Raw genomic sequence first — 56,649 nt, 5'->3', positions numbered from 1 at the left:
ATTATAACGAAGGTGATCAGGATGGGGATGAGTCGGATTGCTTTGCGTTGGTCTTTCGCATCGAATCACCTTTTATTGGAAGCCTATGCGCTTGGTGCACGAGCCGGTCGAGGATTGCGTCGGCGAGCGTGGGGTCTTGCAACCACGCATGCCAATGTTCAAGAAGCAACTGCGAGGTGATGATTGTCGAGCGTGAGCCCACGCGATCGTCGATCACTTCGAGCAGGTCGTTGCGCGCGCCCTGATCGAGTTCCTGCAGTCCCCAGTCGTCCAGCAATAGCACGTCAATCTTGGCGAGCTGAGCGAGACGGCGTGTGAAGCTGCCGTCGCCATGGGCGATGCGTAATTCTTCGAACAGGCGCGCGGCGCGCACGTATAACGCGGAGAACCCTTGGCGGCACGCCTGCTGCGCAAAGGCACACGCGATCCAGGTTTTACCGGCGCCGGTCGGTCCACTCAGGATGATGTTCTGGGCGTTGCGGATCCAGTCGCAACTAGCGAGCGTGGCAACGACTCGCTGGTCCAAGCCGCGGCTTTGCCGGACGTCGATGTCCTCGATACAGGCTTGTGGGTTCTTCAGCCTGGCGGCCTTCATCAGGCGTTCAAGACGGCGCGTGTCGCGCCAAGCCGGTTCGCGTTCGACGACCATGCCGAACCGGTCCTCGAACGACAGGCTGGTGCTAGCGGTCAGTGCAGCTTGTTCCTCGAAGGCGCGCGCCATGCCGTCGAGTTTCAGGTGCCGGAGTTGCGAGAGGGTTTGCTGCATCAACATGGTGACCTCCTTCGGGTCAGTGATAATAGTCAGGCCCACGCACGTTCTCGTGTTCGGGGGATTGCCATTCGGTGAGTTCGATCGGAAGCGATACTTGGCGGTCCAATCCGGACTTGAGGATCGATAGGACAGAGCGACGCGTGGGCGAGCCGACCACGAGGGCGCGCTGACAGGCCGCTTCAAGGCGCTCGCGCCCGTATTTGCGGGCCAGCGCTAGCAGCCCCAGACAAGCCCGGTAGCACATTTCGGGATGCGGGCGGTTGGTCAGCAGGTGCCGGACGATTGCCTCGGCGCCGGGGCCAATGGATGCGCCCCAGTTCAGCAGGCGCCCGGGAGTCCACTCCAGGTGAGCGCGGTGAGCGACGGGCATGTGCTCGGGCAACGTCGTGTGTTTGTTGGTAAGCGTCAGCGGATCCCGTCTTGAATCGCGGCATTCCGAATGTGAAGGTGGTGCTTTCGTGAGAACGAGGGCAATGCGGTGGAAGACGAGAACATTAAGGCTGCAACGGCGATGGGCGCACGTCGCCCACGGCAAGGGGAAGCGTTCTGGGGCGAAATGGTTACCGCCTGGAAGGCGAGTGGTGTCGGCGCTCGGCGATTTTGCCGGGAACAGGGTTTGGCGGTAAGCACCTTCAGCCTGTGGCGCAAGAAGCTTTCGACCCACATCAAAGAGATTAAGCCGCCGCTCGCAGTTACTGCGGATGCGGCATTCATCGTTTCCAATCTGGATGGTGAACTGGATCCCTCAAGACCGCCTGTTGCAACGCAAGCGGCTGATGTGTCGCCGTCGCGTGACGGGGTGACGCTATCGCTCGCTGGCGTTCGTATCGAACTGAGCGGCGTTCACGCCGAGCGCATCGTGCGATTTGTGCTTGGACAGCTCGGAGGTGGCCGGTGCTGATTGCCTCGGACGTTCGCGCTTACATTTGTCGCGACCCGGTAGACATGCGCAAGGCGATCGATGGGCTGTCTTATCTCGTCGAGCCGCTACTTGCCCAGAAGCCCGCATCGGGCAACCTCTTCGTCTTCGTGGCGCGCGACCGCTCCAAAGTGAAGATTCTTTATTGGGACCGGACCGGCTTCGCGCTTTGGTATAAACGTCTCGAAAGAGGCCGTTTCCCGTCACCCTCGTTACTTGCTCAGCGCGGCTTCACGCTCGCCGAGCTCAACGCATGGCTCGAAGGCATCGAGATTCCGGCGCGAGAGCCGCACCGCACCGTGGCAGTCACGCGCGTGACGTGAGGTGCTCCAGCGCAGCGCCGAGCTTGTAAACGTGGCTTAAGTTAGGCATCATGGAGCACATGCCACCCAACGCCGTCACTGTCGCGGATCTTCCCGTCGAGCCCGATGCGCTGCAAGCGTTCGCGCTCGAACAGAACCGGCTTGCACGGGTGTTGTGGGAGCAGTTGGAAATCCTCCAGCATCAGATTGCGCAGTTGAACCTTGCGCGCTTTGGCGTGAGCTCCGAGCGCTTGGCGGGCCAAGCCGAGCTGTTTGACGCCGCCACGGATATCCCGGCACCGCCAGCAGTCGACGCCGTTCCTGTAGAGAGTCACACCCGTAAAGGGCGTCCTGCACTGCCCAAGGATCTGCCACGCACACGCATCGAATACGATCTGAGCGACGAACAGAAGTTGGCGTTCGATACGCTCGAACGCATTGGCGAAGAGCGCAGCGAGACGCTGCATTACGAGCCGTCCAAGCTCACCGTCATTGAGCACATCCGCTTCAAATACGTGGCGAAGAAGGACGGCGAATCGACCATCGTGACCGCAAGCGCTCAGCCCTCGCGGTTGCCCAAGAGCAATGCAAGCGCCAGCCTGCTCGCCAACGTCCTGGTCAACACCTATGTCGATCATTTGCCGTTGAATCGTCAGGAAATGCGCTACGCGCGCCGGGGCGTGTACTTACCACGCGCCACGTTGTGCGAATGGAAGCTGGCATCTGCTGAGCTACTCTCGGTACTGCTGCCTAGCTTGCGCGCTCACCAGTTGAAGGCGCCGCGCATGCACGTGGACGACACGACGCTACCTCTACTTGAGCGAGGGCACCCATCAACGCGCACAGCACGATTATGGGGTTATCTGGGCGCGGGCCAGCGCAACGAGAACGGCGTCTGGATCGACCATCCGCCGGCAGTCGTGTTCGAGTTCGCCGAGTCGCGTGCAGGAGCACATCCGCTGCTGTACCTAAACGAATACAAAGGGTATCTGCAGGCCGACGCGTATAGCGGCCATGGTGCGCTATACGAGCGAGGCGATATTATCGAGGTTGGATGTTGGGCGCATTGCCGTCGACGGTTCTTCGAAATTGCTAAGGATCAGAAGGAGCCGGGGCTCGCGGCGCAAGCCCTTCAGTGGATCGCCAAGCTATATGCGATTGAATCGCGGGTCAAAGACCAGGCACCAGACATCAAGCTGGCGGCACGGCGAACCGAAGCCTTGCCGGTGCTTGCACAGTTTCTTCGGTGGCTCAAGGCGAACAGCATTGGTTTGCTCCCACGAGCGCCGCTTGCCAAGGCATTTGGTTATGCGTTGCGGCATTGGGAGGCGCTGATCCGCTATACGGAGAACGGCGTCCTATTGCCAGACAACAATGCTCTAGAACGCCAGATCAGGCCTATTGCCGTCGGACGGGCGAATTGGATGTTCGCGGGTTCTCCACGAGGTGCGCGTGCGGCGGCAACGATGTATTCCCTCATCGGGACGGCTCGCCTCAACGGTATCGAGCCCTACGCGTGGCTGGAACGAACGCTTGAACAACTGCCGTCGTATCCCGTCAATCGCGTGCATGAACTGTTGCCGCTCGCCCGTTAAAACACCTCTACACCATGGACATTCTCGACTCGCTTCGGCGGGCGCCCAGCGCCGAGCTATATCGCCTCTATCTAGCTATCGGCAAAATGCTCGATGACCCCCGACGTATTCTCGAAATACGTCAACGCCTGCATCTGGGGATGGCCGTGAACTACATCGGCGATAACCCGCTTGGGCCGCCAGCGCAAGGCACCATAGTTGAACTCCGCCAGACACAGGCCGTGGTTCAGGACAGCGCAACTCGACGCCGTTGGGGCGTGCTCTATGCGGCGATCATCCCTGAAACGTCAAGTGCTCAGCCTCACGTCGAACCGACACCGCCGCCGAGAACGCAGCGTGAAGAATTCTTCATCGGTGACACAGTTAGCTTCACCGACAAGCACCTAAGCGAGCGCGTCGGAGTCGTCATGAGGCTGAATGCCAAGACCGCATCGGTCGCCGTTAATGACACCGATGGCCATTGGCGCGTTTCGTACTCTTTACTGCGAAAGATCGTCGACATTTAGCCGCGCAAAACCGCCCTAACGGGTTCCGCTGACAGATACGTTTGTTGCGCAGATGGCTGCGGGCATGAGCCGCTACCCGTCTGCCACCGTGAAGGATCTCAACGCCGAAACGGGTCAAGCGGGCATAGACTGGCTGGCGCACGAGACTGTGCGGGGCGCTGTAGTAGTGGTGATCGACCTCAACATGGTAGTCAATGTTGACGACGCATCGCACGAAGGTCGCGATCTCGTAGCGCTGGGCGGGTAACGGCCGCAACGCCGGTTGGTAGAGCCGCTCGAACCATTCGCAGCGATTACCCTGAAGCTTCTTGAAGGGGCGTTGGTTGAGATCAGCAATGAGACCAGCGATCGCGCGGTTCAACTCGGTCAAACTAAAGAAGCGGTGGTTGCGCAGACGAGCAAGGACCCATCTCTGGACCACTTGAACTGCTACCTCGGCCTTCGCTTTATCACGCGGCTTTCTTGGCCGTGCTGGGAGCATCGCTGTCGCGTAGTGGTTCACGAATTCCTGCGCCGCGCGGCCAAGGCCCGGTTCGTATCGGTCAGGTCGCGCAATCAGTGCGCGCGGATTATCTGGGACCAGCAGACTCGGAGCTCCGCCGTAGAATTCCATGGCGCCGATAAGCCCGCCGATCCAATCGTGCGTGCCCTCCGAACGCGTCGCACAGGCATACGTATAGTTCGATGCGCCGAGTACAGCGACAAACACGTGCGCACGAAACGCAACGCCACCGCGCCCGTCGAGGATCGGCATGGTGTGCCCGGCAAAGTCGGCAAACGGCTTCTCGCCGGCGCGGTGTTGCTGGCGCATCGAACGTTTGAGCGTCTGCGCCCAGTCGCGGTAGCGCTGGCAGAACTGGGTGTAGCGGTAGGTGCGCTCGCCGAGGTGCGCCTCAACGTACTCCTCCCACAATAGTTGCAGCGTCACGTTTGCGCGCCGCAACTCGCGATGAACCAGCGCGTAGTCCAGGTCGACACGCCGGGCCTGCGAATTCTGATCGGCCGGCAGGCTCAGCTTGGCCTCGAGTTCATCGTCAGCCAGCGGTTCGACGCTCGCCCAGTCCAGATCGGCCGCGCTTGCACGCGCTGCATACGCCGATACCGCTCCCACGCTGATACCCGCGGCCCGGCTGATCTGGCGGTGCGACAAGCCGCACACCCACTTCAGCCGCAGGACTTCTTTCAATTTGCGCATGCTCATCCGATGTGCCGGCATTACCTGTCCCCTATAAAAGAGACAAGGCTAACGCCCGTCGTTGATGTCATGCGCAACACCACCGCCAGACCGAAATAGCGTTCCCGTTTCGGTCCGGTGATCACTCATTCCGGGAGCGTGATCACCTGTTTCGGCAAGATGATCAGTCGTTTCGGAAACGGGTGATCAGCGATCACCATCAACCGAAATGTCTGATCACCTTCCTCCGGATTCACTGATCACGTTCAACCGGAATCCGTGGTCACGTCCGCCGAAATACGCAATTTACTGTAAAGTGCATTAGAAGAGGGCGAACTCAAGAAGTCATTGTGCCAGTGACGAAACAAAATGTTGGGGAGCGCCTTGCTTTGGCATTTGTTGTCTAAAGTCCACGGTTCGACCCCGCCTGGGTAGTTAGTAACTTGCATGTCTTCAGCCGCTCGCCGACGCGCTTGTCCAACTGTTGCCACCCGGAACTCTTGCGCGCACGGCAACCCTCCTTAGACCAACACCAACCTCAGTTCTCGAGCCATCAAGCGGCGTCGGGTGGGGGACGTAGATTTGAATCTTATACACGGGCTCGAAAAGAAAAAAGGGTAGCGCAACGGTACTGGGTTCCCACGGCGGACTCGATAGTTTCATGTGTTTCTCTACGCTGCCGACTCGCACGCCCACGGTAACATCCAAGTTTTGGCCGTACGCACCACCCGTTATAAGTAGATCAAACGGTCCTTTCATTGGTGTTGAGACCGCGATCTCGATCACGCCCCCGTTGCTCCACGAACCCCACGACTCAGCGGGACATAATCCGTCGATATATTCGACAAAAGCTGGAAATTCACTGCTAGTGAAGTCAAGCCCGTCTTCAAAGGTGCTCAGTCGATCGATATTTGCGTCCGGTAACAGAACAAGTTCACGCGGCACGCGCTTGTGTGCGATTTGCGCATCCCCGATCGTCTCAACTTTCCGGTGGTTCAACTTGCCCAGAAACGTCTGAATGCCGCTTTGAACGAACGACTCACGCCATGCGCCAAGACAGTATTCCTCCGAAAACAGGGTGCCGATAACTCGCTGCTCTTCGCGGATCTGATCGATCAGCATCTGGTCGCCGCCGAGGATTGCCGCGATTTTTTCGCGGGCCTCCGCAACACTTTCCACGGCACCCGCGATGTCGTAGCCGACCATCCGTGCAACCAGGGTGTCCTTGAAGAGGATGACCGGGGTCCCGACTTCCGCCCCTTCAACGGGCGTGTAGTGAACATGACGTGGCTCGCGGGAGTGGTAATACATGACTGCACATTGTTGGAGCAATTCAACAAACTCGCCGTCGGAAACGAATCCCCGGACATGCGAGTCGTTGACAACCTCCTTTTGCCCCCCAACGATTACATGCGGAAAATCACCAAAGTCCCGCTTGAAATCTTCATACACACGCTTGTAGTAAGGGTCCGACATTATATTCGGACACACAAACATGATCTGTTTTGAATTGCCTGTCCATGTGTCTTTGTGCCGGCTGAAATTCATCGGCATTGCGACAGGGAGAAACACATCGCGGTCGGCGATTAATTTCGATTCAATTTCGGCAAGTTGTTCGTACCCCGAAGCAAACCAGAACCGTTCCCGAATTGCGTAGATCGATTCAAAAATTTCCTTTCCATCATAATGACTCAATAAATCAGTGTAGGTGTTTGTTCCCTCAAGACCAAACGCGCGAAGCAGCACAGCGCCTTCGAATTTTCGAAGCGACTCTCGCAACGAAATTGGAAATGGCATCGTGAAAAGAGTACCAAAGTACTCATTCATGTTGGCAACGTTTTTATCGGACCACTCCGATGTATGCAGATCTGCGGAATTGAGTTCACGCAGAACCTCGCCGGGAATCGTTAGCGACGTGTCGTACGAGTAATCGACCGATCCGCTTCGAAACCATGCCTCCGTAGGAATGATTTTGGGGATGAACACTTCGTATCCCATTGCACGCAGTATTGGGACCTCGGTTTTCATGAGGGTTCGGTGGTTCAAAAGCCAAAGTACCCGTTTCGCGCGTGTGGTCATTTAGTCTCAAACTTATTGGTAGGTCGTCTATCCCCGCCCCCATGGGGTGGTCAGATCTGACAGAGTTGCTTTAGATCGCCCCGTCGTGTAGCACGTTATGATTTCCGCGATCCATGCTCATATCTACCTTTGGGGAACGGACCCCGCGTGTACCCACGGCGAGGTCGACTGGCCGGCTAATCACATTGGAAGCGTGCGATCAGACGGCCTTCTAGATCGGGCTTGTCCGCGACAGCCATGCTTTCTTTAGCAATCAAGGTTCAGTTACGGCGAATTTCCCTTTATCCGGCGCTTCGCCGTGCGTTGCAACAAACTAACCCATCACCCGAAGTGACGACACAGTTTCCTTGGCGCTTAGCAATTGCTCACTCGCCCCCCATCGCTTCATTAAACCAACAAAATATGCTTTGGCGGTCACGATTGGCCGCGCCCTCTGAGAGGCAACGCTTTCTTCGACCAGTTGCTTGGCGTAATTTTCAGCTGAGTACGTGAGGGAAGCCCATCGCTGCGCTCGCTCACCCATGGCGATGCGTGCCTCGGGTGCTGAATAAAGCGCCTCAAGCGCTGTCCGGACATTAGTTATCTCATCATCATTCGCAATCCTCGCCACGCAATCTTCCGGAATTTCTGTATAAAAACCTGTGTCGGTAACAATCGTCGCTTTGCCGTAAAGCATGGCTTCGATCGCCGATGCTGATGCCGCCTCCAGACTCGGCCAACGCAAGCAACTCACGATATCAGCCTGTCCGATTGCATGCGCCAAAACGAATGCGTCCGCCTCACCGGAGATCACCAAATTCACGTTCAGACAATTAGCGAGCGCGGTAAGTTCAAACGCCATGTCTGGACTAATATGCCCAACCAATCGATACACGACGTTTTGCCGAAGCCGCGGGCTACTTGCAATGGCCTGGATCACATTGGCGACGCGCTTGTTTCGATTGATGTGCCCGATCGTCAGCAATTTCACCCGGCCATACTTGTTCGGCTCGTAACTCGATGCCACGCCAAGGGCACCGGGCGCATCGTAGGCAAGAGGAACAACCCGCACGGAGCCCGCGCAAGACTCAGCAATCCGGCGCGTGCCCCAATGACTGTGGGTAATAACGCTTAGCGCGAGGGATCCGATCCATTCTGTCAGCGGCGCATTATCCTTCGCATACTCAATAAACGTTTCGCTGCTTGAGAACTTGAAGAACCGCTGAGCCACTTCATCGCCATACCAGCGCTTCAGAATGGCGTCTGCATTCTCCATGTTTTTCTTCGCCCATTCATAGAATAAGTGACCCACGAAGAAATCATGCAGGCATACAACGCCCGGCAAGCGTGCAAGCCAAGCGACCCCACCCTCATGATAGTGATAATTATCACCAATTTGATAGACAGCCACGTCACATGCGGCAGCTGCTTCCAATACCCGCCGCTCATCGTTCCAGGCAATTATCTTTGCGCCGAAATCGTGCGAGAGACTGTGGAGCTCCAGCTCACGTTCAGTGCGCACGATCACCACTTCGTGCTGCTGTGCAATTAGCGCATGGCTCACGAGAGCAGCCATTCTTCCAATCGCAGACGCCCTAACCGTTGGTGTGAAGATAAGCAGTTTCATTGCAGGAGAGTTTCCACCGTCTTCGCCCAGGTAATCCCTAGGCTGTTCAACAATTCACGTGCACCGTCGCCGTACCTGCGTGTAAGGGCTGTGTCTGCAAACACCGCGTTCATGGCATCGGCAAGCGATTCCGGGGACGGCTCGGCCACCCAGCCTGTCTCGCGCGGCTTGACAAGCCCAAGCACGCCGCCGCTATCCGAAGCGGTAATGAGTGCCTTGCCAGCCGTCGCAGCTTCCATCGTCACGTAGGCGAGTGCGTCTTCATCGTAAGGCAGATAGGCGACAGCCGCTGCTTTCTTCAGATAGTTCGCATAGGTTTCTCGCGGCAAGAATCTGAGATCCAATTTGACCCGGTCGCCAAGTCCAAGTCGCTCCACCCTTACTCTCAACGAATCGCCGTCAGCCGGGCTGTCAGGTGGCCCAGCGATGATCAGCTTTACATTTGGATCGGTTTGCGTCATTGCGTCCAGCAGGAGATGTTGACGCTTCATCTGATTGATGCGGCCGCCCGCAAAAATATAGTCGCCGGCTTGACCATCGAGAAATAATTCAGGGTCGTTCGTTGGCGGGACCAAGACTGTGGCATCGAAACCGTTGTATTTCTTGAGCCTTTGCCGCGTTACTTCGGAGATAGTGAATACACGCTTGCTTTCTGCAAACGCTTCATTATCAGCATTGGCGATCAAGGTCCGAATATCTTCGCCCTGCTTTCCGAGGGGAAGATTCGTCTGTCCTACATCGTATAAATCATAGGACTGCCGATATTGATGCACCAACCACATTGTCTTGTTCGGGTGGCGAATGTAGAACGCAGGAAATTTCAACGCGATGACGTGATCGACGTTCCAAAGTTCCAACGCGCGGACCATCAGCATTTGTGATGGAATCTGTGTAGCCGGTTCCCACTGAAAGGGAATGCGCAAAATCTCGGAACCGTGTCCCGCAATAACAAGTTGCTTTTGTAGATTAAGTGCGAGTTCCTCTGCTCCGCCCCACAAGAAAGGCGCCATATTATTGACGATCAGAACTTTCACGCGATCAACCTCTTCAGTACGTGTGCCCACGAGATATTGATCTCGCTCAACCGTTCCAGTGCATTCGCGCCCATTCTTCGGGCCAATGGTCGGTCGAGATACAGCTTGTCCATCGCCTCGGCCAAGGACCGTGCTGTGGGCTCAACAACGAACCCATTTATGCCATCCTGTACCAATTCAAGGACGCCGCCAGAGTCGGTCGTTGTAATAATCGCTTTCGACGCGTGACTCGCTTCTACGCTTGGATAGCCGTAAGAGTCTTCGTCTTCAGGCAGGTAGGCCGTTGCGAGACAATCGGCGAAGTGTTCAACCTTTTCCTCATCGGTAATCCAGCGGTAATCAAGGCTCACGCGATCTTCAACGCCCAATTCCGCTATCCGTCGCTCGAGTTCGCCGGGGTATGCCGGGCTGGAGCTGGAGCCGCAAAGACGCAGCCGAACCGGCGACCTTGTAAATTCCATCGCGTCGACTAGCAAGTGCTGTCGCTTATGATGCTCGAGACGGCAGATACACACTATTTCGTCGTTATATTCGCGACAGTGAAATTGCTCTGATTCGAAAACAGGAGGATAAAGCACCTCGCTGTCGACACCGTTGTATTGCCTGAGCCGGTCTGAAACCACACGCGAGTTGGTAAAAATTTGCTTCGCCTCGCGCAACGCCGTCGTGTCCGCCTCGTGCAATGCCGTTCGAATTGCCCGATGCTTTTCATCGTCCGGGCATCCCCGATACAGTTCGTTGTCCCACAGATCGTAGAAAGCTCGAATGTGATGGATGAACCAAAGTATCTTGTGCGGATGCTGGATCAGGTGTGCCTGCGGCCGGAAACAAATGACCCGATCGGCCGCCGACAAATCGATCCAGCGGAATGCGGTCATTTGCTGAAAAAGGAGGTCCGGCACGTCGACCTGAGGCAGATAAATACGCTCCACCTCGTGTCCCTCTTTCTCCAGCATTGCCTGCAGCCATTCGACTATGTTTCGCGCGCCACCATAGATGAACGGGACGAACGTCGAGACTAATGCGATCCTCATGCTTGACGCAACGCCTGCTTGAGACTTTCGGCAACGCGCTCTACATCCGCCTTCGTCAGCGCCTGATGCGTTGGCAAGTTAATTCCTCGCTGGGCCCAAAGATCGGCGACCGGGTAGGCGGTATCTTCACGATATGGCGGCAATACATGCATCGGATAAAACACGGGACGGGTTTCAATTCCGCCCTCGTCCAGCAGGCGCATTACCGCGTCACGGCGCGCTGCCTCGCCTTCGCGAAGAAAAATGGTGTACATCCAGTAGACCTGCTTCACCGAGTCCACTTCCTTCGGCAAAACAATCTGATCCTCCAAGTCGGCGAGAGCCTCGGCGTACCAACCGGCCAATCTCGCACGGTCACCAAGCGAGTTCTCGACCGTCTCCATTTGCGCAAGCCCGATCGCCGCTTCAATGTTCGTCATGCGGTAGTTGTAGCCCACAACAGGGAACCAGTAGCGCCGGCTCAAATCCATACCTTGTCCACGAAACAGGCGTAGTTTCTGCGCAAGCGCGTCGTCATTCGTTGTCACCATTCCGCCTTCACCGGTCGTGACGATTTTGTTGCCGAAGAAACTGAATATTGCACAAGCGCTCATCGAGCCGACCTTAACACCGCGCACTTCGGCACCGTGAGCTTCCGCCGCATCCTCAACCACCCACAAGCCATTGCGGCGCGCGATGGAGTTGATCGTCTCCATCTCTGCCGGATGCCCATACAAATGAACCGGAATGATGCCCTTCGTCTTCGGCGTGATTTTTCGTTCGATTTCTGCTGGGTCAATGTTCATGGACGGTGCCTGCACGTCGACCAATACCGGGACAGCACCGCAATATCGAACCGCGTTCGCGGTAGCGATGTAGGTCACTGTCGGGATGATGACCTCGTCACCCGGCTGTAGATCCAGGGCAACGACCGCCAGATGCAGCGCAGTGGTACCGTTATTCGTAGCTATCGCGTGCTTGACGCCGCAGAAGCGGGCAAACGCGTCTTCGAACGCCGTAATATATTTTCCGACTGACGATATCCAGTTCGTATCAAGGCAGTCGAGGACGTATTTACGCTCGTTTCCATTGAGCACAGGCTGTGCGACAGAAATTCTATTCACTTGGTTTCTCTCAACGTATAAGCGGTCGCGCAGGCACTCCGACGACCGTTTGATTATCATCTATATCGGAGATTACGACACTTCCTGCGCCGATCATGACTTCCGAACCGATGTGAATTTCCGGAATCACCCGGCTCCCAATGCCGAGAAAGCTTTGGATTCCAACAGTGACGTTCCCCGCCAGTCCGCATTGCGGCGCAACATGCACGGCCTTGCCAATTCTACAGTCGTGATCGACACACGCTCCTGTATTGACGATCGCCAAGTCGCCCACAAACGCTTCCGCATTGATGACAGCACCCGCCATGATCGCGATCCCAACGCCCAGGCGGGCCGTCGGCGAGATGACCGCGAATGGACTGATTGCGTTAACCAGTTCATAGCCTTGCGCAACGGCCAGATCGGCCAGTCGCGCTCTCAACCGATTGGACCCGATTGCAGCGAACACACGCGTGTAACCTTCGTCCCGCAAACGGGCGAGGTTCTCATCGCCCATCAGAACGGGAATGCTCAGGCAATAATCTTGACCTGGGGTGTCTCCAATGCAGAAGTCGACCGCCTCGCCCATGCCGAGCAAGCTTTCGACGCACACCTTCGCATGGCCTCCCGCACCTATGACGACGATACCTTTCATGCTTTCAGGTCCAGTTTTTTCCATGCGAGCGAATCCGGTCGAGCAAAGAACAGATTGGCGCTGTCCGCCATGGCAAGCTGCTCCGAAGGGACATTTTCCAGCACGCCAGTGTCCGGATTGATCGCAAAATAAATGAGTCCCAGCACGGCGAAAGCCTCGAACCACTGATCAAGCGAATGACCGGCCCGCTTCAAATGGGCCGACGACAATTCCACGATCAGCGCCATATTCGGATTGCCAGATATCAAGGAACGAGCTCCCTCGATAACGTCGAGCTCCGCTCCCCCGGCATCGATCTTCAATAGATTGACGGCTTGCCCGCTTGGCAGGGCACTGTCCAGGGTAACCGATGGAACGTCGATCTGTTCCTTCATGTAGCCGCCTGGAAGGTCGAGCGGAATGAGGGAGTGGCGCTCGCTCGTCGTACCAAGGAACAATGTTGTTTCACCTACACGGTTTGAAACTGCAGCGCCATGGACCTCGATCATGTCGGCGAAGCCGTTCATCCTGAAAGACCTTTCCAGCAGACTACGCGTGCCCGGGAATGGCTCGAAAACAAATATCTTTCCCCTGCCATGCATGGCCCGGGCGGCGGCGAGCGACAAAAGTCCAAGGTGTGCGCCGACGTCGACAAACGTGTCTCCTGGCTCGAGAAATTCCTGTATCAGCAAGCGCACACCACATCTCTGGTCACCCGTTTCAATGAGCCCGGCGAGCACCGCATGATCGGAATCTGCGCACAGCACATAACCTGCCGGCGTCTTCACCAGGACGGTGTCATGGTCGCTATGGACCGCCACCCGCCGCGCAGAAGCCGCGCCGAAGTCCTCAATACGATCAAGGCGGGAGGACATGCTGGTGATGTAAGCATCCGTTGCCAATTGCATGGTCTCTCGCATCGTGGCGACTGCGGCCTGCAACTCGCGAGTAGCGTTGTCGTGGGATCGAAGCACCTCCTCTCTGACCGACTCTCTGGAAACCTGAATATTCTGGTGCAAACCAAGAGACAGCCTTTGAGCATCTGTGAAGCCGGTGTCGTGCCAGTGTTGTGCATTTACCAACACTTCATACTGCACGCTGGCCGTCGCCGCATGCAGAGCGCCAAGCTGCATGACATGAGCCTGACGAACGTCATGTTTCAAGTCCGCAATCGTGCGCTGGAGCTCGTCCCTCACGCCTCGAAGCTCATCCTGTACGGTTTGAGCGAGATATCGACGAGTCCGAAAGGCAAGAGGGCGAACCACCGGAAGGGCCATGCGGTAAACGATTCGAACGGCTTTTCGAGCGGCACGCTTTAACAAGGAGGGCCTGCGTGGCGATGGCGGGCTCCCGCCATTCGACCCAGCGGAGTGTCGATCAGCCTCACGCATTTGCTTTCGCCTCCACGCCGAAATAGGCATCCAGAACCGTCTGCGGATCACCGTCCATCTTGAGCTTGCCGTGCTCAAGCCAGAGCACGCGATTGCACGTGTGCGCAATGAGCTCGCGTGAGTGCGATGCGATCACCAGCACGTTGGTTGCCTTGACCAGTTCGGTCATGCGCAGTTCGGCCTTGTGCTTGAAACCCTCGTCGCCGACCGAAAGCCATTCATCCATCAGCAAAATCTCCGGCCTCACAATAGTCGACACGGCGAACGCGAGCCTCAGATGCATACCCGTCGAATAGGTGCGCATCGGCATGTCAACAAAATCGCCCAGTTCGGAAAAGTCGATGATTTCGTCGATTTGCTTCTTGATGTGCCCGCGCGTCATGCCGAGCAGGGCTCCGCGCATGTAGATATTTTCGCGCCCGGTTGCTTCGGGGTCTGTTCCAAGCGAAATATCGATCAGCGAGCCAATTTCGCCCCGAATGACCGCGGTCCCCGCCGACGGTTCGTACACCCCGCCCAGCAGACGCAATAATGTGCTTTTGCCCGCGCCGTTGTGTCCGAGGAGGCCCACGCGGTCACCGTCACGCAGCGTGAAGCTCAACCCTTCAAGCGCACGCACGACGACGCGCCCGTCCTTGTCCGCGCCAATTTGCCCACCCGTCGCGACTTGCATCAGCCTTTTTTTCAGCGACCTGCCATTCGCGTTGTAGATTGCGAAATCGACGCTGACGTTCTCGAATTCAATAAATGCCATAATTTCCGTCTTGGTTACAGCCAGTAAGCAATGCGTCGCTTATAACGTCCGTAAAGCACGACTGCGAATAACCAGCCCGCCAATGCCATTGCACACGCAACAACCCAGTTCGTCATTGTCGGAAGATCTCCGAGCAACGGAGCGCGAACAATTTCCAGCAGATGATATGCAGGGTTGAAATCCAGTAAATAAAAGCTGGCCGCTCGCGGCAAATGTTTTGGCATCCACATAATCGGCGTCAGATAAAACACGACCTGCAGAACGCTGCCGACGATTTGCGCCAGATCCCGGTACCGCGCGCATAAAAGAGCGAGGATCAAAGCAATCCACGTCAGATTCAATAAAAGCAGCAAAAAACCGGCGATGGACAGAAATGCAGTCAGATGCAGCGGCTTTCCGACCACTAAAAGGATAATCGGAAAAATAACGATATTATGTCCGAGGATCAGGATATTGCGCCATATCATGCGCAAGATATGAACGAACAACGGAATGGGCAACTGCTTTATAATGCCCTCAGCGGCAATAAATCCTGTGCAGCCTTCAGTAACAACCGTTGATATGAATCCCCACAAAATAATACCAATAGCAATGAAAGGCAGAAATTCCGCCATAGGCGACTTGAAAATCGTGCCAAAGACAATGCCGATCGTGCCAATCATCACACCCATACTGATGGTCAGCCAGAGCGGTCCAAGTGCTGAGCGCCTGTAACGTTGGCGAACATCTTGCCAGCCGAGCATTCCGACCAACGAAAAGCGGCGCGTTGCTGCCGAGATATCGGACAGCGCGCTTACAGTGGAACTCTTGCGCATATAAAGCAATTTCTCGAGAAAAGTTCCACGATTTTAGACTTGGACGGGGTTGAGGTCCACCAACTTGTGTCCAGCGACCTGCTTTCGGTATCCCGGAGCTTGGCAAGGCGCAGAAAAAGCGACCGATCTCCGGCCCGCGCCCCGGGACGCGCAGACATACGGTAATTTGACCGCTAAACAGATCGAATTGCGCGGAAACGAGACTCCATTCCGCACCAGGAAAGCGGCATTTTACGTGAACTCACTCTCTCGTTCACAGGGTCGGCCAAGCAAGCAGTGTTAATAGATCGCGGCAAAGCGCAAGGTACCTTTTGCACCAACTCAGCTAGATCGAGCAATTATTACCGATCGTTTCACTGTCGGCGAGGTGTGATTAGGACACCCGGCATCAATCGCAACGCGTTTGACTCACAGACCTGCGCCGGGCTGTTTTAATGGAAACAAATCGCATACCGCATGGCGGCCGATTAGCCGTATCTTCGCGACCGATCGACGAGCACGTTGAGAAAGATATTTGTGGTCCCTGAAAGCCTGCGTTATTATTACAAAATAAGAACGTTGAAGCCTCTTGTCATGAAGGATTTCCTGACTTGGGAGAGGCCTTTGCTGCACTGCAATAATTTCCGTACTTATAGGTTTAACTACTGATCCACGCAGAACCATTATTTCGCGGGAATGCGGCAAAAATATCGCCCTAACAACGACTCTCGTGTTGAAATGATAGGTAACAAAATCGATTCTTCATTATTCGTAACATGTAGCAAAAGACACGTTTCGGTAATATCGAGTAACGGGGAGATACAAAATGTTACGACATCTCCGGGGTGCGTTCTTGTGTGGTGCTTGGGTATAATTCTCTCCTATTGCCTGGAAATGCTGCCCGTTCTGAATTCAAATGTGCGCCGGCAATATAAATTTTTTATCGACGATTTGAGAGCGTCGAATGTGCCAATTCGTGTTTAAGCGATGTACCGCGAGGCCGGGCAGGCTTCGGCTCTTAAAACGTGTTGCGCACGAAATGAGAATAACCATGGAAAAAACCAATCTCCGCCGTGAAAATTCGCTGTCCGCGCCGTCGAGCAACGTGGTCGGCCAGCCGGTCGCTGTCAGTCGGGCTCAGCGCGAGGCAAGGAACGGCCATCGAGGCGCAGTTGTCTGGCTAACCGGTTTGCCCGGTTCAGGCAAATCTACAATTGCTCGGGCGACCGAACAAACTCTTTACGATCACGGCCTGCAGACCGCCACCCTCGACGGCGATAATATTCGACTAGGCTTATGCACGGATCTTGGTTTTTCCGAGAAAGACCGCAACGAAAATGTGCGTCGGGTCGCTGAAACGGCGAAAATGTTTCTGGATCAAGGAATAGTTGTCATTGTTGCGCTGGTGTCGCCCGTTCGTCACGCGCGTGAACTCATTAAGCAAATGGTTCCAAACGGCGACTTTCTCGAAATTTATTGCCGTTGTCCGCTGTCGGTTTGCCAGACACGCGATCCCAAGGGCCATTACGCGAGGGCGAAGCGTGGCGAAATTGCAAATTTCACCGGTATTTCCTCTATCTATGAGGAGCCGTTGAAGCCGGCGCTATTGCTGAATACCGACACGCAGACCTCCGATGAATCGGTTCGCCAGTTGACTGCACTCGTTCTTGAGAAATGCGAAATTACCGCAACGTTGCGTTAGGTTAACGACGCCAATATTCCCGTCCAGTTTTTATTCTGAGGATGAAAGTGAACGAGCTTCCGGGCAGTGATCCCTTATATGCCGTCGTTGCCACGGTGCGTGCATTGTTATTAGTTGAGTTGAAATCGAAAGAGGTGACACCTCTCGAATGGGACAGACCCGAGTATTACGGAATTAGCTGGCGACAGAATGGGATGGACCTGATCCTCTCCCACTCGATGCTTGAAAATAGTGAGCTGACCGACGTTTCTTCGTACGCGATGTCGGAAGTAGGCGTCGTATCCGAAGGCCCATACACCACACGGCCGTTTCTTTCCCAGCCGCATCAGATCGCGGTTGCATCCGACGGCCGGATCATTTGTACGAATACCGGTCGCAATTCCATCTCTATTTTCGATCCCGCCAAGCCAACCCTGCTGCAAGAAGCGAGGATATCCGATGCGCGGTGGGACAGGCTATCGCTTGGCGACGTGCCGGGCGACCACTTGAACTCGGTGTTCGAGAAGGCAGGCATTCTCTACGTAATCGCCCATCGGCATGGAAAAGGCTCGGCACTTGCCACGTTCAGTCTCCCGGACCTGGAATTAAGCGCGCTCGAACCTGTGAAAGATCGCAGCGGTCTGCACAACATTTGGGTCGCTGACGACGGCCAGCGAATTTCCTGCCATAGCGAGGCTGGCTCGCTCATTGATCTCAACAACAACACGGTCCTGTGGGATTCAGGCAGTCCCGTCTATACCCGTGGATTGGCGGTGGCGGCCGACTTTGTACTGGTCGGAGAGAGCCAGAAGACGGAACGCGCGTCGCGGCGGCACTCGATGAGCGGCTTATGGTTGCTTGATCGGAAAACGTGGAAAGCGCTCGATTATTTTTGCCTCGGTTCGTACGGCGCTGTTCATGAAGTCCGTTTGCTCAACGTCAAAGATGAAGCACATCACGGCCACCTGTTTGCCGGACTCGATTCGCTTCTGAAGCGTGATTGCCGGGTCGACATGGCGGCTGAACGCCTGAACGCGTCGAATCGCGCACAGCAATCCAAGGCGATGTGGAAGACATTCGATCTGGTCTTCGGGTCTCCCCTCCCCGCCGAAAATGGCGGTCAGACGGCCGCCCCGCTCGATCTCTGTCTGTTTGTCCACCGCACTCAGAATCGCCTGGAGCAGGATCTCGACTTTTCATATTCGCTCGATTATCCGGCGGGTGAATCGCATATGGCGATCGTTGCATATCGCGGCAACGGCGGCGATTCAGACATGGATGCGCTACTGCTTCAACGCATGGACGACACTCAGGCGGAATTGAGCCGGTGGGTTCACGACGGACGCACCTGGACCAGACGCGCCAATATTTCGGTTCATGGTCTGCCGTTGTCTGGAAAGATCCGCTTCAAAGTTGATGCCGAAGGCGTCACGCTGCGCATTGACGACCAACCGTTCTCGGGGGATTGGCTCGATGACTTCCCCGCTCGCTCATGCGCAATCGGTGTCCGATGGCTCGGCGCAACAATCCGGCCGGCGTAAAGTCAGCGGCTGAACTCCGGTCGCTGGCGCGCGTCGTTCCGCTCGGTACGTCGCGTCGCCGGAGTTACGCGGTACACGCCATTACCCTACTCCAACTCCCCCGAATCATAAGACCGATACAACCACGCTGGCTTTTTCCCTCGGTCCTCGCCCGACTTACGCGCCCGGACAAAAATATATTGCCCGAGGTCGTGCTGGCGATAGTCGATCAACGCTCCAAACTTGCCCGGATCCAGATAGTTCGCAGTGAGATTGGGATTCACGTCCGCAGTAAAAATCTCGTCGACGGTGAAGCCAAGGTACGTGAGCATCAGGTAAAGCTCGTGCTTGTTGTATTCGCGGTTGTGACGGCCATACGGACCGTAACCGCTATAGGGGTCATAGATGTTCGCACCCACTATCATTCGAGCAACGTTCTCGAGACGGTTGACATTCGGCGTGGTGAGCACAAGCGTGCCATCGTCCTTAAGAACACGTTTGATTTCGCGTAGCACCTTGCACGGGTCGTTCAGCAAATGCTCGATGATTTCACAAAAGAGGACAATATCGAATGAGCCCGCTTCAAACGGATATGAGTCTTCTTCTATATTGAAGTGCGAATAAGCAAGGTCCTCATGGGTTCGCGGCCCGGAACTCTTGAACGGGTCGACAAACACCCGCTGCATCGCTTCGCCTGTTGGTGCTTGCGGACCAAAGTAATTTGCCAAACGCCATTCAACCGATGTGAATTTACGCAACAGCATCGTAGTGAAATACGGATTGGCGCCTAGTTCAAGACCGGTCATCGGACCTGACGATTTTGCGGTGGCAACGTCCACCAAAGCAAGTGTGCGAACGAACCGCTCGAAGTCTTGTTCGAAGTATTGCGAAATCGAATCGGGCGCACCTTCAACGCGTACAGTTCTGACCCAATCGTACAACTCATCCCTTGTCACACCCTGCGGCAAGGGAAGCGGTGGGCAGAGCGGGAATGATTCGATCGAATAGATCTTCTGTGAGTCGTCCACAGCTTTCGGCTGTTTCTTTTGGAACATGACAACTCCTCGGCCAGACAGTCGAAATGGGGGCTTGCCGCGTTAGGATTTCGATCCGGGATATATCCAGAATCAGCCAAGCGACAAGCTCGTACGCGGCATTCCCTCACCGTGCTCGTGAAAAAAGAAGGCCAACAGTTGCGTGCAAAACGTTCGCAACGATCCCTTCCTTAAATTGCTGCAAGCGAATTCCACATTTGCAGGACGGACGCAAATCGCGCTATGCGCCAATCTGCTTCCTAAGTCGCATCGCTATGCGGCTTTCGCCAAACCTCATACCACTCGCCATCAAGGACAACGGCACTAAGTTGCTCAGCGCTTTGCTTCCAAGTAAGCCACGGCATCAGCACCGACGAAGGCGCAAGGCCCGTCTCATCCGACTCGATCCACGCTTGCACCGCACTTGCAAGCGCCTGCGGTGCATCACCGTCGAAATAGAACGCGTGGTCCCCCGCCACCTCACGAAACACAGGAATATCTCGCGCAATGATCGGTAGCCCCTTCTGCGCCGCTTCTATCAACGGCAGTCCAAAGCCTTCACCCAATGACGCCGCCAACAAACACGACGACGCGCCGTAAACGCGCTCAAGATATTCGTCGCTAATGCCCTGTAGCCAAAAGAAGCGATCGTTTTGTTCCGCGTGCTGATTCAACCGCTCAGGAAGACCCTCCACGCCCCAGCCCACCTTGCCCACGATCACCAGGTTCACATCGACATTCTCAGCCCATAGCTGCTCGAAGGCGGCGAATGCCTGTACGTGTCCTTTGCGCGGCTCGACCGTACCGACCATGACGAACGTCGGTTTGGCGCGCAACGCATCGAGCACCTTGCCAGCATCGTCGGGAAGTCCTGCACTCGGCTGACTGTTTTCAATATCGGCGCCAAGGTGAAAATACCCTAGTTTCAAGTCGCGCAGCCGATCAGGATTCGCACGATCCAGCCAACTGTTCACGTCGTCCGTGACTGCTCGCGAGATGCCGATGAGGCCATCGGACACGCGCGAAATGGTCTCCACCCACGATGGAAAGCACAACGCGATGCCCTCGTGAAACCATTCCGGTCTAAGCACCGGCAGCAGGTCATAGACGATGAAATAAATCTTCACGCCGCGATTACGCTGAGCGACAAACCAGCCCACTGCAGCGGGAGCCGTATCTGCAATGAGATCGAGGCCAAGGAAAATGTCCCCTTGCTGCGTGTCGACCCACTCATCCTCGGCTTCTGTTACCTCATCACCGGCATTCAAACTACGCAAGTACGTATTGGCATACCGGTAGGTCATATGGTCGCGATCAAGCCGGACAGGCCTGATCTTCCAGCCTGCTGGCGGTGAGTTCAGTAAGCTTAAAAGAATGGATCGGGTCACGCGTTGAATGCCTGATTTAGCATCAAATGCGCTTAGAACCGATACGTCGATCAAAAGTTGAGGCATGTGGCCGGAACGCTGGTTCGCAGCAATTGCGTCCGCACCGCCAATCAAATCCGCGTCGGAGGCTGAACTGCCTAACCGCGCCAGCGCACCAATCAACCCGCGATATCTGCTTTGCGCGTTCGTCCAATCAATCATCGAAGCAGTTGTTGGCGGCTGGGCAGCCTTGCGCTGCGCGTGTGCATTTTCGAACGCCCTGACCGCCCGGCGCCCCGTCGCGTCCCAGGAGAACTTGCTGACCCGCTCCGGAGCCGAATTGCGCAACGATTGCCAGTAAGCCTCGTCGGTCAACGCGCGCCCCATCATTTCCGACATCTGATCCAGATCGAGCGGATTGAACAGCGCGTCTTCGCGCCCGATCACCTCAGGAACGCTGGTCGCCGTCGATCCGATCACCGCGGCACCGCACGCCATTGCTTCGAGCGCAGGCAAACCAAATCCCTCATGCAACGAAGGGAACACGAACAGATGACACCGGCTGTACAGCGCAATGAGATCGCGATCGGATACATAGTTGGCGAGTACGAGTTCGTCGGCGCTCATACCGTGCTTGCGCGCAAGCTCATTTAAACGCGCCCGGTCCAGTTCGGTCGGCTGGCAAACGATGAATAACTGATGCCGCTGCCGCAACTCCCTGGCTAGCTTCGAATACGCAACGATCAGTCCATCGAGATTTTTACGCGGCTCCACAATGCCCGTCGTCATCAAAAACGGACGTGATATCCCAAAGCGGCTGTACAGCCTGCGGACGTCCGCCTCGTTCAACTCCGCACGCACAAACGAATCCGCAACGGCCGACGAAATATTCGTGATGTTGGAATCGGGTATGGCGAGCTCCCGCTGAGCTTCCTCACCGCAGTACTCGGAAATGGCAAGCAGCACATCTGCGCGTTTCAACGCGTCGATCTTGGCGTAGTAGTGCCGCTTGCGCTCCTCGTCGGGCAGATATTTCGCGGGATTCAAAAACGGGATGAGGTCATACAGCGTGACCGCGACCAAGGTGGTTTTGTCGAACGCCTTGACCGAGGTCATGGACGTATCCACGTAACCCTCGAACAGGCTGCTGATATGCACAAGATCCGGTTCGAGTTCTGCGATCGCGTATTCGCGGATCAATTCGGCCGCACGCGTGCGCCAGTCGTGCATACCCTGATAGGGCATGAGCCGCGGAAGAGAGAACGTGGCAATTCGCCCGGAGGGCAACGAGCCCTCGAACGAAGCGCGGATCTCCTCGATAGAATCTGGAAAAAGATCACTCAGCACGATCCATACTTCATGCTCGCCCGCATTGCGAACAATGGCCTTGGCAAGCGCAAGACTATAGCGGCCGATGCCCCGAAGCCGGCTGACCGACTGACATCCCTGAAGATCCAAAACAATACGCATGGCAGTACCGGAAAATTTTATTGTGTGCGGCCATTCCTAGCGCTCAGCAGATCGTGATAGATCGCACGCCCGCGCGCCGTCATCCGTTCAATGGTCTCGACCGCGGGAAGCGGCGAGCCCGAAACCACGCCTTGCGCCGCCTGGAGCCCCGTGAAGCGCACGATCCGTGCACGCAAGCGCGGAAACCGCGCCAGCACGTTCGCAACTCGCTGCTTGAGCACCGGACGCGATTGCACATAAGCCATCGCATGGCGCATCCCGAGCTTCACGGTACGGTTGGCAGCACCCGGCGACGTTCCAATCCTTCGTCCCGCCAGTCCCACAAAGCGCAACGGCGACGACAGCCGCCAGCTACTGCTGTTGAGCATTTCGACGACACGTTTATTTGCCGCAGCCGCCGCTTCCTCGGCTGCGGCTGCTCGTGCTTTAGCGTCGAGCAAACGCGCCTGGACCAATTCGAGCCGGCCCTGCATCTCCTGCAGTTTCCACTGTGCGTCCCGCGTTAATTTTTCGGCTAGCTCGGCCTTCCCCTGCAGCGCCGCTTTTTCCCTTTCCGCCTTGAGTAGCCCTGCAAACAGTTCGTTCACGTCCTCGGTCTCCTTTTGCGAGATGGGCAACGCCGATGCCGCAACCAGAGACTCAGCAATTGGAATCGACTCATTGTCTGCTTTCTTGAATGCGATGATGGCGTAATCGGGCGCCTGCATGAAATTCTGATCCAGCGCCGACACCACTTTGTTGACGACGCTCGCACCCGACAACTCAGCCGGCAACAACTCAAGGTTGTTCTGCAGAAAATCACGATTCACCGGCACCACGACCACGCGCTCGAAGCCGGAAAATTCTGCGGCAAAGCTCAGCAAAATAGATGGGATCGGACGCTCGTGAGTCGGGTCCAGATAGAAATTGCATGCGCCCACTACCAGGTTCGCAGGATTGGGCGTTTCCAGCAGCATTGCGCCGCCGTCGTCCAGAACGCGATGCGCTTGCTTCATGAACGTGAGCAACGTCTCGAAGCCGAGGTGCTCGACCACGTGAAATGCGCTGACCAATGCGCAAGACTGATCGGGCTGCTGACCAAGGTAGTCGGTCGCCTCGCCCTTGATGACTGACAGTCCGGCTTGCCGAGCCCTCGCCACGAATTCGTCGTTGAGATCGAGCCCGACTGCCGACAACCCGCGCCCGGCCAACAACTCAAGCCATTCCGCACGGCCGCAGCCGATATCGACTATCTTCTTTGGGACGCGCTGAAGCAGCGCATCGACGATGGGCAGATAGACGCTCTGCCGCGCCTTGATCAGGTCGCGATTGCCCCGAAACCGGTCTTCGAATGCACGATAAAAATCGTCCGTTACCATAAATTCCGCTGTGCTTTGATCTGTACGTTGAGGTTTTCGGCGACCAGACTGAAGCTTATTCTATGCACAGCCAAAGACAGGGATAGTGCCCGACGCCGGAGGATGCTGTCGTCCTCTAATCTACTGGGGGACATTTGATTGCACGCGACGTACCTGCTCCCCGCGCAAGCCCAGCAGACTATCCGCAAAAGCCGCGCTGTCTTGCAAATACAACGCAAACAATCCAGCGCGACATTGTCATCAACAGGGCCGACGTCGATAAACTGAGCCAGCCTGTCCGGCGATCAGAACGAGAAGCCTGCCTTGTTCCTGCGCAGATCTTCCTCAACCATCATCTTGCACAGCTGCTCAAGCGTGGTCTTCGGTTCCCAGCCCAACTTTTCCTTTGCCTTCGTCGCGTCACCGATCAGCAATTCGACTTCGGCCGGACGATGGAACTTCGGATTGATTCGCACGATCACCTTCCCGTTGGACGGATCGACGCATTCTTCTTTTTCGCCTTCGCCGCGCCATTGGCCTTCAATACCTACGCCCTTGAGCGCCATGGTCACGAAATCACGCACGGTTTCCGTACGGTTGGTGGCGAGCACGAACGTATCGGGTTCGTCGGCCTGCAGCATGCGATACATGCCTTCAACGTATTCCTTTGCAAAACCCCAGTCACGTTTGGCGTCCAGATTGCCTAGTTCGATCACATCGAGCTTGCCCAACGAAAGCTTGGCGACCGAATCCGTGATCTTGCGCGTGACGAACTCACGGCCGCGCAACGGCGATTCGTGGTTGAACAAGATGCCGCTCGAACCGAAAATGTCGTAGGACTCACGATAGTTGATCGTGATCCAGTGCGCGTACAGCTTGGCGACGCCATAGGGGCTGCGCGGATAGAACGGCGTATCTTCCTTCTGCGGAATGGCCTGCACTTTACCGAACATTTCCGACGTCGACGCTTGATAGAAGCGAATCGATTTATCGACAATGCGGATGGCTTCCAACTGATTCAGCGCCCCAACGCCGGTGATCTCGGCGGTTGTCCCTGGCTGGTCGAACGACACGCCCACAAAGCTTTGCGCCGCCAGGTTATAAAGTTCGCGCGGTTGCGCTTTTTCGAGCAGGCGGATTGACGCGCCCAGATCGGTCAGGTCGTGTTCAACGAGATGCAGTTTGGGATGATTCAGGACACCCAGTTCCTCCATCCGCCAAAAGCTGACCGAACTCGTGCGCCGGTATGTGCCGTGGACGTCATAGCCCTTTTCCAGCAGCAACTTTGTCAGATATGCCCCGTCCTGCCCGGTGATGCCAGTTACAACTGCGCTCGTCATTCCATCTCCCTTGGAAAAACCCACCATCACGCGAACCCGGCGCGTTGGTGGAGAATGGCCTAAAAATGCTGCGATTATATCCGACGCGCAAAACGCATCGTCGGCGTAGGACTTCGGCTTCTACGGCGCGCACAACGGCCGCCAGCGCGTAATGAGGTGGCAAATCCGACGCGCGGACTTGGAAAAGCTAAGCCCGGAAAAAATTGCAGCAACCGAACGGATTGATCACCTGAATCGGCTATAACAACGTGTTGCAAGATTAATAAGAAGATTGTCAAATCCGATTTGAGAATTCGCCAATGAGCGGTTTCGACATGGCTCCGCATCGTCGCGATTGTAAACAGTGAAAAACGAGCAAAAAATCATTAAAAATGCGCGCAAGACCTTCAAGAAGGGAGTGTGGGGGCCGATTAACCTCAAATGGCCCAGCCGACGCGCCTAATAAGCCCGCAACTCAAATAGTTGGTAGATAACGTTCAACGCCCGAGCAAGCCATCAGCCGCCTCGGTTATGATCCTATGTCGAACATACCTGCTTGCGCAGCAAGAGCACGAGCCTACGCAAGCCCGTCACACTACCCGGCATCTGCAGAACGGCTTCGGCCAAGCAAGACTCTCCATAGGGCTGCCCGGCAACGAGCTTCGTTCACGCGCCGCGCCCGTGCCGGCAATAGATTCATCCTTCGCACTGTTCCTACATGGCATCTTTATTCCCGCAACGCCCCGCTCCTCTTGCTTTCGGCGATATCCAGGGTTGCCGCGAAGCATTCCAGCGTCTTCTGGCGAAAGCCGCGCCGAGCGACGCCACGCCGCTGTGGTTCGCCGGCGACATCATCAATCGCGGCCCCCAATCACTCGCTACACTGCGTGACCTGATCGCCCTCGGCGACCGTGCCGTCGCCGTCCTTGGCAATCATGACTTGCACCTGCTGTCTGTATCCGCGGGTATTCGGAAGTCGAAGAAGGGCGACACCATCGACGAAATCCTGGCCGCGCCCGACGCCGCCGATCTCCTCGACTGGGTCCGGCATCGTCCAATTGCGCATTTCGATCATGGCATGCTGATGGTTCATGCGGGCGTCCTGCCGCAATGGGACGTGGCACTAACTCTCGAACTCGCCGATGAATTCCAGCGCGCTCTCCACGCGGCTAACTGGAAAGAAACGCTCGCGAGTCTCTACGGCAACGAGCCGGTGCGATGGAAACCCAAGCTCAAAGGCAGCGACCGTCTGCGCGTGGTGTGCAATGCGCTAACGCGCCTGCGCTTCTGTTCAGCTGAAGGCGACATGGATTTCTCCTCCAGCGGCAGTGTGGACTCCGCCCCTCCGGGCTTCATGCCCTGGTTCGACGTGCCTTCGCGCGGGACCGCGGACGTGACCGTCGTGTTCGGCCATTGGGCTGCGTTGGGTCTCGTCATTCGCGATAACGTCATCGGCCTCGATTCAGGCTGCGTATGGGGACAAAAGCTGACGGCAATGCAATTGGTCAACAACCCTGCCGAACGTACGGTGACGCAAGTGGAATGTTCGGACTGCCGCGCGGTAATCGACTGAATAATCGACCGAATGCTCTGCTTGGCAATTTACGGATTTACCAGCAGATCCACCATGCAGTGTTCCAACGCCTCACGCCAGTCGGGCGACGTTAGTCCAAAAGTTGCGAACAGCTTCTGGTTAGACAAGCGCGAATTGCGTGGGCGAGCCGCCGCGGGATACGGCGAATAAGCTGCCGCAGGGATCGCCTTGACCACGGGTTTCTGCTTCAGCGTCGACATGTCGAAAATGGCATGAGCGAAGCCGCACCACGAGATCGCACCGGAAGCCGTCAGGTGGTAAACGCCCGAGTATCGCAACCACTCGTCGCGGTCCTGGACAACAAGCTGGGACAACACCTTAGCCGTTATCGTAGCGATGGTCCGGGACCATGTCGGTGCGCCTATCTGATCTGCCACCACGCTCAACTCCTCCCGTTGCGCGCCAAGCTGCAGCATCATCTGTAAGAAGTTATTGCCCCGCGCGCCATACACCCAGCTCGTCCGTAGGATCAGATGCGCGCAACCTGACGCGGCAATCGCGTGCTCGCCGGCCAACTTGCTCGTGCCGTAAACGTTCAACGGATTCGCGGCATCGTCTTCTTCGTACGCGCCGTCTTTCGTGCCATCGAAGACGTAATCTGTCGAGTAGTGAACGAGCAGCGCGCCTAAACGCTTCGCCTCCTGCGCCAGAATATCCGGTGCTTCGGCGTTAAGACGCATTGCGTTAACGACGTCGCTTTCGGCGGAATCCACAGCGGTATAAGCCGCCGCGTTCACAATCAGCGCCGGCGATAATTCACGCACGATCCGTCGAACCTGTTCGAAGTCCGCAAGATCAAGACCTTCTCGGTCCAGCGCCACGACGTGTCCCAGACTCTGCAACGTACGCGCCAGTTCGAAACCAATTTGACCGTTGGCGCCCGTCAACAAAATCAGTTTGCGTTCTGGTTCGATGCTCATCTGCGGGCGCTCACGCAAAGTGCTCCGCGTCTGCCAGACGCAAGCCCGCCGCATCCTTCGCGGAAAGCATTGGCTCGAAGTTGATCGGCCATTCAATACCGATCGCCGGATCATTCCAGAGTAGTATTCGCTCGTGTTCCGGATACCAGTAATCGGTCGTCTTATACAGGCACTGCGCCGACTCCGACAGCACGACAAAGCCATGCGCGAACCCCGGCGGCACCCATACCTGCCGACGATTCTCCGCCGACAATTTCACGCCGCTCCATTTGCCGAACTGAGGGGAGCTTTTCCGGATATCGACGACAACGTCGAACACCTCGCCGTCCATTACGCGCACTAGCTTGCCCTGCGCATGCTCGGTCTGATAGTGCAAGCCGCGCAAAACGCCGCGGCCCGATTGGGAATGGTTGTCTTGCACGAATTCAACGCCTGCCTGAACATGCTCGCTGAAGTCGCGGCTGTTGAAGCTTTCGTAGAAGAAGCCGCGGGCATCGCCGAACACCTCTGGTTCGATGACCACGACTTCCGGCAGCGCCGTATCAGTTACGTGGATGACCATGCGGCGTGGTTCTTGACTAGGTTGAGCAAATATTGCCCGTAGGCAGTTTTTGCGAGTGGGTGAGCAAGCTTTAACAATTGTTCGCCGTCAATCCATCCGCGACGATACACAATTTCTTCAGGACTCGAGACCACCAGGCCCTGGCGTTTCTGCAATGTCGCGATGAACATGGCGGCATCCATCAGCGAATCGGGCGTGCCGGTATCGAGCCACGCAAACCCTCGCCCCATGATCTCCACTTCTAGCTTGCGCTGCGCGAGATAAAACGAATTCACATCGGTGATTTCGAGCTCCCCGCGCGGCGACGGATTGATATCGGCCGCGATCTCGCAGACGTTGTTATCGTAGAAATAAAGGCCGGTCACCGCGTAGTTCGAACGCGGCGCCGCCGGCTTTTCTTCAATCGACAACGCACGATAATTCGCATCGAATTCGACCACGCCGTAACGCTCGGGATCCTGCACGTGGTACGCAAAAACGGTCGCGCCGTCGGTCTTTGCACTGGCATGTTCGAGTTGCTTGCCGAGATCATGGCCGTAGAAAATATTGTCGCCAAGGATCAGCGCGCAAGGATCGCTGCCAATGAACGCCTTGCCGATGATGAACGCCTGCGCCAGTCCGTCCGGCGATGGCTGCACCGCGTACTGGATGTTCATGCCCCACTGGCTGCCATCACCAAACATCGATTCAAAACGCGGCGCATCTTGGGGTGTCGATATGATCAGCACGTCGCGAATCCCCGCAATCATCAACGTGGAGAGCGGGTAGTAGATCATTGGTTTGTCGTACACGGGCAGCAACTGCTTCGAGACAACATAAGTGATCGGGTAGAGCCGCGTACCCGAGCCACCAGCGAGAATGATGCCTTTGCGGGCCATCGTCAGTCCTTGTTCGGTTGATGGAATTCAGCACGTTGCGCATAGTTGGCCTCGACCCACTTGCGATACTCTCCCGAAGCCACTTCGTCGACCCACGTCTGATTGTTGAGATACCAATGCACCGTTTTCTCGATGCCAGTCTCAAACGTTTCCGCCGGCTTCCAGCCGAGTTCTCGCTCGAGCTTGCGCGCGTCGATGGCATAGCGGCGATCATGGCCCGGTCGATCCGTCACAAAGGTGATCTGATCGCGGTATGAACCGGAGGGCTTCGCTTTCAGCCGGTCCAGCAAGTCGCACACGGCATGCACGACATCAAGGTTCGTCTTCTCGTTCCAACCACCTACGTTATACGTTTCACCCGGCCGGCCATGGGCCAGCACTTGGCGAATCGCCGCGCAATGGTCGCCGATGTATAGCCAGTCGCGGATATTTTGACCATCGCCATAAACGGGCAAGGAATTGCCGCTCAACGCATTCCCGATGACCAACGGAATCAGCTTCTCGGGAAACTGGTACGGCCCGTAATTGTTCGAACAATTCGTCGTCACGACCGGCAGGCCATAGGTGTGCCGATAAGCACGCACCACATGATCAGACGCGGCTTTAGTCGCGGAATACGGGCTGTTTGGCGCGTACGGCGTGGTCTCGGAGAACGGCGCGTCGTGGGTGCCGAGCGAGCCGAACACTTCATCCGTCGATACGTGCAAAAAACGAAACGCCGTTTGGTCCGCATCGGCTAAGGTCTTCCAATAGGCAAGCGCTGCTTCGAGCAGCGTGAACGTGCCTACAACATTGGTCTGTACAAACTCAGCGGGTCCACGAATGGAGCGGTCTACATGACTCTCCGCCGCGAAATGCAGGATCGCGCGGGGTTTATGTTGACTGAGCAGCGCATCCATCGCGGCGCGGTCACAGATGTCCGCTCCCGAGAAAATATGCTTAGGGTTGCTTTGCACCGGCTTGAGCGTTCCCAGATTCCCGGCGTAGGTCAACTTGTCTACGTTGAGCACGGCTTCACCAGAGGCGTTCAGCCAATCGAGCACGAAATTAGCGCCAATGAACCCAGCGCCGCCCGTTACCAGAATCATAGAATCCCTCAAAGTCGATGGGTGCACGCATAGCGCATGCTTGATGCGGTGGTTTCGGGCCTGGGAGGTAGCCCGGTCAATCAAGTATAAATCTGCGTCGTGCGTGGACGGCGAGATGATTTTGTACGTCCGGCGGATTCGGGAGAGTTGGTCCGGGCCCAATCATCGACCGAGATGATTCACTGCCGCGGCGTCACCGCTTAAAACTCCGCAACCGTCCCCGCGTCGTCGCTGACCACAGCCGCTGGCGCCCTCAACCCCGCCTGCATCTGCCGCAACGCCGTCTCCACTGCCGCTTGCGCTTGCTTCGCCAGCACACGCCGGTCGACACCAGGCTCGATCGCATCGCAGACGTAAAGATGTGCGGTCAGCGGCGTATCGCGAAGCATGGCGTTCAGCGTGAACGCGAGCGTCAGGTCATCGATATAAGCCGGCGCTTCCGCCTGCCGGCCGTTCGCGTCTTCGTACATCAGGCAGATCGGCTGCACCGGCCTGCAAGCCGACACAGCCGCCTGGAACAGGTTGGAGTGAAACGGCAGCAAGTCGCGCCCAAGCGACGTCGTGCCTTCCGGAAACACGCACATCAGCTCACCGCGCACGAGCCGTTCCGACAGCTCATGCATGATGCGTTTAGCATCACTACGTTTTTCACGCTGAAGGAAAATGGTGTCGAGTTGCTGCGCAAGCCAGCCGACGAGCGGCCATTGCCGCACTTCAGCCTTCGATACAAACGGCGTCGGCCGCCAGGCGTTCACCACGTAGATATCGATCCACGATACGTGATTGCCCACCACCAGCGCGCCGCTATCGAGCCGCGCCTGATCGTTGTGGACGACAAGTTTCATCCCGCAACGGCGGAGCATTTCAATCGACCAGCGCCGGTTCAACTCCATGCGAACCTGCGGCGTCGCGTTGGGGAAACGCGTGGCCACGGTCCACATGCCGTGAAGCAGATGCCCGAAAATCCGTACTTTGCGAAAAGCGAACATGGTCAGGACCGGTCAGCGCGCTTCATTGTCTGGCCTCATAAGCGATATGCCCCGACACCAGCGTCATGAGCACACGCGCGGGCAACTCATAACCGAGGAACGGCGAGTTATGCCCCTGGCTCTTAAGCTTCGCAGGTTCGACAAGCCATTCGGCAGCGGGATCGAAGAGACAGAGATCGGCGGCCTCACCTACGGCAATACGCCCCGTGTTGAGCTTGAGCACTGCGGCCGGCGCGCTCGTGATACGCGTGAGCGCCTTCGCCAGCGGCACGCGCGCCTCACGCGCCCATTTCACCGTCAGCGAGAGCAGCAGTTCCAGCCCCGTCGCACCCGGCGTGGCTTCGGCGAAAGGCAGCAGCTTTTCGTCGTCGTCGAGCGGGGTGTGATCGGAGCAGATTGCATCGATGGTGCCATCGGCCAGCCCCGCCCGAATCGCGTCGCGGTCACGCTGCGAGCGCAACGGCGGATCCAAGCGAAATTGCGAGTTGAAATAGCCGATATCCATATCGGTCAGATGCACATGGTTAATCGTCACGTCGCACGTCACGGGCAAGCCCTCGGCCTTCGCCTCGCGCACGAGCGCAACGCCCGCCACCGACGACAAATGCGACAAGTGCACACGCGCCCCCGACACCCGCACCAACTCCAAAATGGTATGCAACGCGATGGTTTCCGCCGACACCGGCACGCCCGATAACCCCAGCCGCGATGCCACCGCCCCACTCGCCGCCACGCCGCCGCTCGCCATGTAAGAGTCTTGCGGACGCAGCCAGACGGCATAACCGTACGTGGTCGCATATTGCAGCGCGCGCAGCAGCGTGCGTGTATTGACGATCGGCGTATCGGCCTGCGAGAAGCCGATGCAGCCCGACTCCGTCAACTCGACCATTTCGGTGATCGCTTCGCCCTTGAGCCCGACCGTCAACGCGCCGAGCGGATACACGTGCGCCTGATTTAACTTCTGCGCGCGGATCCTGAGCATTTCGACAAGACCCGGTTCATCGAGAATGGGATCGGTATCGGGCGGACAGACGAGACTGGTGACGCCACCCGCGGCCGCGGCCGCCATTTCTGACTGGAGCGTGGCCTTATGCTCAAAACCCGGCTCGCGTAACCGCGCGCTCAAATCGACGAAACCCGGCGCAAGGGCTAACCCCTTTGCATCGATTACCCGAGTCGCCTGAAAATCCGCGGGCGCATCGCCAATGGCAACGATCTTCCCCTCTGCGATAAACACATCGGCCCGGGTTTCGGTGCCCGCGGACGGGTCAATGAGCGTGCCGCCCTGAATATGAATCTTCATGGTGTTAGTCATTATTTCCGGCAACGATGCCCATTACCGCCATTCGCACGGCGATCCCGAATGTGACCTGATTAAGGATCACCGATTGCGGCCCATCGGCCACTTGCGAATCGATTTCCACGCCGCGATTCATCGGTCCCGGATGCATCACGATAGCGTCGGGCGCGGCCAGCGCAAGGCGCTCCGGCGTGAGTCCCCAGGACTTGAAATATTCTTGCGATGAAGGCAGCAACGAACCGCTCATGCGTTCGTTCTGCAAGCGCAGCATGATGATGACATCGACGTCCTTCAGGCCTTCGTCGAGGTTGTGATACACGTGCACGCCCATCTCGTTCAGGTTGCTCGGCAGCAAGGTTCGTGGACCAATCGCGCGCACTTCGGGCACGCCGAGCGTGGTCAGCGCGTGGATATCGGAGCGCGCAACCCGTGAATGCAGGATGTCGCCAACAATCGCCACGCGCAAACTCCTGAAATCCTTCTTGTAGTGCCGGATGGTGTACATGTCGAGCAGACCCTGCGTCGGGTGTGCATGACGTCCATCGCCGGCGTTGATCACGTGCACGTGCGGCGCGCAATGCTCAGCAATCAGATACGGCGCGCCACTCGACGCGTGACGCACGACGAACATATCGGCGTGCATGGCCGAGAGATTATTGATGGTGTCGAGCAGCGACTCACCCTTGCTCGTGGACGACGCATTGATATTCAGATTCAGCACGTCCGCCGAAAGTCGCTTCGCGGCGATCTCGAACGTGGTCCGGGTGCGCGTGGAATTTTCGAAGAACAGGTTGAAGACTGACTTGCCACGCAGCAGCGGCACTTTCTTGATCTCGCGATCCGTCACGCTGACAAACTGTTCGGCGGTATCGAGAATATGCGTGACGATCGCGCGCGGAAGTCCTTCAATGGTGAGCAGATGCTTGAGTTCGCCGTTTTTCGTAAGCTGCGGATTGCCTTTGAGAAAACCGTAGCGCGAAGACGCCGGTTTTCGATCCGGCTCGCTGCTGTCGGCAGAACCCTGGGTGGACGTGTTCATGTCAATCCTGGTGGTACGTTGTTTTTTGTCAGGGGAAAGGCGGCGCTGCCTTGATTCTGTCCGTGCGCGGTTCTAATCAATCCGTACGGGTTTCGGTCGTGAAGCTGAGCGTGCCGTCATCGCGCCGCGTGAGAACGAGATTGGTGTTTGCCTGTATATCGGCCACACCGCCGGCGAAACGCGCCGCCATGGGCAACTCGCGGCCGCCGCGATCGGCGAGCACGGCCAGTTCCACCGCGGCCGGGCGGCCGAAATCATAAAGCTCGTTGAGAGCTGCGCGCACGGTCCGGCCCGTTGAGAGCACGTCGTCGATCAGCAGGATTTTTCGATTGTCGACTTCAAACGGCAGCGACGTCGGGCTGGCCTGGCTGTGCAGGCCCTTTTTAGCGTAATCGTCGCGATGCAACGACACGTTCACCACACCGAATTCAGCCACGTTCAGGTCTTTGGCCAGCCGCTCGGCCAGCCACACGCCGCCGCTATAAATACCGGCGAGCACCGGCGCGCCCGATTGCGTCAGCGATTGGCCATACGCGGCGCGGATCTGCCCCAGCAACTCGCGATACAGCGCCTCGGCATCAATGGAACTCATAATCGGTCGTGAAGTCCGTCTAGATATTGTTGAAGAATGACCCGCGCGGCTTCGGCGTCGATATCGTCGTAACGGCCTTTTGCGTTCATCTTCACGCCGTTGCGCTTCATTTCGGCCTTCGCTTCCACCGATGAATACCGCTCGTCCACCCAGGTCACCGGCACACTGAAGCGACCGTTCAGCTGATTGCCAAAACGCGTGGCGAGTTGGGTCATTTCGTGCGGCGTGCCGTCGGGATACATGGGCAATCCGACAATCACCGTCATGGGTTTCCATTCGTCGATTAATTGACCGGCTACTTCGAACCGATATTCGCGGCTGCGGTTTTCAAACACTGTCAGCGCCCGGGCGTGCCCGGTCAACGTGTTGCCGACCGCGACGCCGATGCGTTTCTCGCCGTAATCGAAGGCAATCAGCGTGGCTTCGGTGCGGGTGTCAATGCGGGCGTCACCCGTCATGCGTGGCCCGCTTCGCCCGACAGCATGGAAAGCGACACGCCGAGCAGCGACAACGCCGCTTGCAGCTTGTCCTCGGCGGGGACGTCGAAGACGATGCGCGGATCGGCTTCCACGGTCAGCCAGCCGTTCTTGGCAATTTCTTCTTCCAATTGCCCCGCGCCCCAGCCGGCATGGCCGAGCGTGAGCAGGAACCGCGCGGGCCCCTTGCCGCTCGCGACCGCTTCGAGCACGTCTTTCGACGTGGTCATGGCAAGGCCGCCGGGAACGCTCATGGACGAGGTGTAGACATCGCCGTCGGCCGGATCGTGCAGCACAAAGCCGCGTTCCGTTTGCACCGGGCCGCCGAAATAGACGGGCAGATGCACGAGCGGCTCGATCTCGAGTTTCAGGTCGATGCGATTGAAAAGCGATTGGAGGTCGATGTCGGTCGGCCGATTGATCACCAGGCCGAGCGCACCGCGCTCGCTGTGATCGCAAAGGTAGACTACAGTCCCGGAGAACGTGGGATCGGCCATGTTAGGCATGGCGATCAGGAACTGATTGGTCAAATTGATGCGATCGGAAGTCTTGGACATAATTCAAATTTTAGCAAAGGCACTGCTTGATGGCCGACTTTGATCTGGGGCTGGTCTGGTTTCGACGAGACCTGCGCGTGGCAGACCATGCTGCACTCTATCACGCACTAACTCGCTGTCGCCGGGTGCTGTGCACCTTCGTTTTCGACAGCGAAATTCTCTCTCCCTTACCTCAAAACGATCGCCGCGTTCCGTTTATTCATGCCAGCCTGATCGAACTCGATAAAACCCTGCGCGACGCGGGCGGCGGCATGATCGTGCGGCACGGCGTGCCGTCGCACGAGATCCCCGCGCTGGCGCGCGAATGCGGCGTTGACGCAGTGTTCACGAATCGCGATTACGAACCGTCCGCCAAGGCGCGGGATGAGCATATCGGTAAAAAACTGGCCAGCGCGGACGTCGCGTTTTTTACGTTCAAGGACCAGGTTATTTTTCATCAGGACGAGGTGCTGACGGGCGCGGGCAAGCCGTACACCGTGTTCACGCCCTATAAGCGCAACTGGCTCGCGTCGCTGACGCCGGACGCGTTGAAGCCATATGCATCGGAAGATAATCTCGCTGCTCTGGCACGGCCGCCGGCTGGCGTGAAGCACGCCATTCCGTCGCTGGAATCGCTTGGATTCAGTGCCGCGCACGCGCCCGCATTGCCGGCCGGAACGAGCGGCGCATATCAGCTCTTCGACGACTTCCGCGACCGCATGGTGGACTACGACCGGACGCGCGACTTTCCGTCCGTTAAGGGACCGAGTTATCTCAGCGTGCATCTGCGGCACGGCACTATTTCGATTCGCGCGGTGGCTCGCACCGCTCACGACGCTCAGCGTCACGGCAATCGAGGCGCGGAAACGTGGCTGTCCGAATTGATCTGGCGCGACTTTTATTTCTCGGTGCTGCACCACTTTCCGTACGTTGGCGTGCCGGGCGATCACAAAGCGTTCAAGCCGGAATACGACCGCATTCAATGGGAAACGGGCGATGCCGCCGATGCCAATTTCGCCGCGTGGTGCGAAGGCCAGACGGGTTATCCGCTAGTCGATGCCGCCATGCGCCAGATCAATCAGTCGGGTTATATGCATAACCGCTTGCGGATGGTCGTGGCGAGTTTTCTCACCAAGGATCTCGGCCTTGACTGGCGGCGCGGGGAGCACTATTTCGAGTCGCTGCTGAACGACTTCGAGTTGTCATCGAATAATGGCGGGTGGCAGTGGGCGTCGTCGAGCGGTTGCGACGCGCAGCCGTATTTCCGCATTTTCAATCCGGTCACGCAGTCGGAGAAATTCGATACCCGCGGCAAGTTCATTCGCCATTACGTGCCGGAACTTGCCGCGCTGTCGGATAAAGACATCCACGCGCCGTGGAAAGCGAAACCGGATGCGTTGAAGGCCGCGAAGATTTCGCTGGGCGCTGACTACCCGATGCCAGTCGTCGACCACGATGCCGCGCGCAAGATCACGCTCGCGCGGTATGCGGCGGTGAAGTAACCTCTATCGCGCGACAGCCATGCCTCTTTCGATCATCGCGGTCAGTGCCGCCACCGACGCCCCGCCTTCCGATGGCGCAATGCCCGCCGCAGCCTGATGCAACATTGCCCCGAGCGCCTGGGCGGCCTTCTCGGGAATCGATGCATCGAGCGGTGAGCCCTCCGGCGTCGTCTGTGCCTCGTACGCAATCCGGCGCCAGGCGAGCCCGAGCGTATCGGCAAGCAACGCGACATGGCCCAGCCCTAACGCGCAGGCCGCCGCACCCAGCCGATATGCCGCGTCGGCAGCCTTGAGCGCCGCCGGTACATCGATACGGCTCGCTTCCCGCGCCGACATCCCATGCTCGATCAACGCGCCGATAGCCGGCTCGGCGCTCGTCAGGAAGTCCTCGTACGCCACCGCGTTCACACGCAATACGCCCAGGTCCCGCGTGGGAGCATCGCGCGCCTGCTCCGCATTGCGCTCCCACGCGTCCTCGGACGATTGCGACGCGGCAACGTGCCAATCCACGGTCAAGCCGTAGTCGCGCAATACATCGACTTGATCGGAATCCTCCGCTGACGCGCCGTATAACGCGTAATCGCGCCACAGCAGCGCGAGGGCGGCGCGCACCAGCGACTTGGGCGCATGCGACAAACCGTGCGCCTGATCGGCCAGAACCAGATTGAAACGCGCGTACAGCCGACGTGCGTCTGCGGCGGTGTCGGGATCCGGCTGCAAACGCAATGCTTCGATCACCCCAATCGCCAGACGCCAGAAATCGTAAGGATCGGGGCCGGCGAGATCGGCTAGGCAGGCGTCGAGGATGGAAACGATCTCCGCCTCTCCCTTCAACTCGCCCGGCTTCGAACGCAGCAGGATCAGCAACGCACGTTCGTAGTGCGCCCGCACGCGAGCAAGGCGCTCCGGGGAAATGGCGCGCAGCGTCGCCGGCGCAATGGCGCGGCCGGCGAGCGCGAGGTCATCGAAGGAAACGGGTGCTGCGCGGGTATGTGCGGCCATCAGCGCATGCAGCCCGCGATAATGCTCGAACAAAAGGGTGGAGCACGCAAGCTCCCGCAGATTGCGGCGCTCGACCGCCGCGCTGAAGTCACGCAGCGCTTCGGCAAATTGGTTGCGATTCTTGTCGCTCAGCCCGGCCAGTGGCGACACGAGCACCAGGATCTCGCCGAACCGCTGCGCGGGCAGCCAGCCCGCCGACTGCAACGCGCCAATCCCGCGGCGCAGGACGCCGAGCGTGTCGCCATCGCGCATGAATGCGTGCAGCGCGTCGGTCAGCGCCATCTCCGCAATCCGCACAGCCCCACCGCGCGGATTGGGCAATGCCTGGAACGTGTTGCTCAAACCGGATTGAGTTGTCATGGAACGCTCACGAGCCGATGCGCGGCGCCAAGCCCCAGGCATCGGATGGATCTTGATCGAACCCGGGCGCATTGCCGCCAGAGGGGATGCATGCCGCCGCATCCCCTCTGGCGATAAAACCCGGACACACGCCGGAAAAGTCGAGCCGGTCGCGCCAACTCGCTCGCCGAGCGTTCCTGCTCAGTGGTCCATCTTTGGTCTGACCGACCATCCTGCACGTTGCGATCTGCAAAACGAATCAAAACCTTCACGACGCCCGGCACGTGAGGCACGTAAACAAGGCGCGCCGCATGAAGGCATCCCATCCATGCGGCGCGTTCCTTGCACGACGTCCGAGCCTTTTTGCTCAGATTTGGACCATTTCGAAGTCTTCCTTGCGTGCGCCGCATTCGGGACACGTCCAGTTAATTGGAACGTCTTCCCAGCGAGTGCCCGGCGCAATTCCTTCTTCGGGCAATCCCGCTTCTTCGTCGTAAATCCAGCCGCAAATCAGGCACATCCAGCTTCTGTATTCCATACTTATGTCGCGTCGGGCAATCGGTTAAATGAGTGCATGATGGTACCGGTTTGGCGGCGCCATGCCTAGCAATGCGCCAGCGCTGGCTGATCGGTCAGGATTCGGACCGGTTTTTCGGCTTCTTTTCGGCTTCTTTTCGGCTTCTTTTCGGCTTCTTTTCGGCTTCTTTTCGGCTTCTTTTCGGTTTCTTTCCCGTTTCGTCTGGAGTTTGTCAGCTTTGCCGCCTGAACCACTCAATTGAGCGCCGTGCAGCCCGTGTCGCCCTTCCAGCAAGTATCGGACTTTCGTTTCACTGGTTCCCACATACTATTTCGCCTGACTTCGGCGCGAAAAAAAGCCCATCTCATGTGCCCGCGTGACTTTAGGCCGCATAATCGTGCCGTTTGCGCCGACTCATTGTCCGGCCGCTTGAATAGCCGATTAGATTGAAACCACGAATAATCCGATGCCCAGCGACACCCCTCCTATTGTTCTCACCTTTGGCCTGTCCGATCCCACGGGCGGCTCCGGCTTGCAGGCAGACCTGCTGACCCTCGCCAGCATGGGCTGCCACGGGCTCACTGTGCTGACCGGCTACACCGTGCGCGACTCCGCGACCTGCGACGAAGTCACCGGGCTTGATCCCGATACCGTCAGCACTCAGGCCCGCATGTTGCTGGAAGATATGCCGGTGGCGGCCTTCAAGATTGGCGCGGCGACGCGTGCGGAAGTGGTCAGCGCAATTGCCGAAGTGGTCGCCGATTACGACGACGTGCCGCTGATCCTCGCACCTGATTTCACGCTCGACGACGAACATGTGCTGGCGGCGGACGAATTGCGCGAATCGATGGCAGATTTGCTGGTGCCGCAAACCACCATGCTCGTTGCGGATCACGCCACGCTCCTGCAGCTCGCACAGCCCGATGGCGACGCCGAAGCGCCCACGCTCGACGCTGCGATCTCGCATTTGCTGTCGCAAGGTTGCGAGTACATCCTGGCGACGGAAACAGGCACGCACCGGCATGTGAATACGCTTTACAGTGAGGAAGGCCAGATCCGCCAAGATACATGGGACCGAACCGAGCATCGCATGATGGGCATTACCGACACGCTCGGCTCCGCCATCGCCGCGTTGCTCGCCAACGGTCAGGAACCCGCGGAAGCCGCGCGCGAAGCTCAGGAATATGTGTTCCAGGCGACGCGCGCTGCGTTCAGACCCGGCATGGGCGCTTATTTGCCGGACCGGTTTTTCTGGGCGCGTTCGAACGATGACGACGAGACGCCAACCGTGGTCATCGATACACAAGCAGATGCACCACCGGTCATACCGGGCGAAGCCCGTCACTGATATTTTCCTGGAGCGAGACTGACACATGCCGCTGCGCAAACCATCGCTCCCCCCACTCAAGCACAGCGTCGGGCCTGTACGGATCGGCTGTGCCGGCTGGGGTCTCACGGACGCGGTCGCGGAACATTTCCCCGGCGAAGGCACTCATCTCGCCCGCTATTCGCAGGTGCTCACCTGTGTCGAAATCAACTCGAGTTTTTATCGGCCGCATCGGGCAGAAACATATGCGCGCTGGCGTGACAGCGTGCCCGCCACGTTTCGCTTTTCGGTGAAGATCCCGAAGGCCATTACACACGACGCACGCCTCGTTGATTGCGAGGCGCTGCTCGACGCTTTCCTGGAAGCCGCGACTCAATTGGGCAGTACGCTTGGCTGCTGGCTCGTGCAACTGCCGCCGAGCCTGTCGTTCGATCCCGATATCGCCAAGTCGTTTTTTACATCGATGCGCGAACGCACGGACATTCCGATCGCACTGGAAGCGCGCCACGAGAGCTGGTTCTCGAAAGCCGCCGCCACGATGCTCAAGTCGAAGAAGATCGCTTACGTCGATGCCGATCCGCAACCCGCTGATTGTGCGATCAGGTATCGGGCGGATACATCGCTGGTGTATTTCCGGCTGCATGGTTCGCCGGAGATGTACCAGTCGTCCTATGAGTATCCCTACCTCGATGCCCTCGCGCTCACGCTCCATGACCGGGCGAAAAAAGCGCACGAAGTCTGGTGCATCTTCGACAACACCGCCGCCGGCCATGCACAGTTCAACGCGCTGCGCGTGAAAAGCCGCAGGGCGTTGAACGTGCGCCCGAAACGCGCCGCCGTCAGGGAAAAAGCCGATGCTGGAGTCTAGGGCACGTGATGCGGCCGCACCGTCCGCCATCTCTCTGGACGACCGTTTGATCAAGCCTTGATGAACGACCTATGACGTGACTTTCCGTTGCGTTGCTGCAATGGGGCACGGCCTTACTTTCAGCGCGTTTTTATACACTTCCAGATAAGCGTCGACCATGGCCTTCGGGCTGAAGGTCTGCGCATAGTCGCGAAAACGCGTTGGTGTCTGAGGATCGCGTAATAACCGAACAGCCTCGTGAATCTTGTCGATCACCGTATGCGGCTGATCGATGTCGAAGATCAGATTCGAGCTCGGCTCGATCACCTCGGGGATCCCGCCGGTGTTCGCGCCAACGACGGGGACACCGTGCGAGTAAGCCTCGACCGTGACACGGCCGAACGGCTCATTCCATTTCGACGGCACCACAAGAATATCGATGCGTCGAAGAAATTCCGCCGGCACGACGTGGCCCGCGAAGTGGATGCGCGGATCGTTAAACGTGCTCTTCAATGTGGCGAGATAGGCTGCGTCACCGCTGCCGCCAATCGTCAATGTCCAGTTCAGCGACGAGTCCCGGCACAACTGGTCGAGAAGCACTTCTATGCCTTTCTCGGGTGATACGCGCCCAAGCACGCCGAGTCGAACGACGCCTTCGCGGGCTATGTTCGACGCTACTGGGGGCAATTCACCCTGCATCGGCAGATAGCAGTCGTTGATCACGCCCGTTGTGGAGGCGTTCGCGAAATATCCGCTGTCGATATGCTTCTGCAGCACGAACCGGCTCACGCCGATAACCGCATCCACACGCTGCGATGCAGTTCTCTTCGGTCCGGTATAGCGCGCGCACACCCCGCACTGCCGCTCGCATGATTTGTTGTGCGAGAGCATCTTCGATGAGGGGCACATTAGGTAGTAGTCGCGCGCCGTGTGAACAATCGGCACACCGGCTTGCTTCGATAAACGCCATATGCCGATGGAAAGGCACGCCAGATTGCTCGTACTGACGATATCCGGCTTTTCTCGTTGGATGATTCTTTTTAATTTGAGCGCCATCAGAACGTTATGGACGTCGACTGCGTGCCAGATCATTTTCATGATCCGCGAATGCTTCGTTGAATTATGGGGCCAATAAAAATTATTAAGACGCAGACGATAAATCTTCACGCCATTCAGTTCGCTGATGCGATCAACGCCCGTACCCGTTGCGCAGACGACGCATACTTCGGCGCCCGACGCGACCAGCCCCTCCGCCAGTATTTGCGTCGATATCTCCGCCCCTCCGACCATGTCGGGGCTATATAAGGTATTGGCTATCAATATTTTCATTCGCTTTTACGCTCGTTTGTGGGATCGATTTCGGACCACTTGCCCTGCCCGCCTCTTCGTCCCGCCATTATTAGACTGCTGCACGCAGTACGGCACTGTTCGATGGCCCACATGCGAACTGCCGCAGCTCTGATCGCTGATCAGCTTTGACTATATAAACGATCAGGGTCCGTCAGAAATTCCCCCCCCGGGTGACGAAGTGCTTTGCTGATATGTTCACTGCCAATAACGATCCTAAGCCGATCGTGCAGCGACGCCTATACGTTTATATACGCAGGGGTCGGCATCGTCCGCAGCGTCTGCGGCGCTGCAGCGCTCTCACGGCTTTTGATGACCCGTTTTGATCCTGTAGAATCGGTAAGCCCCTCACCAGTCCCCGTCACCGGCACCCCGTCATTCGGTCGCATCCAGGCATTTAATGTCCTTTTCTCTCCTCACACCGCCCTCCACGCAGCAAGTGCATGTCTGGCAGTGGGACCTCGATCTCTGCGGCGGCGATTTTAGTAGTTACTGGGAAACGCTATCGACGCAAGAGCAAGAGCGCGCCCACAAATTTCGCTTCGAACGGCATCGCCGTCGCTTCGTCATGGGCCGGGGCGAACTCAAGCGACTCCTCAGCCGCTATCTCGGGTTATCACCGAGCGAAGTCGATATTGGCTATGGTTCGGATGGCAAACCGTTTTGCGCAAACCAGCCTCCTGAACGCGGTATCTGTTTCAATCTCAGCCACAGCGAGAATGTGGCTGTTCTCGCTATTTCGAGCGGCTTCGAAGTTGGCATCGATGTAGAACAAGTCCGCCCGATCGAAGAGGGTATGCCGCTGCAAGTATTCTCCAATCAGGAACGCGCGCAGTTCAGTGCGTTGCCGAATGCAGAACGACAAGAAGTCTTCTTCGAAAGCTGGGCTCGCAAAGAGGCCTGCTTGAAAGCGCTCGGCACTGGCTTCATCCTGCCACCCACCCATTTCGAATTCGATCTTTCAATCCGCGGTGATACGACGCCCCGCGCCGTTGGCGGCGACGCGGAGGAAGCCTTGCATTGGTGCATTCGCGCCCTGTCATCCAGCCCGACCTGCGCGGGAGCGGTGGCTGCCCGACGTACAGACTGGTCGATTCTCGAAATGAAGTGAAGAGCGGATTGTTAACGGCGCTCAGCGCTCCATGCACAGCGCAATGCTGAAACACAGCTTATCGGCAAAATGCAGTTGCTAATGCGTAGCACCGAACGTAAATCGCGCGAATCAATCGCGCATATAGGGTAAGTAAGTACCTACCCATTCTTCAAGTCAGCCGGAGATAAGCGGACGTTACGTGTTGCTGTCGGTCCGGCTTCCTATTCGGCACGCAAGTTCGGAGCATGCGGCTTGATGCATCTGCTTGCGCAATCTAGCGCGATTTAACTCCGTTGCTCGTCCGAGCCCCCCGGATAAGGCGTGCTTGCGCTCTCCCGCCATTTTAATAATTGAGTAAAAGCGCCCGACACGCTTTTAACGCGCGAACTCGTTGCGATGAAATGCCGTTGCATCGTTGGTGTGTGCGACGACGAACGGATAGTTAAGTCACAGGCGATTAACTTTCACTTACGGCAAATTTCACGTTCGAGGAACGGGCCGGGCGCGCACAGCTTCGTGCTGTTTGCGCTTTCCCGTGAACGGCCACCGTCATTTTGCTAGCTGCGCGCTTGTCGGGGATGCAGCTCAGTACAGGGCCAAATTCTAAAATATTGGAGAGCAACACATGTCGAACAGAGATGGGTTTACGGCCGATTTGCCGAACGGCCCAGGTGAAATACCTGGCGTGGCAATGCGCTTCGACGCCGTATGCGCGGCATTTCGCAATAATCTCGCTGTGATCGACGCGACGGGTGAAGAAAGTTATGCCGCCCTCGGCGAACGTTCGGCCCGTCTTGCAACCGTCCTGGGCGGCATGGGGCTGGCAACAGGCGATCGCTGCGCGATCATGGTTCCACGCAGCCGCGACACGCTGGCGCTGATCCTGGCGATCCTGCGGCTGGGCGCCGTCTACGTGCCGCTCGATCCGGCCTATCCTCGGGCACAACTCGATTTCATCGTTGCCGATTGCTCGCCCAAGCTCATCATTGCGGAAGCTGCTGCGCTCGCCAAGGTTGGCAATCTGGATGGCGCAGTGGTCGATCTGGCGGAGATCGTGGCGTCGTCGGTGACGGCCGATGTCGCTCCGCTCCACGCAGCCACTGGCGACGACGCTGCGTACATCATGTATACCTCGGGTTCGACCGGCAAACCCAAGGGCGTAGTGGTGCCGCATCGCGCGATCCTGCGCCTGGTGCAGGGCCAGAGCTTCGCTGAGATGACGCCGAATACGCGGTTCCTCAACCTGGCTCCCCTCGCCTTCGATGCAAGCACGCTGGAAATTTGGGGCCCTCTTCTGAACGGTGGGTGCGCGGCCATCATCAACGAGGTTCAGCCTTCGCTTGACATCGTCGCCGCGGAAATTGCGCGACTCGGCGTCACGAGCGCCTGGTTCACGGCCGGTCTCTTCAATGCGCTTGCCGACTATCGGCTCGAAGCATTCGTCCCGCTCAAAGAAGTCCTGACGGGCGGAGACGTGCTGTCACCCGTTCATGTTCGCAAGGTCATGGACGCCCATGCCGGCCTGCAAGTGATCAATGGATACGGCCCGACCGAAAACACGACCTTCTCCTGCTGCTACCGCATTCCCCGCGACGGCGACGCTTTGACGAACGGCGTTGCCATTCCTATCGGCGACGCTATCGCGGGCACGGCGGTTTATATCGTCGATGACAAGCTTGTTCCTGTCGCCGAGGGCGAGGTGGGTGAGCTCGTCGTCGGCGGTGACGGTGTTGCGCTCGGCTACCTGAATCGTCCCGACCTGACCGCAGAGAAGTTCGTCGACAATGTGTTCACGCCTGGGACCAAGCTCTACCGTACCGGTGACCTGGTCCGGCGGCGTCCGGACGGCGCCATCGATTTCCTGGGCCGCAACGATCGTCAGATCAAGATCGCCGGCAAGCGTATCGAACTCGACGAAATCGAACATGCGTTGCGTGCGGCTCCCGGCGTGGCCGACGCGGCCGTTGCGGCATTCGAAGGCCGCAGAGGCAAGGCCATCGCCGGTTTTGTGAAAGCCGATGCAGCAACCCCCGCCGTCTCGCCGGACGCGATACGCGCTTATCTCAAGGCTGCTTTGCCCGACTACATGGTGCCAACGGAATTGCGTGTCCTGCCAGCCTTTCCGTTGACGCCGAATGGCAAGGTCGACCGCAAGGCGTTGCTCGCAGGACTCGATGCGCCTGCACCTGCGGCGGTCGCAGCCGAACCCGAAGCGATGGACGACGATATCGCCGGGAAGCTGGTGGCCGTATTCGAAGAGCTCCTTGGCAAACCGGTCGATCGGCGGTCGAATTTCTTTGACCTTGGACTGCGCTCGCTGGATCTGATGCGGGCACACGCCATCATCGTGCGCGACGTGGCTGCCAAAGTCGCGCTCGTGGATCTGTTTCGCCATCCTAACGTCGAGGCGCTGGTCACGCATCTGCACAGCACCCTCGATACGGCGAAGGAAGGGTCAGTCCAGCGCCGCCGTAATACGGATAGCGGAGCGATCGCCGTCATCGGCATGTCCGGCCGTTTTCCAGGCGCGCGCAATGTCTCCGAACTCTGGGCCAACATCCTCGCGGGCCGCGATTGCATCACGCATTTCGATGTGGCCGAGCTGGAAGACAGTTTCGACGACAACGCTCGCCGCGAAGCGCGTTACGTCAAGGCACGGCCGATCGTCGCCGATGTGGACCGCTTCGATGCCGGTTTCTTCGGAATGCTGGCGCGCGAAGCGGCGCTGACCGATCCGCAACAACGACTGTTCCTCGAGATCGCCTGGGAGGCGTTCGAAGATGCCGGATACGATCCGGCGACAATCGCTGGCGCTGTCGGGGTGTTCGCCGGCACATCGATGAATACCTACTTCCTCAAGCACGTGCTGACGGATCGCGCCGTCATCGACGAGTTCACGAGCCAGTTCCAGATCGGCGAGTATCAAAAGCTGGTGGGCGCCGGTGATTTCGTCGCCACCCGCACCGCCTACAAGCTCGGCCTCACGGGGCCGGCCATGTCGGTGCAAACGGCATGCTCGACCTCGATGACGGCGATTAGCCTGGCGGTAGAGAATCTTCGCTCGGGACGCTGCGACATGGCGTTGGCCGGCGGTGTCTCGGTCACGTTCCCGCAGAAGCGCGGCTACTTCTACGAAGAAGGCGGAATGGGCGCGCCCGATGGCGTGTGCCGCCCGTTCGATGCCAACGCCAGCGGCACGATATTTGGTAGCGGTGCCGGCGTTGTCTTGCTGAAACGTCTCGAGGACGCCGTCGCCGACAAGGATCCGATCTATGCCGTGATCCGTGGTGTAGGCATCAACAACGACGGCTCCGACAAGGTCGGTTTCACCGCTCCCAGCGTAGATGCGCAAGCCCGCGCCATTGCCATCGCGCACGCCGAAGCCGGCGTCGATCCGGCCTCGATTGGCTATATCGAAGCGCACGGTACGGCGACACCGCTTGGTGACCCGATCGAATTCGCCGGCCTCGTGCAGGCGTTCCGCCTGGGTGGCGTCGAGGGCGGCCAGTTCTGTGCGCTCGGTTCAGCGAAGGCCAATGTTGGCCACCTTGATGCAGCCGCCGGCGTGACGGGCTTTATCGCTGCGTCGCTCGCCCTACGTGACCGTGTCTTGCCGCCGCTCCTGCATTTCAATTCGCCGAACCCGGCCATCGACTCGGTCAACAGCCCGTTCTTCTTCAACGTGGCGGCGACTCCCTGGGCTGATGGTCCGGCACCGCGTCGCGCCGGCGTGAGTTCCTTCGGCGTGGGCGGTACGAACGTTCATCTGGTGCTGGAGGAAGCGCCTTACCGCGCAGACGCCGCCGGTGAGTTGCAAGACGCGCCGCTGGAGCAGATGCAGGTATTGCCGCTGTCAGCAAGAAGCCCGGCTGCGCTCGAACGCGCGAAGGCCAATCTTGCCGGCCATCTGGCCGCCCATCCCGCCCTCTCGCTTGGCGATGTGGCCGCGACGCTGCAAACGGGCCGCCGCTCCTTTACCCACCGCGCCGTAGTCATCGCCGATAGCCTCGATCAGGCCCAGGCGAAGCTTCAAAAGGGAGCCATTGACGCTCAGGCTCCTCAGGCCGCGCCCGCGGTGGTCTTTATGTTTCCCGGCCAGGGTGCGCAATACCCGGGCATGGGAGCAGCGCTTTATCGTACCGAGCCGGTTTATCGCGAGTGGATTGACAAGGGCGCCGATGTGCTGGCGCCGCATGTCGGCCTGGATATCCGCACGCTGCTGTTGAGTGAAGCCCCGGAAGGCGACGATACTCCGCACCCGATTCGCTCGACGCTCTACGCGCAACCGGCGCTGTTCCTGGTCGAATATGCGCTGGCGCAACTGTGGATCTCGCGCGGCATCAAGCCGACGGCCATGATCGGCCACAGCATTGGCGAACTGGTCGCAGCCTGCGTGGCTGAAGCGATCTCCTTCGAAGATGCGCTGTACCTGATCGCCCAACGTGGTGCACTGATGCAATCGGCCGAACCGGGCGCGATGCTGGTCGTGCGCATGTCGGAAGCCGATCTCCTGCCCATCCTTCCCGATGATGTCGACCTGGCCGCGGTCAACGCGCCTTCGCTGAGCGTAGTGGCGGGCCCGTTCGCCGCCATCGAGGCGTTCGAGGCCACGCTGAAGGCGAGTGACATCGAGCATCGGCGTCTGCATACGTCGCATGCCTTCCACTCGCGCATGATGTCCGGCGTGGTGGACGAGCTTGCCAAGCTTGCAGACAGCCTTTGTTTCTCACGGCCGAAGATCCCGTACGTGTCCTCCGTGACCGGGCAGTGGGCGGCGATGGATCAGCCGGTGCAGGGGCTTTACTGGGCGAGTCATTGCCGCAACGTGGTGCGCTTCAACGACGCGCTGACCACGGTGACGACAGAAGGCAAGCCGCTGTTCCTCGAAATCGGCCCAGGCCGAGCCCTGTCGACTTTTGTCATGCAGGGATTGCCGAAAGACCGGCATGTGGGCGCGATCGCCTCTCTGCCTGATTTCGCCCTGCGCGAGCGGGAGCTTTCCGTCCTGGCAGAGGCGACCGGGCGGCTGTGGCTGAATGGCCTCACGCTCGACTGGAAAACCGTCCAGGCCGAAGGCGCCCGCCGTATTTCGCTGCCAGCTTATCCGTTCGAACCGGAACGGCATTGGATCGATGCGCCTGCAACTGTTTCTTCAAATCCCACGACCACGGCCGCCGCGGCCCTTGCCGCGCCCGCTTCGTCCGACGTTATAACCGACACTCCCAAGACCGCCATGACCCAAGCCGTCCAAATCGACCGTACCCCGCGCCTCATCGCCGAACTGGCAGCCCTTCTCACCGAGATGTCCGGCGAGGCGCCGGATACGTCCAACCCGGACGTGACCTTCTGGGATCTCGGTTACGACTCGCTGTTCATGGGACAAGTGTCCCGCCAGTTGCGCCGCCGCTACGACGTCACGATCAGCTTCCGGCAGATCATGAGCGACTATCCGACGCTGCCCGCGCTGGCGAAGTTCCTCGATGGCGCTTTGCCCGCTGACCCGGCACCGGTAGCTGCGCCTGCCGTAGCAGAAGCAGCGCCGGCCGCCGTTGCGGGCGCAGCGGCTCCGGTGATGGCTCCGGTCATGACCGCTACTGCGGCTACGGGCGACATGCAATCGGTGATCCGCGACCAGCTCGCTGCCATGCAATCCCTGATGGAGCGTCAGTTGCAGATGTTCAGCGGCGCGCCAGCGGCAGTCCAGGCCCCGGCTCTGAGCGTCGCGCTCAAGCCGGTCGCCGCAGCCGTGGCGTCCACCGCTCCGCAAATCAACTTCGACGAAAACCGTCCGTCGCGCTTTACCGCGTACAAGCCCGGCGCTACGCCCTCGGCGGCGACCACCGATGTCCAGAAGTCGTTCATCGCTGATCTCTCGGCTCGCTACTCGGCGAAGACCGCCGCCTCGAAGGCGCGTACGCAAACGTATCGGGGTGTGCTGGCCGATCCGCGTACCGCCAGCGGCTTCACCGAAGAATGGAAGGAGCTCGTTTATCCGATCGTCGCCCAGCGTTCCAAGGGTTCGAAGATCTGGGATATCGACGGCAATGAATATGTCGATGTGGTCAATGGCTACGGCCAGACCGCGTTTGGCCATACGCCGGATTTCGTGGTTGACGCAGTCAACAAGCAGATGGCGGAAGGTTTTGCTATCGGACCGCAGTCCCCGCTCGCCGGTGAAGTCGCCCAGATGTTCGCCGATATGACCGGCCATCAGCGCGTCACGTTCTGCAACACCGGTTCGGAAGCCGTGATGGCAGCCATGCGCCTCGCGCGCACCGTGACCGGCAAGGACAAAGTCGTCTGCTTCGACGGCGACTATCACGGCCAGTTCGACGAAGTACTCGTCAAGCCGGGCAGCGAAGCGGGCGTCCCGCGCGCTTTCCCGCTCGCGCCTGGCATCCCGAAGAACTCCGTGGGCAACATGGTCGTGCTGCCGTACGCACGGTCCGAAAGCCTCGAGTGGATCAAGGCCAATATTGACGATATCGCCGCTGTCCTGATCGAGCCGGTGCAGTCGCGCCATCCCAACCTGCGTCCGAAGGAATTCGTGCAGCAATTGCGCGATGTGACCGCGGCCAACGAGTCGGCGCTGATCGTCGATGAGGTTGTGACAGGCTTCCGCGTCCATCAAGCCGGTATGCAAGGCTACTGGGGCATCAAGGGCGACATGGCGACGTACGGCAAAGTGGTTGGCGGCGGCTTGCCCGTCGGCGTCCTCGCCGGCAGCTCGCAGTACATGGATGCGCTCGACGGCGGCCAATGGCAATTCGGCGACGCATCGGTTCCTGAAGTCCCGCCGACCTTCTTTGCCGGTACTTTCGTGCGCCACCCCGTCGTGCTGGCCGCGATGAAAGCCGTTCTCCTGCACCTCAAGGAAGCAGGTCCCGCGCTTCAGGAAACGCTCGGCGTGCGCATGGACGGCCTCGTGCAGCGCATCAACGGCCATCTGGAGAAAGTCGGTATTGCCGCGCGGGCAGAAACGTTCTCGAGCTGGTTCTATGTCAGCTTCGCGGGCGAAGACCGCTTGGGCAGCCTGTTCTATCCGTACATGCGCTACCTCGGCATCCACATCATGGAAGGCTTCCCTTGCTTCCTGACGACCAGCCATTCGGATGAAGACATCCGCAAGATCGGCGATGCGTTCATCGCAAGTATCGACGCGCTGCAAGCCGTCGGCATTCTTGGCGGCAACAAGGAAGCGTCGATTCCTGCACCGGCCGAACCGAAGCCGCTCACCGAGTCTCCGCTCACCGAGCCGCAGAAGGAAATCTGGATGTCGGCTCAGCTGGGAAACGAAGCATCGCTCGTGTTCAATGAGTCCTTCACCCTCGAGCTCACGGGTCATTTCAACGAGGCCGCTTTCGAACGCGCTTTTGCCGCGACGGTTGCTCGCCACGACGCATTGCGCGCCCGGTTCTCGCGCTCTGGCGACAAGATGTTCGCCGACGCGTCGACTACGGTTCCGCTGGAAAAATTCGACCTGTCCGGCCATGCCGATGCAGCAGGCGAATTGCAGACCTTCATCGATGCCGAAGCACGCGAAGTCTTCGATCTGACGCGTGCTCCGCTGGTCAGCGCAGCGCTGGTCCGCATGGAGCCGCAGAAGTGGGCGTTCGTATTTACCGCCCATCACATCATCTGCGACGGCTGGTCGATCAACATCGTCCTGCGCGATTTGGGCGCCCTCTACGCGGCCGAGATTTCGGGCAGCAAGGCTGAACTCGATGAAGTGCAGAGCTTCCTCGCTTTCGCCAAGGCGCAGGATGAAGCAGGTATCGACGCAGAAACGCGCGACTTCTGGCTGAACCTGCATCGCGACCCCGCTCCGCAGCTGGACCTGCCTGGCGACCGTCCACGCCCCGAGGTGAAGAGCTTCCGCGGCAATTCGACCACACGCCATATTGGCGCGCCTCTTCTCAAGCAGGTGAAGACCGCTTCATCGAAGCAAGGCTGCTCGCTGTTTGCCACCTTGCTTGGTGCCGCCCAGGTGCTGTTTGGCCGCCTCTCCGGCAATGACGATGTCGTGATCGCCGCCCCGATGGCAGGCCAGTCTCAAGCCGGCGATGCGCTGCTGGTCGGGCACTGCGTCAACTTCCTGCCGTTGCGCGTCAAGTTCGACCGCGAGAAGCCTTTCGCCGCGCACATGAAAGCGGTACGGGACCACGTGTTCGACGCAAGTGATCGCCAGAACTACACCTACGGCGCACTCGTGCGTGACCTTGGTATCAAGCGCGACTTCAACCGGCTGCCGCTGACTGAACTGCAATTCAATCTGGAGAAGGTCGACGAACAGCTCGACATGGCAGGCGTAGCCACGCACTTCACGCCGAACGCGAAGGCCTACAGCAACTTCGATCTGTTCTTGAACGTCATCGAATCGGTGGAAGGTCTTCGCATGGATTGCGATTACAACACCGACGTCTACGATGAATCGACCGTGCAGCGCTGGCTCGGCTACTACGAAACCATGCTTGCAGCTATTGCGCAGAATCCGGAAACGGCTATCGCGGCACTGCCTCTGATGAACGAAAGCGAGGTTCACCATCTTCGCGACGAACTGAATGCGACGCAGCGTGAGTTCGATCTGTCGCAGACAACTCCGGCGATGATCGCGGCGCAGGCTCACCAAACCCCCGATACGACGGCCGTATCGGACGAAACGGAAGCCCTGGCCTATGTTGAACTCGATGCACGCGCCAACCAGATCGCCCGCCGGCTCGTAGCGGCAGGGATCGCACCGCGCGGACGTATCGCCATCGCGATGGACCGCACGGCCATGACCGTGGCTGCGATGATCGGCGTGTGGCGTGCCGGTTGCGCTTATGTGCCCCTCGACATGACGATGCCGCAAGCACGTCTGCGCCAGATCCTCGATGGTGCCGGCATTGCCGCCATCCTCAGCGATGCTGCAAGCCGTACTGTGCTGGAAGCGGGTGACCATCGCGTGCTGGAACTGGACGCGCTGCTTGCTGAAAGCGCAAGCGACGACGAAGACGTGACGCTGCCGGTCGTGTCGGACAAGGATTCAGCATACGTGATCTTTACTTCCGGTTCGACGGGCAAGCCGAAGGGCGTTGAGATCGGTCACCGTGCCCTGAGCAACTTCTTGTTGTCGATGGCGCAAGCACCGGGCTTCGATGCACGGGATCGCATTGTCGCGGTCACCACGTTCTCCTTCGATATCTCCGGTCTGGAACTATTCCTGCCGCTAATCGTGGGTGGCCAGACGTTCATCGCAGGCCATACGGAAGTGCGCACCGGCTACGAGCTCGTCACGCGGCTGAAGGACGAAGGTGCCACGGTTCTGCAAGCGACGCCATCGCTCTGGAGCATGTTGCTCGAGGCCGGCTTCAAGGTGCCGAAGGGCTTCAAGATCCTGTGCGGCGGTGAGCCGTTGCCGCGCGACCTCGCCGACAAGCTGCTGGCGACTGGCGCTGAAGTGTGGAACCTGTATGGCCCGACCGAAACCACGATCTGGTCGTCCGCTTCGCGTGTTGTTGCGAATGGAGCTGTCGTGCTCGGCGCTCCGCTTGCCAATACCGACCTGCATGTGCTGACCGACGACCTGCATCTGGCGCCGGAAGGCGTCACCGGCGAACTATGGATTGGTGGCGAAGGCCTGGCAAAGGGCTATTTCGACCGCCCCGATCTCACCGATGCCGCCTTTAAGCAGGTTGCTATCGAGGGCGCTGCACCGCGCCGGCTGTACCGCACGGGCGATCTTGCAAAGCGGCTTGCGGACGGTTCGCTCCTGCACCTCGGCCGTCGCGACCAGCAGATCAAGCTGCGCGGCTTTCGCATCGAGATCGAGGATATCGAGGCAGCCTTGCGCAAGGCGCCCGGTGTTGCAGCGGCTGCTGTTGCCTTGCATACCGTCAACGACAGTCCTCGCCTTGTGGGTTACATCGTTGAAGCGGCTGACAAGACGGACCTGGGAACGATCGCGGCACATATTGCAGAACAGTTGCCGGCGTATATGGTGCCGAGCCTGTGGATGACGCTCGACGCGTTGCCGCAGACCGCAAACGGCAAGCTCGACCGCAAGGCCCTGCCCATGCCGACAGCGGATATGGTGGCTACGCCTGCACGCCAGCAGCATGCGGCGCTCAAGGTGGTCCCGCCGGTTGCAGCATCGGCAGAATCAGCGGCTACGCTGATCGAAGTGCCAGCCGCACCTTCCCAGCCAGCAGCCATGACGCCGACGCAAGCGACCATTGCAGCGATCTGGGGCGAAGTGCTCGGCCTCCAGCAAGTAGGCGTCGACCAGCCGTTCTTCAGCCTCGGCGCTGACAGCCTCCAGCTGTTCCGCATCGTTGCACGCATGAACGAACGCGGACTGGGTGTGGATGCCCGTCAACTGATGAAGAACGTTTCGATCGCCCAGTTGGCGGCAAGCATTGACAGCACCCAGACGACCGAGTTGATGGAGGCTAATGCGGTGGCAAGGCCATCGATTCTCAACTTCAAGCGCAGACACGCAGAGGGAGTCTAAAGTCATGAACGCGATAGCCTTGAGTATCGCCCCTGCTGTTGAGATCGAAGCCGGCTACGCGCTGTTCCCGGCGAGCGCCTGTCAGGTACGGTTCTGGAATGAGCAGAAGGCGTCGCCGCAGGCCTCCGCGCTCAACATCGCCTTCCGGCTGCAATTGTCGGGGCCGCTGAAAGCCGCAAGCATCGAACAGGTGCTTAGCGAACTGGTAGCGCGCCACGAAGTATTGCGTACCGGCTTCGCGGTGACGGGTGCGGGTCTGCGTCAGCAGGTCTGGAGCCGTGTGCCGTTCCGGCTTGACGTAGCCGATCTCACTGGTCTGGAGGAAAAGGCGAGCGCGGCCGAAGCCGAGCGTATCGGCGGACAGCAGGCCCGCACCCCCTTCGACTTATCGTCGCCCTCCTTCTTCCGGGCCGTGTGGTTACCCAAGTCGGTGACGCAAGGTGAATTGCAACTGACCTTCCATTCGCTTGTCATGGATGGCTGGTCCTTCGCGATCATTGTGCGCGAACTCGTGGAGGGGCTGGCCGCGTTACATGGCGGCCATGCTCCGGAATTCCCCGAGGTCGACCTTCACCATGGCGACTACGCGCTGTGGAAGGAAGAGTTCCAGGCGAGCGGTGCGCTCGATCGCGCTCGCGCGCATTGGCGCCAGGAGCTTCAGGATTTCAGCCGCTTCGATGTTCCAGGCGATCGTCCCCGGCCGCAGCAGCGGCGCTTCCAGGGCGCCATTCGCTCCATCCTGTTGCCGAGCGCGCTTAGCGACCGCCTGATTGCCGCGGCCAAGGCGCAAGGCGTGACGCCTTTCAGCGTGGCCGCTGCCGGCCTCGCGATGGCGCTGCAGCCGGCCGCCGGCCAAACCAGGGTTGCGATGGGCACGCAGATGTCGGTGCGCGATCAGCAGGAACTCGAAGGCGTGGTCGGACCGCTGATCAACACGGTGATCCTTCGTCTCGATGTTCCTCCGAACAGCACGCTTGCCTCTGTCACGGCGCAGTGCGGTGCCAAGCTGAGCGATGCCATCGAACATCTGCACTTGCCGTTCGAAGAGATGATGACGATGGCGGGCGAAGTGTCTGATGTGGATCGGCCGCCGCTGTGTTCCGTGAATTTCGCCCTGCAGCAAAGCTTCGTCGGTCTCGGCGATGAAGTTCGCCGGGGAGATTTTGCTGCGACGACTTCGCCCTCCTTCAACGCGGGCGCGCTCTACGACCTGAGTTTCTTCATGGTGCGGCGCCCAGAAGGCTGGCGCATCTCCTGTGAAGGCGACACGGACCTCTACGATGTCGAGACGGTCGACGGGTATCTGGCCAAGTGGTGCGACGTGCTGGAAACAGTCGAAATTGAAGCGAAACAGCCAGTGGCGCCCGCTACCGGAAAAGACACGCTAACGGTCGGGGGAGGCGTCGGTCTCAGCGGTTTCATGAGTCAAGCCGAGCTGGAGGCGAAAGCGCGCAATATCGTGCGATTCAACGAGGATGCGCCAGGAACGCCCATCATCGTGCTCAACAACACGGCCGTGCTCTACGAACTGGCTCAGCAAGTCGGCGATCGGCCCATCATCGACATCCCCATGATTCCTGAAGGAGAGCCGCGAGAGTTTCCGCAGCGTGCCTTCCAGGATATCGCCGCGGATGCCGTTCGGCTGATCAGACTGGCCCAGCCGCACGGCCCCTATATCTTGATGGGGCTCTGCGTGCTGGGTACGATGTGCGTGGAGGCGGCCCACCAGTTGCGGCGCGAAGGTGAAACGGTGGAACTCGTCGTCCTAAATGACTCTTGGTGCCCTGGGTATCGCGAGTTGATGCCTTGGTACGATCGGCAGTTGCGCAAACAACAGGTGCGTGCGGACTACGTTCCGCGTGAGTTCCGCAAGGCCATGCGGGGCGAAACCTCCATGGTCGCCTTCCTCAATCAATTTCGAATCGTTCGTTTCCTCGGCTTTGCAAAACTCGCTCTCAAGCTCGGCCTGATTCATGGAAATGCTTCAGAGTATTTGATTGCTGAGAATCGCTGGTACATCGAATATCTGCTGGCTCAGCAGACGCGGTACCGTCCGGCTCTGTATGACGGCGACGTCCAGATCTTCCGCAGTGCACAGGTGCTTAATGGCCGCTTGTTCGCCCACGAGCTGGGTTGGAAACCGGTGGTAACGGGCAAGCTTGTAGTCACACCGGTTCCGGGCTTGCATGACCAGATGTTCCGCTCGGCCGGCACTGCTGTTATTGGCAAGCAACTGCGCGCGCGTCTTGAGGGAGCCGCAGCTGAGAGCGTTGAAGCCGATGTTGGCGAGCAGAAGGTTTTGACCGCATCTTTGAGCCATGCGAGGGCCTAGAGTTGCGTAGGTGTATGTAGGTGGACGGCTCCCGGCGTGCAAGCTTGATTAAGTTGCACGCCGGGATTCATTTCGAGGGCAGCACGCTGATGCGTGAGATCGCTTCGTTTGCCAAAAGCAGGGTAATGACCTCTCGCAAGCCCGGTTATCGCTTGGCCAGCCGCCGGACTGCATTCAGCGGTGATTTCAATCGGGTCACTGGCGCGTGGACCACATCCGAAAATGTCGTTGGGTGGCGGTGTTCCAGTGTCGAGATGACTCGCCACTTCAAACCGTCGCGCAATGGCGAAAGACCTGGCGGTAAAGGCGTTAAACCCATCTTGCGCAGAAAGTAATTGGCTTGATAAATTCTTGCAATTTTCTCGATAGACTTCATGCAGTAATTGATGCTGATACTAACTGAGATATTGTTGTCATTTTTTACCCAGTGCGGCGCTAAGGTAGGTTGATGCACCACCTCACCGGGGTTAAGC

At 58.5% G+C, this 56,649-nt stretch carries 40 protein-coding genes and 4 pseudogenes; 14 read left to right on the top strand and 30 right to left on the bottom strand.

From position 1 onward, the window contains the following. Window positions 1–16: 16 nt before the first annotated feature. Window positions 17–772: an IS21-like element helper ATPase IstB gene (gene istB, locus ACSQ83_RS32340; protein WP_436230925.1), complete on the bottom strand. Its 756-nt coding sequence runs from the start codon at window positions 770–772 to the stop codon at window positions 17–19. 16 nt (window positions 773–788) lie between these two features. Further along, window positions 789–1,175: pseudogene (locus ACSQ83_RS32335) on the bottom strand (IS21 family transposase); the annotation flags it as partial. A gap of 75 nt (window positions 1,176–1,250) precedes the next feature. On the opposite strand from ACSQ83_RS32335, the gene tnpA reads away from it, so the two are divergent. Genes tnpA through ACSQ83_RS32315 form a run of 4 tightly spaced genes read left to right on the top strand, consistent with a single transcriptional unit; the run spans window position 1,251 to window position 4,094 of the window. Continuing rightward, on the top strand, window positions 1,251–1,673 hold the full coding sequence (gene tnpA, locus ACSQ83_RS32330) for an IS66 family insertion sequence element accessory protein TnpA (RefSeq protein ID WP_436230924.1): 423 nt from the start codon (window positions 1,251–1,253) through the stop codon (window positions 1,671–1,673). After that, window positions 1,667–2,014: an IS66 family insertion sequence element accessory protein TnpB gene (tnpB, locus tag ACSQ83_RS32325; RefSeq protein WP_201085929.1), complete on the top strand. Its 348-nt coding sequence runs from the start codon at window positions 1,667–1,669 to the stop codon at window positions 2,012–2,014. The genes tnpA and tnpB overlap by 7 nt, the downstream gene beginning before the upstream one ends. Before the next feature lie 59 nt (window positions 2,015–2,073). After that, window positions 2,074–3,588: an IS66 family transposase gene (gene tnpC / locus ACSQ83_RS32320; RefSeq protein ID WP_436230923.1), complete on the top strand. Its 1,515-nt coding sequence runs from the start codon at window positions 2,074–2,076 to the stop codon at window positions 3,586–3,588. Window positions 3,589–3,602: 14 nt separating this feature from the next. After that, entirely contained in the window at window positions 3,603–4,094 is a 492-nt protein-coding gene (locus ACSQ83_RS32315) for a hypothetical protein (RefSeq protein WP_436230922.1), read from the top strand. 40 nt (window positions 4,095–4,134) lie between these two features. Here the strand turns inward: ACSQ83_RS32315 and istA are convergent. The 8 genes and pseudogenes from istA to ACSQ83_RS32275 form a co-directional block, all read right to left on the bottom strand. Further along, window positions 4,135–5,310 (bottom strand): annotated as a pseudogene (istA, locus tag ACSQ83_RS32310) (IS21 family transposase); the annotation flags it as partial. Window positions 5,311–5,721: 411 nt separating this feature from the next. Then, on the bottom strand, window positions 5,722–7,296 hold the full coding sequence (locus ACSQ83_RS32305; protein WP_436230921.1) for a DUF7024 domain-containing protein: 1,575 nt from the start codon (window positions 7,294–7,296) through the stop codon (window positions 5,722–5,724). Window positions 7,297–7,660: 364 nt separating this feature from the next. Next, window positions 7,661–8,953 (bottom strand): glycosyltransferase, encoded by a 1,293-nt coding sequence (locus ACSQ83_RS32300; protein ID WP_436230920.1) that lies wholly within the window; start codon window positions 8,951–8,953, stop codon window positions 7,661–7,663. Beyond that, window positions 8,950–9,987: a glycosyltransferase family 4 protein gene (locus ACSQ83_RS32295; RefSeq protein WP_436230919.1), complete on the bottom strand. Its 1,038-nt coding sequence runs from the start codon at window positions 9,985–9,987 to the stop codon at window positions 8,950–8,952. The genes ACSQ83_RS32300 and ACSQ83_RS32295 overlap by 4 nt, the downstream gene beginning before the upstream one ends. Beyond that, a complete protein-coding gene (locus ACSQ83_RS32290; RefSeq protein ID WP_436230918.1) occupies window positions 9,984–10,943 on the bottom strand; it encodes a glycosyltransferase family 4 protein in 960 nt (319 codons plus the stop codon). The genes ACSQ83_RS32295 and ACSQ83_RS32290 overlap by 4 nt, the downstream gene beginning before the upstream one ends. Window positions 10,944–11,017: 74 nt before the next feature. Further along, the gene (locus tag ACSQ83_RS32285) at window positions 11,018–12,124 is read right to left on the bottom strand and encodes a DegT/DnrJ/EryC1/StrS family aminotransferase (RefSeq protein ID WP_436230917.1); all 1,107 of its coding nucleotides are present in this window, start codon (window positions 12,122–12,124) and stop codon (window positions 11,018–11,020) included. A 10-nt stretch (window positions 12,125–12,134) separates the two neighbouring features. Next, complete coding sequence (locus tag ACSQ83_RS32280; protein WP_436230916.1) at window positions 12,135–12,758, bottom strand: acetyltransferase; 624 nt, start codon at window positions 12,756–12,758, stop codon at window positions 12,135–12,137. Beyond that, on the bottom strand, window positions 12,755–13,870 hold the full coding sequence (locus ACSQ83_RS32275; RefSeq protein WP_436230915.1) for an FkbM family methyltransferase: 1,116 nt from the start codon (window positions 13,868–13,870) through the stop codon (window positions 12,755–12,757). Before ACSQ83_RS32275 ends, ACSQ83_RS32280 begins: the two co-directional genes overlap by 4 nt. 3 nt (window positions 13,871–13,873) lie before the next feature. Here ACSQ83_RS32275 and ACSQ83_RS32270 point away from each other — a divergent pair, with 3 nt between their 5' ends. After that, on the top strand, window positions 13,874–14,056 hold the full coding sequence (locus tag ACSQ83_RS32270; protein ID WP_436230914.1) for a hypothetical protein: 183 nt from the start codon (window positions 13,874–13,876) through the stop codon (window positions 14,054–14,056). 64 nt (window positions 14,057–14,120) lie between these two features. On the opposite strand, the gene ACSQ83_RS32265 is transcribed toward ACSQ83_RS32270, so the two are convergent. Together ACSQ83_RS32265 and ACSQ83_RS32260 are read right to left on the bottom strand one after the other, a co-directional pair. Further along, a complete protein-coding gene (locus tag ACSQ83_RS32265) occupies window positions 14,121–14,882 on the bottom strand; it encodes an ABC transporter ATP-binding protein (RefSeq protein ID WP_436230913.1) in 762 nt (253 codons plus the stop codon). Window positions 14,883–14,896: 14 nt separating this feature from the next. Next, window positions 14,897–15,697 carry an ABC transporter permease gene (locus tag ACSQ83_RS32260; protein WP_436230912.1) on the bottom strand — a complete coding sequence of 267 codons (801 nt, stop codon included), beginning with the start codon at window positions 15,695–15,697 and terminating at the stop codon, window positions 14,897–14,899. 1,030 nt (window positions 15,698–16,727) lie between these two features. Here ACSQ83_RS32260 and cysC point away from each other — a divergent pair. Both cysC and ACSQ83_RS32250 read left to right on the top strand, forming a co-directional pair. After that, window positions 16,728–17,378, top strand: coding sequence for an adenylyl-sulfate kinase (cysC, locus tag ACSQ83_RS32255; RefSeq protein ID WP_436230911.1), 651 nt, complete (start codon window positions 16,728–16,730; stop codon window positions 17,376–17,378). 47 nt (window positions 17,379–17,425) lie between these two features. Further along, complete coding sequence (locus tag ACSQ83_RS32250) at window positions 17,426–18,898, top strand: hypothetical protein (RefSeq protein ID WP_436230910.1); 1,473 nt, start codon at window positions 17,426–17,428, stop codon at window positions 18,896–18,898. A gap of 86 nt (window positions 18,899–18,984) precedes the next feature. Here the strand turns inward: ACSQ83_RS32250 and ACSQ83_RS32245 are convergent, their stop codons facing one another. From ACSQ83_RS32245 to gmd, 4 genes are all read right to left on the bottom strand, one after another. Further along, complete coding sequence (locus ACSQ83_RS32245; RefSeq protein ID WP_436230909.1) at window positions 18,985–19,932, bottom strand: class I SAM-dependent methyltransferase; 948 nt, start codon at window positions 19,930–19,932, stop codon at window positions 18,985–18,987. Between the two features lie 239 nt (window positions 19,933–20,171). After that, window positions 20,172–22,748 (bottom strand): glycosyltransferase family 4 protein, encoded by a 2,577-nt coding sequence (locus ACSQ83_RS32240; RefSeq protein ID WP_436230908.1) that lies wholly within the window; start codon window positions 22,746–22,748, stop codon window positions 20,172–20,174. A gap of 17 nt (window positions 22,749–22,765) precedes the next feature. Then, entirely contained in the window at window positions 22,766–24,106 is a 1,341-nt protein-coding gene (locus ACSQ83_RS32235; protein ID WP_436230907.1) for a class I SAM-dependent methyltransferase, read from the bottom strand. 284 nt (window positions 24,107–24,390) lie between these two features. Further along, window positions 24,391–25,425 (bottom strand): GDP-mannose 4,6-dehydratase, encoded by a 1,035-nt coding sequence (gene gmd, locus ACSQ83_RS32230; RefSeq protein ID WP_436230906.1) that lies wholly within the window; start codon window positions 25,423–25,425, stop codon window positions 24,391–24,393. A gap of 697 nt (window positions 25,426–26,122) precedes the next feature. Between gmd and ACSQ83_RS32225 the strand changes: the two genes are divergently transcribed. Continuing rightward, window positions 26,123–26,977, top strand: coding sequence for a symmetrical bis(5'-nucleosyl)-tetraphosphatase (locus tag ACSQ83_RS32225; protein WP_436230905.1), 855 nt, complete (start codon window positions 26,123–26,125; stop codon window positions 26,975–26,977). A 29-nt stretch (window positions 26,978–27,006) separates the two neighbouring features. Here the strand turns inward: ACSQ83_RS32225 and rfbD are convergent, their stop codons facing one another. From rfbD to ACSQ83_RS32175, 10 genes and pseudogenes are all read right to left on the bottom strand, one after another. Continuing rightward, window positions 27,007–27,918, bottom strand: a complete 912-nt coding sequence (rfbD, locus tag ACSQ83_RS32220; RefSeq protein ID WP_436230904.1) for a dTDP-4-dehydrorhamnose reductase — start codon at window positions 27,916–27,918, stop codon at window positions 27,007–27,009. Window positions 27,919–27,928: 10 nt separating this feature from the next. Beyond that, a complete protein-coding gene (rfbC, locus tag ACSQ83_RS32215; RefSeq protein ID WP_436230903.1) occupies window positions 27,929–28,480 on the bottom strand; it encodes a dTDP-4-dehydrorhamnose 3,5-epimerase in 552 nt (183 codons plus the stop codon). Next, window positions 28,465–29,358 (bottom strand): glucose-1-phosphate thymidylyltransferase RfbA, encoded by an 894-nt coding sequence (gene rfbA, locus ACSQ83_RS32210; RefSeq protein WP_436230902.1) that lies wholly within the window; start codon window positions 29,356–29,358, stop codon window positions 28,465–28,467. Before rfbA ends, rfbC begins: the two co-directional genes overlap by 16 nt. 2 nt (window positions 29,359–29,360) lie before the next feature. Next, the gene (gene rfbB, locus ACSQ83_RS32205) at window positions 29,361–30,446 is read right to left on the bottom strand and encodes a dTDP-glucose 4,6-dehydratase (RefSeq protein WP_436230901.1); all 1,086 of its coding nucleotides are present in this window, start codon (window positions 30,444–30,446) and stop codon (window positions 29,361–29,363) included. A gap of 200 nt (window positions 30,447–30,646) precedes the next feature. Further along, window positions 30,647–31,435, bottom strand: a complete 789-nt coding sequence (locus ACSQ83_RS32200; protein WP_436230900.1) for a lysophospholipid acyltransferase family protein — start codon at window positions 31,433–31,435, stop codon at window positions 30,647–30,649. A gap of 22 nt (window positions 31,436–31,457) precedes the next feature. Next, on the bottom strand, window positions 31,458–32,738 hold the full coding sequence (locus tag ACSQ83_RS32195) for a dihydroorotase (RefSeq protein ID WP_436230899.1): 1,281 nt from the start codon (window positions 32,736–32,738) through the stop codon (window positions 31,458–31,460). A gap of 4 nt (window positions 32,739–32,742) precedes the next feature. Continuing rightward, on the bottom strand, window positions 32,743–33,774 hold the full coding sequence (locus ACSQ83_RS32190; RefSeq protein ID WP_436230898.1) for an aspartate carbamoyltransferase catalytic subunit: 1,032 nt from the start codon (window positions 33,772–33,774) through the stop codon (window positions 32,743–32,745). A 76-nt stretch (window positions 33,775–33,850) separates the two neighbouring features. Then, window positions 33,851–34,366 (bottom strand): bifunctional pyr operon transcriptional regulator/uracil phosphoribosyltransferase PyrR, encoded by a 516-nt coding sequence (gene pyrR, locus ACSQ83_RS32185; RefSeq protein ID WP_436230897.1) that lies wholly within the window; start codon window positions 34,364–34,366, stop codon window positions 33,851–33,853. Beyond that, window positions 34,353–34,824 (bottom strand): annotated as a pseudogene (gene ruvX, locus ACSQ83_RS32180) (Holliday junction resolvase RuvX). The gene pyrR and the pseudogene ruvX overlap by 14 nt, the downstream one beginning before the upstream one ends. Continuing rightward, entirely contained in the window at window positions 34,821–35,399 is a 579-nt protein-coding gene (locus ACSQ83_RS32175) for a YqgE/AlgH family protein (RefSeq protein ID WP_031362713.1), read from the bottom strand. Before ACSQ83_RS32175 ends, ruvX begins: the two are co-directional and overlap by 4 nt. Before the next feature lie 29 nt (window positions 35,400–35,428). Here ACSQ83_RS32175 and ACSQ83_RS32170 point away from each other — a divergent pair, with 29 nt between their 5' ends. Next, on the top strand, window positions 35,429–36,880 hold the full coding sequence (locus ACSQ83_RS32170) for a cryptochrome/photolyase family protein (RefSeq protein WP_436230896.1): 1,452 nt from the start codon (window positions 35,429–35,431) through the stop codon (window positions 36,878–36,880). 3 nt (window positions 36,881–36,883) lie between these two features. Here ACSQ83_RS32170 and ACSQ83_RS32165 read toward each other — a convergent pair whose 3' ends face one another. Both ACSQ83_RS32165 and ACSQ83_RS32160 read right to left on the bottom strand, forming a co-directional pair. Next, window positions 36,884–38,242, bottom strand: coding sequence for a hypothetical protein (locus ACSQ83_RS32165; RefSeq protein WP_436230895.1), 1,359 nt, complete (start codon window positions 38,240–38,242; stop codon window positions 36,884–36,886). 346 nt (window positions 38,243–38,588) lie between these two features. Further along, complete coding sequence (locus ACSQ83_RS32160; protein ID WP_025527884.1) at window positions 38,589–38,759, bottom strand: rubredoxin; 171 nt, start codon at window positions 38,757–38,759, stop codon at window positions 38,589–38,591. A 445-nt stretch (window positions 38,760–39,204) separates the two neighbouring features. Here ACSQ83_RS32160 and thiD point away from each other — a divergent pair, with 445 nt between their 5' ends. Together thiD and ACSQ83_RS32150 are read left to right on the top strand one after the other, a co-directional pair. Continuing rightward, entirely contained in the window at window positions 39,205–40,086 is an 882-nt protein-coding gene (thiD, locus tag ACSQ83_RS32155) for a bifunctional hydroxymethylpyrimidine kinase/phosphomethylpyrimidine kinase (RefSeq protein WP_436230894.1), read from the top strand. Window positions 40,087–40,111: 25 nt separating this feature from the next. After that, a complete protein-coding gene (locus ACSQ83_RS32150; protein ID WP_436230893.1) occupies window positions 40,112–40,933 on the top strand; it encodes a DUF72 domain-containing protein in 822 nt (273 codons plus the stop codon). Window positions 40,934–41,002: 69 nt separating this feature from the next. Here the strand turns inward: ACSQ83_RS32150 and ACSQ83_RS32145 are convergent, their stop codons facing one another. Further along, on the bottom strand, window positions 41,003–42,241 hold the full coding sequence (locus ACSQ83_RS32145; RefSeq protein ID WP_436230892.1) for a glycosyltransferase family 4 protein: 1,239 nt from the start codon (window positions 42,239–42,241) through the stop codon (window positions 41,003–41,005). Between the two features lie 418 nt (window positions 42,242–42,659). On the opposite strand from ACSQ83_RS32145, the gene ACSQ83_RS32140 reads away from it, so the two are divergent. The 3 genes from ACSQ83_RS32140 (at window position 42,660) to ACSQ83_RS32130 (ending at window position 56,176) form a co-directional block, all read left to right on the top strand. Beyond that, entirely contained in the window at window positions 42,660–43,370 is a 711-nt protein-coding gene (locus ACSQ83_RS32140; RefSeq protein ID WP_436230891.1) for a 4'-phosphopantetheinyl transferase family protein, read from the top strand. A gap of 607 nt (window positions 43,371–43,977) precedes the next feature. Beyond that, window positions 43,978–53,844, top strand: a complete 9,867-nt coding sequence (locus ACSQ83_RS32135; protein WP_436230890.1) for an amino acid adenylation domain-containing protein — start codon at window positions 43,978–43,980, stop codon at window positions 53,842–53,844. A 4-nt stretch (window positions 53,845–53,848) separates the two neighbouring features. After that, the gene (locus tag ACSQ83_RS32130) at window positions 53,849–56,176 is read left to right on the top strand and encodes a condensation domain-containing protein (RefSeq protein ID WP_436230889.1); all 2,328 of its coding nucleotides are present in this window, start codon (window positions 53,849–53,851) and stop codon (window positions 56,174–56,176) included. 145 nt (window positions 56,177–56,321) lie between these two features. Here the strand turns inward: ACSQ83_RS32130 and ACSQ83_RS32125 are convergent. Beyond that, window positions 56,322–56,649, bottom strand: a pseudogene (locus ACSQ83_RS32125) (cupin-like domain-containing protein); the annotation flags it as partial.

The organism is Caballeronia sp. LjRoot29 (assembly GCF_964252755.1).
Taxonomy (GTDB): domain Bacteria; phylum Pseudomonadota; class Gammaproteobacteria; order Burkholderiales; family Burkholderiaceae; genus Caballeronia.
Note: the sequence above shows the minus strand (reverse complement) of the source record. Positions and strands in the feature narration are given on the sequence as shown.

Coding starts and splice junctions, on each gene's coding strand:
- istB (WP_436230925.1), bottom strand. CDS start 772: ATGTTGATGCAGCAAACCCTCTCGCAACTCCGGCACCTGAAACTCGAC.
- tnpC (WP_436230923.1), top strand. CDS start 2,074: ATGCCACCCAACGCCGTCACTGTCGCGGATCTTCCCGTCGAGCCCGAT.
- ACSQ83_RS32315 (WP_436230922.1), top strand. CDS start 3,603: ATGGACATTCTCGACTCGCTTCGGCGGGCGCCCAGCGCCGAGCTATAT.
- ACSQ83_RS32305 (WP_436230921.1), bottom strand. CDS start 7,296: ATGAAAACCGAGGTCCCAATACTGCGTGCAATGGGATACGAAGTGTTC.
- ACSQ83_RS32300 (WP_436230920.1), bottom strand. CDS start 8,953: ATGAAACTGCTTATCTTCACACCAACGGTTAGGGCGTCTGCGATTGGA.
- ACSQ83_RS32290 (WP_436230918.1), bottom strand. CDS start 10,943: ATGCTGGAGAAAGAGGGACACGAGGTGGAGCGTATTTATCTGCCTCAG.
- ACSQ83_RS32280 (WP_436230916.1), bottom strand. CDS start 12,758: ATGAAAGGTATCGTCGTCATAGGTGCGGGAGGCCATGCGAAGGTGTGC.
- ACSQ83_RS32275 (WP_436230915.1), bottom strand. CDS start 13,870: ATGCAGCTTGGCGCTCTGCATGCGGCGACGGCCAGCGTGCAGTATGAA.
- ACSQ83_RS32270 (WP_436230914.1), top strand. CDS start 13,874: ATGAGCCTGACGAACGTCATGTTTCAAGTCCGCAATCGTGCGCTGGAG.
- ACSQ83_RS32265 (WP_436230913.1), bottom strand. CDS start 14,882: ATGGCATTTATTGAATTCGAGAACGTCAGCGTCGATTTCGCAATCTAC.
- ACSQ83_RS32260 (WP_436230912.1), bottom strand. CDS start 15,697: ATGCGCAAGAGTTCCACTGTAAGCGCGCTGTCCGATATCTCGGCAGCA.
- cysC (WP_436230911.1), top strand. CDS start 16,728: ATGGAAAAAACCAATCTCCGCCGTGAAAATTCGCTGTCCGCGCCGTCG.
- ACSQ83_RS32245 (WP_436230909.1), bottom strand. CDS start 19,932: ATGTTCCAAAAGAAACAGCCGAAAGCTGTGGACGACTCACAGAAGATC.
- ACSQ83_RS32240 (WP_436230908.1), bottom strand. CDS start 22,748: ATGCGTATTGTTTTGGATCTTCAGGGATGTCAGTCGGTCAGCCGGCTT.
- ACSQ83_RS32235 (WP_436230907.1), bottom strand. CDS start 24,106: ATGGTAACGGACGATTTTTATCGTGCATTCGAAGACCGGTTTCGGGGC.
- gmd (WP_436230906.1), bottom strand. CDS start 25,425: ATGACGAGCGCAGTTGTAACTGGCATCACCGGGCAGGACGGGGCATAT.
- ACSQ83_RS32225 (WP_436230905.1), top strand. CDS start 26,123: ATGGCATCTTTATTCCCGCAACGCCCCGCTCCTCTTGCTTTCGGCGAT.
- rfbD (WP_436230904.1), bottom strand. CDS start 27,918: ATGAGCATCGAACCAGAACGCAAACTGATTTTGTTGACGGGCGCCAAC.
- rfbC (WP_436230903.1), bottom strand. CDS start 28,480: ATGGTCATCCACGTAACTGATACGGCGCTGCCGGAAGTCGTGGTCATC.
- rfbA (WP_436230902.1), bottom strand. CDS start 29,358: ATGGCCCGCAAAGGCATCATTCTCGCTGGTGGCTCGGGTACGCGGCTC.
- rfbB (WP_436230901.1), bottom strand. CDS start 30,446: ATGATTCTGGTAACGGGCGGCGCTGGGTTCATTGGCGCTAATTTCGTG.
- ACSQ83_RS32200 (WP_436230900.1), bottom strand. CDS start 31,435: ATGTTCGCTTTTCGCAAAGTACGGATTTTCGGGCATCTGCTTCACGGC.
- ACSQ83_RS32195 (WP_436230899.1), bottom strand. CDS start 32,738: ATGAAGATTCATATTCAGGGCGGCACGCTCATTGACCCGTCCGCGGGC.
- ACSQ83_RS32190 (WP_436230898.1), bottom strand. CDS start 33,774: ATGAACACGTCCACCCAGGGTTCTGCCGACAGCAGCGAGCCGGATCGA.
- pyrR (WP_436230897.1), bottom strand. CDS start 34,366: ATGAGTTCCATTGATGCCGAGGCGCTGTATCGCGAGTTGCTGGGGCAG.
- ACSQ83_RS32175 (WP_031362713.1), bottom strand. CDS start 35,399: ATGTCCAAGACTTCCGATCGCATCAATTTGACCAATCAGTTCCTGATC.
- ACSQ83_RS32170 (WP_436230896.1), top strand. CDS start 35,429: ATGGCCGACTTTGATCTGGGGCTGGTCTGGTTTCGACGAGACCTGCGC.
- ACSQ83_RS32165 (WP_436230895.1), bottom strand. CDS start 38,242: ATGACAACTCAATCCGGTTTGAGCAACACGTTCCAGGCATTGCCCAAT.
- ACSQ83_RS32160 (WP_025527884.1), bottom strand. CDS start 38,759: ATGGAATACAGAAGCTGGATGTGCCTGATTTGCGGCTGGATTTACGAC.
- thiD (WP_436230894.1), top strand. CDS start 39,205: ATGCCCAGCGACACCCCTCCTATTGTTCTCACCTTTGGCCTGTCCGAT.
- ACSQ83_RS32150 (WP_436230893.1), top strand. CDS start 40,112: ATGCCGCTGCGCAAACCATCGCTCCCCCCACTCAAGCACAGCGTCGGG.
- ACSQ83_RS32145 (WP_436230892.1), bottom strand. CDS start 42,241: ATGAAAATATTGATAGCCAATACCTTATATAGCCCCGACATGGTCGGA.
- ACSQ83_RS32140 (WP_436230891.1), top strand. CDS start 42,660: ATGTCCTTTTCTCTCCTCACACCGCCCTCCACGCAGCAAGTGCATGTC.
- ACSQ83_RS32135 (WP_436230890.1), top strand. CDS start 43,978: ATGTCGAACAGAGATGGGTTTACGGCCGATTTGCCGAACGGCCCAGGT.
- ACSQ83_RS32130 (WP_436230889.1), top strand. CDS start 53,849: ATGAACGCGATAGCCTTGAGTATCGCCCCTGCTGTTGAGATCGAAGCC.